This window comes from Paenarthrobacter sp. YIM B13468 (assembly GCF_042788025.1).
GTDB classification, from domain to species: domain Bacteria; phylum Actinomycetota; class Actinomycetes; order Actinomycetales; family Micrococcaceae; genus Arthrobacter; species Arthrobacter aromaticivorans.
This window is the reverse complement of sequence record NZ_JBHZPI010000003.1, coordinates 114129-170387: the sequence shown is the minus strand read 5'-3', so window position 1 is coordinate 170387 and position 56259 is coordinate 114129. Positions and strand designations below refer to the sequence as shown.

The window sequence follows — 56259 nt, the reverse complement described above, 5'->3', positions numbered from 1 at the left end:
TGGTGGGATGGGACGAGAGGATGTTCTTCTGGTTCATCGCGAGACCTGCCAATGCAGCAGGCGATTCTCGAAGTAACGGAACCCGTACTCGAAGGCAACGCCAACCACACCGATAAGGAGAATTCCCACGTAGCCAGTGTTGACGTCGAAAACCTGAGATGAGTTACGGATCATGTAGCCAAGGCCCTGCGATGCGCCGATCAACTCCGCCGCGACCACAACCGCCCAACCGACAGTCAGGGCCGTCCGCAGCCCCGCAAGGATCTGCGGCAGTGCCGGTGGAAGCACGACTTCCCTCAGGAACTGCACTCGGCTCAGTCCATAATTGCGGGCCACAAGGTAGAAATCCTGAGGTACGGCCCGAACACCAAGAGCCGCTCCCGTCGACACGAACAGCACCGCCGTCATGAAGATGACGAATACCTTCGACTGTTCACCGATCCCCAGCCAGATCACGACAATCGGAATCCAGGCAAGTGCCGGGATCGGCCGAAGGAACCCAATGATCGGGCTAAGCAGCCGGTCCAGGAACCGGTTGAGGCCGATACCCAGTCCCAGCGGGACCCCGACGAGAGCAGCCAGCCCCACCCCGAAAAGTGTTCTGCTGATACTTGCCAGGAAGTGCTGCCACAACGGCGTTCCGGTGTAGCCGGACTGCACCAGCGTGACGAGTGCGTCGATGATCCCCTTGGGAGAACCCAGATATCTCGAAGGAATACCCAGGAAGTTGACCCGAGTGAGCACGAACTGCCAAAACAGCAAGCCGAGGACGATCAAGACGAGAGTCGGGCCAAACCGCACGAACCACGACCCGACGTGTCGACCCGCAGATGAGGACGGTGAAGCCGAGCGGGAGGGACCAGCCTCCGTGACGGCGCGCCGCTGAGGAGCTTCAAACTCCTTGGTCCACAACATCAGATGCACCTCTTTCCAATCGAACGACTGACCCGGCGACGGAGTTGGCAACAGGACCGTTCAAGCCGGAGAACGTCGGTTCCAGCCCATGTCGACGGGAGATTTTCTCTAACATGAGTCCAGTCTGAAACTCCCGGATCAATAAGTCGATGGGGTGGAGGTTCTGATGCGATAAGCTGCCCTTATGGAACTTAAGGACATGCTGGCCTTCCGTACTCTCGCGGATGAGTTGCACTTCGGCAGGGCGGCCCAGCAGCTGGAAATGAGTCAGCCTGCGCTCAGCCAGAAGATCCGCAAGCTCGAAGACGAGCTGAACGTTCAACTGCTCACACGGACCAGCCGGGCCGTCGGCCTAACCCAGATCGGTGAGCTGTTCCTCCAGTCATGTCGTAGAACTCTCGCCGAGGCGGAGCGTGCGCGGGAGACCGTACTGGATGCAAGGGACGGTCTTTTTGGCCGCCTGGTCATCGGGTGTCTCGGTGCGGCCGCCAACGGCCCGGTGCCTGAACTCATCCGGCGCCTTCATGCGAAAGAACCGGGATGCATGGTTGAGCTTCAACATTTCCTCGATGCCGGGGCGCAGGTGCGGGCAGTCATCGCAGGGAACATCGATATCGGTTTCGTGCGCTCGGCCGCGCTGGACGACAAGGTTGTGGCCACACACCTTCTTGACGAATCGTTCAAGGCATTCCTGCCTGAGGAACATCCCCTCGCTACACGCACCAGTCTCAGACTTGTAGACCTGCGTGAGCAGCCGATGGTCTTCCTGCCGCGTGAGTTCAACCCTTCGTACTACGACCTGCTTGTCTCTGCCTGCAGGTCCGCGGGCTTCGAGCCATTGGTTAAGGGATACGCTACGAGCTTGGAGACGCAGCTGGCCCTCACAGCCGCGAACGTAGGCATCGCCCTCCTCTCCAGCTCCAATGCGAACATCTCACGCGCCGGGGTCGTGGCCGTAGACATCGACCCGGATGACATAATGGCCCCCCTGTGGATGATTCACGCCAGGTGGCAGCGAAGCCGCCTCGCCGATCTCTTCATAGAGGTTGCAGCCTCGTGAGCCACGGGCTTCCTCCGATAAGGCGGAAATGCCCCCCGCGCTGCCCACGTCCTTAAGGGGACCTATGCAACCGAAGCAGGGTTGTTGCCCTTAAACGCGCGCCGGCAGCCAGCTCCCGTTTCAGTATCTTTCCGCTGGGTCCCAACGGCAGTTCCGTCGTGAATTCGATAATTCGGGGGTACTTGTAGGCGGCCAGCCGGGTCTTGGCAAAGGCGGTGAGTTCCTCCGTCGTGAGCGTGCTTCCTGGGGTTGGGACAATAGCCGCTGCTATCTCTTGCCCGCGGGTCTCGTGGGGAACCCCGAAAACAGCAACGCTGACCACCTCCGGGTGTTGGTTCAGGACTTCCTCGACTTCACGCGGGTAAATGTTATAGCCGTTCCGGATAATCATGTCTTTCTTGCGGTCGAGGATGCGAAGGTAGCCGTCGGAGTCCTTTGTCCCCAGGTCCCCGGTGCGGAACCAACCGTTGACGACCGCTTCAGCGGTGGCTTCGGGGTGGTTGAGGTAGCCCTTGAACAGATTGTGTCCACGGATGACCAGTTCTCCGAGCTCGCCATCAGGCAGTAGTTCGATCCTGTCAGTGACTTCGGGGCGTGCAATCTCAATGTCCACGCCCCAGATTGGGGTACCGATGGTGCCGGGTCGCGGCGTCGTGCCCACATGGTTGAAGCTGGCCACCGGCGAAGTTTCGGTAAGTCCGTAGCCCTCGTGGATCTCGGCCCCAAAGACATCCCGGAAATTTTCCAGAATCGCCAAGGGAAGTGCTGAGCCGCCGGAGATTCCGTAGCGCAGCCGCCGGGGACGGGCGGGATTGGTCTTGGCAGCCTCGAGCAGGGCTGCGTACATGGTAGGCACACCGAAGAACACATCGATTCCGTGTTTGTGAATAAGTTCCAAGGCGGCATTCCCCGTAAATCTGGGGCACATGACAATTGTCGCGCCGGCGCGTAGGCCGGCGTTGAGAACGCAGGTCTGGCCGAAAGTGTGGAACAGCGGCAGGCCACCGAACATGGTGTCGCCAGCCCGGACATCGAAAGTGCCGGTCAGCAGCACATTGACCTGTTCCAAGAGGGCAAAATGCGTGCCGAGGGCCCCTTTGGGTTTTCCTGTGGTCCCCGAGGTGTACAGAATGGTCGCCGTGTCCTCAGGTCTGCGCGGGACATAGCTTTGAATAGGGGCTGCGGTAGCGGCTTCAGCCTCCAGGCGCACAGGAACTCCGGCGCCTTCCGGGGCCATGACGGTGACGACGTCGACTTCCGCCCTTGCGGCCCCCGCGGCGCCTTCTTCCAGCAGCGGCGCAGCACAAACCAACAACTTAGCGCCGCTATCGCGCAAGGCGAACTCAATCTCTGCAGCCTTAAGCAATGCGTGGACAGGAACCACGATCCCTCCAAGGGCAAGGACCGCGTAGTAGGCACGGGCGAAATGTGCCACATTGGGAATGAGGACAGCGACGGGGTCCCCTGGTCCGATGCCGCGCCCACGCAGGGCTCCAGCGTAGGCGCGGGCCTGCTCCCACAACTCCTTGTAGGTGGTCTCTTCCGCGCCGACGATGAGGGCCGTGGCTTCAGGCCTGCGAGCTGCGGCTTCGGCCAGGATAGCGGCGACGCTAATCGTGCCGAAGGCGTTGTGGGCTGGCGTTTTTGTCATGGTGTCATGTCCTTGCATAGCGATTTCAGTCGGTTCAGGCCTTGAGAATCAGGGCATCGCCCTGCCCACCGCCACCGCAGAGGCCTACGACGCCGGTCCCTCCGCCGCGTCGCTGGAGCGCCAACGCCTGGTGGAGGACCAATCGGGCGCCCGAGGCGCCGACGGGATGCCCGAGGGCGATAGCGCCGCCGTCGATGTTGATGCGGTCCGTGCTGATGCCAAGGTCCCTGGCCGACTGAATCACCACGGATGCGAACACCTCGTTGATTTCAATCAGGTCCAAGTCTTCGACTGCCAGCCCATCTTGCTTGAGCGCAAGTTCAATGGCCCGCGAAGGCTGGGAGTGCAGGGCTCCATCCGGACCAGCAGTCTGACCGTGGGCACCGATCTCCGCAATCCACTCCAGGCCTGCCGCAACAGCGGCAGCCTTGCTGGCGATGACCACCGCTGCGGCCCCATCGGAAAGAGGAGAAGAAGAGCCGGCAGTAATTGTTGCTCCGTCCGCGGCTGAAAAGGCGGGCTTGAGCTGGGACAGTACCTCCGTCGTCGTTCCCGGGCGGATGCCCTCATCGGAATCAAGCACAATCGCCGGGCCCTTCCGCTGGGCGATGGTGACGGCAGCAACTTCGTCGGCGAAGATGCCCGCCACGCGTGCCTCTTCCGCGCGCAGATGGGAACGTGCTGCGACCTCATCTTGCTCCTCGCGGGTAATACCGCGGCCAGGGTTGCCTGCATCGGTCGCGGCGCCCATCAGTTCGCCGCTGAACGGATCCTGCAGGCCGTCATAGTACAGGGAATCAACCAAAGGCGCATCCCCAATAGCGACTCCCCTGCGCAGGCCCATGGCCAGGTGCGGGGCGTTGGTCATGGATTCCTGGCCTGCGGCCACCACGAAATCGACTTCGCCGGTCCGGACCATCCGCGCCGCGTCGATCACGGCAGTTAAACCCGACAAACAGAGCTTATTGACCGTTACGGTGGGGACGTCCCAGCCGATCCCTGCACCCAGGGCGGCTTGTCGGGCCGGACCCTGCCCGCGCCGGCCTGGACCACCTGGCCAACGATGACTGCACCGATTTGCCCGGCTTGCACCCCGGTCCGCTCCAACGCGGCAGCTATGGCGTGCGAACCCAATTCACTGGCCGAAAGGGATGAAAGCCCGCCCCGGAAGCGACCGAAAGGGGTACGGGCGCCCCCGAGAATGACGGGGACATTGGTATCTGCGGACATGGGTAGCCTTTCGTAAGTTTCAGTATTCACAGCGGCAAGAGACGGGCCGCGGCGTCGTCCAAGCAAAAGCAGGGATGCCTGTGACCGGGTAGTGGAGAATCTGTACAGGCGGGCGGGAAATCGGCAGCACCACATGGCCCCGCGCCTTCTCATACAGGGCCCGCGCTTCGACTCCCTCTGCCGCAATCCAGAGGGCATCCGCCGCCACGGTTACGGCTTCCACGTAACCGGTCCGGATGACACGACCGTCCTTGAGAATGTGCACCTCATGGCCGGGCAACTCATCCCAGGCGGCCATACCCCAATCACCACCGGACGCGTTGCGGGCGACTGGGGCAAGATCCTCCTCGGTTGCCGGCACGCTCCTATCGACCATCGTCGAACGCCTTCGGCGCAGGCTGGTCGAACGCCTTCGGCGCAGGGTTGCCGAACGCCTTCGGCGCAGTGTGGCGGATTCCGTCCACGATGACCTGCAGGCCGTCCCGGAACAGGGCACTCCCGATCACGATGGGCGGAAGCAAACGGATGACGTTCTCGTGCACGCCGTTCGTCAATGCCAGCACGCCGTTCCCGTGGCAGTAGGCCGATACCGCCTTGGCGCGGCCGGACGCAGGTTCCAGCGTGTCCTCGTCGCCGAACTCGATGCCGATCATTGCACCTCGTACGCGGACATCGATCACCCCAAGCCCAGCCCCAACAAGCGGACGCAGCATCTCAAGTGCGATCCTGCCCAGCTCCGTCGCCTTCTCCAGGACGCCTTCGGTGTCCAGTTGCTCGAACACGGCAAGTGCAGCCTCGCAGGACAGCGGGTTCCCGGCATACGTCCCGCCAAGGCCGGCGGGATGCACGGTGTTCATAATGTCCTCGGGGCCCGTCACCGAGCTCAGCGGCATCCCGTTGGCGAGAGCCTTTGCCGCGACCAGGAGATCGGGAACAACGGCCTCGTATTCGATAGCCCAAATTCGTCCTGTGCGGCCCATGCCGCTCTGGACCTCGTCCGCAATCAGGAGGATGCCATGCTCGTCAGCAATCTTCCGCAAGCCGGCAAGGAAGCCCTCCTGCGGAATCAGGCAGCCTGCCTCGCCGAGGATAGGCTCGATGATCATGGCTGCAAATGACATCGGATCGTGCTGAGCCAGCGTGGCTCGGACACGGTCCAGCGAATCCTCTACCGTGCCCTCCAGGCCGCGCGGCGACGTTGGCACCGGCACGTGGATGACATCGTTCGAGAAAGGCCCGAAGCCGGTCTTGTAGGGGTGTGCCTTGGAGGTCAGGGACATCGTCATGTGGGTCCGGCCGTGGTAGGCGCCGTCGAAAGCGAGGAGCTTCTGTCGCCCGGTGAAGTAACGGGCGATCTTCACCGCGTTCTCGTTCGCCTCAGCTCCTGTGGAGAAGAGCGCGGTGCGCTTTTCCGTGTCGCCAGGGGCTCTCGCGTTCAGCCAGCGGCAAACCTCCACGTAGCTCTCGTATTCGGTGGTCATGAAGCACGTGTGGGTGAACCGGTCGAGTTGTGCCCGCAAGCGCTCCCGGACGCCTTCGTTCGATGCACCGAGCGACGTCGGTCCCAGGCCTGAGGCGAGGTCGATGATGCGGTTCCCGTCGACGTCGAGGAGGATGCCGCCGTCGGCCCTGTCAATGAATACAGGCAGTTGCGCGCCGAATCCGTTCGACACATGGGCGCGCCGTTCGAGCATCAGCTCCTGCGAGCGCGGACCGGGGATCGTCGTGGCCAGATATCGTTCCTGCGGTACTCCGGGAGGCGGGGGAAGTGGTGGTCGCGGGTCCGACCCTGCGACCAGCTGGTCAATGGTGCTCATGACGTCCGTTCCTCCATGTATTCGGCGATGAAGCCTGTGTTGAATGTGCCGCTCCTGAACGTCTTGGTGGCGAGGACTTTCCGGTGGAATCCCGCGGTGGTAACCACGCCTTCGATCCTGAACTCAGTCAGGGCCCTCAGGGTCCTCTCGATCGCTTCATCCCGGTCCTGTCCCCAACAGATGAGCTTGCCGATCATGGAGTCGTAAAAGGGCGGGATGGTGGAGCCGCCCTCTATGTGCGTGTCCAGCCGAACGCCGAACCCGCCGGGTGCCCGGAAGTCGCGGATCGTTCCCGGGCTGGGGGCGAAGCCGAGATCCGCGTCCTCTGCATTAATGCGGCATTCGATGGCATGGCCCCTCACCTGAACATCGTCCTGTGTGAAGCCGAGTTTCCCGCCGCCGGCGATCTGCAGTTGCAGCTTGATCAGGTCGATTCCGGTGACCATTTCAGAGACTGGATGCTCAACCTGGATGCGGGTGTTCATCTCGATGAAGTAGTACTCGCCGGTTGCGTTGTCGAAGACGAACTCGACAGTTCCGGCGTTCGTGTAGCCGACTTCTTCGCAGAGGGAGACTGCTGCCTTTGCGAGGCCTTCCCTGGTCTCATGGTCGAGCACCGGTGATGGCGCTTCCTCCACGAGCTTCTGGTTGCGACGTTGCGCGGTGCAGTCCCGTTCGCCCAGATGCAGGGTTGTCGTGCCGTCCGAGACCACCTGGATCTCGATATGACGGATGTCGGTTAGGTAGCGCTCGATGTAGACGGATGGATCGCCGAAGGCGACTTCGGCCTCGGCCATGATTTCTGCGAGGTCTGTTGCCAGGGTGGCAGCTACCTGGACAACACGCAGCCCGCGCCCGCCCCCGCCGGCCGCTGCCTTGATCAGCAGTGGAAACCCTACCTGCTCCGCTACACGGAACGCCTCATCCTGATCGGCGATGGCTCCGTCGGATCCCGGAACAGTCGGCACGCCGGCCTGTCGGGCAATCTTCTTCGCCTCGATCTTGTCACCCATCCGGCGGATGACCTCCGACGACGGTCCGACGAAGCCAACTCCTTCGACCTCACACAGCGCCACGAAGTCGGCGTTTTCTGACAGGAACCCGTAGCCGGGATGTATAGCATCGGCTCCACTCCCCTGCGCTGCCGCGATCACGGCATGGGCGTCACGGTAGCTGAGCTTCGCCGAGGCGGGGCCGATGCACAAAGCCTCGTCGGCGAGCCTAACGGGCAGCGAATCGCGGTCGACTTCCGAATGCGCGATGATGCTGCGGATCCCGAGTTCCTTGCAGGCGCGGATCACGCGCAGCGCAATCTCCCCCCGGTTGGCGATCAGCACAGTTGAAAGCGTCATGAGGCGCCCTTCCTGATGACGATCAGGGGCTGGCCGTACTCGACGAGTGACTCGTTTTCTGCCAGCACGCGGACGACTGTTCCCTCGACTCCGGCCTCGATGTTGTTCATGAGCTTCATGACCTCGACAATGGCGAGAACGCTGCTCGGCTGAACACGGTCGCCGACCGAAACGAAGGCTGGAGCGCCCGGCTGGGGTGAGGCGTAGAAGGTACCGAGCATGGGCGCGGTAATCAGTACCTCATCCTGGGCGAGTTGATCGGCGTCGTGCCTTGCTTCCTGCTCCCCTACGGCAGGTGCGGGCACCACGATCGGTGTTGCGCGCGTGGGCTCCGGCTCCTTCATTGGGACCGACGGCTCGGCAGCCACGGGGGCTCCCTGGGCCACGCCGCCGGCGCGGTTCCGCGATACGAACAGTTCGACGTCGCCGAATTTGAGCGACAGTTCGCGGACGTCTTCTGCAAGATTCACCCAATCAACGATCGCCTTGAGTTCCTTCATGTCGGGCAGGCTATTGGCCATCTTCTGTGTTTCCTTTTTCCAGGGTGATCCGCAGATCGCCGCTCGTCAGTGCCTGTCGGCCGGTTGGGGTGCTGTTGTACAGCGAGGTGATGAGGTCCAGCGTCGGCATCGGATTCCCTCCGGTGACGCCGCCCTCCGACACGACCTTCTTCATGTCGTCCACTTGTGTCCCTGCGAACTGTGCACGCAAAAGCCACAGGTCCATGTCTTCGTCCGGATACCGCTGCCGAAGTGACGGAAGCATCGGCGCTAGCGGCTCGGGCAGCTCTGCGATGTTCGAGGATCCGTTGGCCAGGATCTTCTCGCGCGCCGCCGGGTCCAAGGGTGCCAACGGTTTGCCGTAGTAGCCGAGTGCGTACTTCTTCACCTCATTCGGGACCACGCCGTAGCGCTCCCCGCTCATAACGTTCATGACCGCCTGGGTTCCCACATGTTGGGCGAAAGGAGTGATCATGATGGGGTACGCCAGTTCGGCACGCACGCGGGCAACTTCCTGCATCAGCTCATCGAAGCGATCGGCGAGGCCAGCTGCCTCCAGCTGGGACTGAAAGTTGGACAACATCCCACCGGGGGTTTGGTGCATGTAATGCATCCCTGTGTACTCGTGCGGAACGCCAACAGGCTTGTCCTCTTCCTCGGCGATGCGGGAAAGCTTCCGGCTGATCGCAGCAACGCGCTCGTCGTCGACGTTCACCGTGTAGCCAAGCGCTCGCAGATCACGAACAGTGCCCTGTGTGGAGGGCTGCCCGTTGCCGGAGGCGAGCGGCGCGATGGAAGTGTGCACAGAGTCGGCACCAAGTTCCACAGCTTCCAGGCACACCAGCGGCGCCAGACCTGTAAGGCTGTGCGTGTGTACCTCAAGGGGACGGTTGCCGATCACTGCTTTCAATGCCGGCACAAGAGTGCGGACCCGATCCGGAGTCAGCAGTCCTCCGGCGTCCTTAAGCATGATCCGGTCGACGTTGGCCTTTTCGATCAGTTCCTGGGCCTTGGCGACAAACAGCTCGTCGGTGTGCACCGGAGACTCGCAGAACGACACCGCGCCGAATGTCTCAGCGCCAAGGTCTTTCGCCCGAAGAAGGGCCGCAGAGATATTGTCCACATCGTTGAGGCCGTCGAATGCGCCAATCTCACGGAATCCGTTGGCCACGAGGCGGTCAACCCACGCCGCGATGATGTCATCGGGCAGGAAGTCGAAGGACGCCAGGTTCTTTGAGCGGATCAATGCCCGGAAGGTGGTGTTGGGCGCGTGCCGGTGCATCAGCCGAATCCGCTCCCAGGGGTCCTCCTTCAGGTAGCGGACTGCCACATCAAACTGGATGGGCGCCACAAGATCCACGTGTTCAAACCCGGCGTCATCAAACTCTTCGATCATTTCAAGCATGTGGGAGGTGCGCATCCGCGTCGCCCAAAGGCTCTGATGGCCGTCGCGCAGGGTGGTGTCGATAATTTTCACTTCGCGGCGGCTGTGTGGGGGCCGTCCGCCGCGGCTCATGACTTCCGCGATGTTCACGGTGGCTTTTTCAAGCATGTGCCTCAGCTCCTTTGCTGGTATTGGTGGTGAATGTGGGTCCGCGTCAGCGGGTGACCAGCTTCGACATGTCGCCCTTGGCCGAGAATCTCTTCGGCGGGAGATCCGCCATGGTCAGGAGGCCGGGCGCAGCGCCTGAAAGCAACGGGATGACATTCGCTGCGACTGCAACGGTCGACGCATAGCTGTCGATTCGGCCGCTCGAGAAGTGGAGCGATTGGAAGTCGCTCTCGATCCTCCAGCTGTCGCCCTCAGGGAACCCGTCCGCGGTCTCGAAGATCCCAAAATCGATGGCAGCGTCAATCACTACTCGTCCATCGACAAGTCCCCGTGCCGAATGCCTGAGCACCGCGATCGTCCCGGTCTTGAGGGTGAGGTGCAACGTATGGCGCGGATGCCCGGTGAAGAGGATGGGCTCCGGCTCGTCGACGACGATCCCGTCAAGGTTCCATCCGAGGCCGTCGCCAAGTGCAGCGACGGACTCGCGGAAGCCGACGTGGCCGATCACGCCGCCCGCATGGCGCTGGGCGGCGAACTGTGCGGCCGTGAGCCCGAAACCGAACTTCGACAAGATGCCCCCATAGCCGGACATCTCCGCAGTCCTACGGATCGTCACTCGGTTCACATTCGTAGTGAGGCTGCTCAGCAGCAGCGGGAGTCTGTCCAGGAGGATCCCTGGGTTGCAGCCGGTGCCGAGAACTGTGCGGCCTGCGGTTCGTGCCCGCGCGTCAAGGCGGCTGGCGATGGGGTCGTGGTCGTAGAAGCCGAAGCCTAACTGTTCGCAGATCGTGACCACGTTCATCCCGCGGTCCAGGAGTTCGTTGATGATTGGCTCGACCTCAGCGACGAACGACGTGGTCGCCACAAACGCAACGTCGGCATCGGGCGCACCGGCGAGATCCGGGGTGATGCGGGCTGTCGCATTTACGCCGGGGACCACCGAGGCGAGTTCCGCATCGGCGAGGCCTGCTGCTGGGTCGACGGCACCAACGACCTCGCACTGTGACGTGGCGACGAGCCGCGCTCCCACGGCACGGCCTACGGCTCCCAGCCCGACGAGAAGCACGCTCGGTTGGTGATCAGTGTTCATGATTGCTCCTTCGGGGGTGAGCCGGGAATACGGATGGCGGCTTCGCTTCAACGATCAGCCGACGCCGTCGAGCATGTCGGTCTCGGTCTTGCCGATCCTCTGAACGACGTCGGGACGCACCTTGCGCACATAGGCGAACCAGGCGATCTCCACCACCATGGTGGCCACGAAGAAATATGGGATCAGGTTGAGGGGGAACGCAGGGACGGGCCACACATTGGCGAAGAAGATGAAACCCATGGACAGAACGGCCACCGTGCCGCAGAGGGTCACCAAGGTGCGTGGCAGTCCCTCGCGGCGCACGTAGAGGATGCATGCGAGCGAGACGAGGGCGTAGGCCACCATGTATCCGTAGACCCCGTAAGTATCAAGCCACACGACAATATCCATCGGGTGCGCCCCGGCAAGGAGCAGACCCACGTCCACCACGATCACGCTGATGCCCGCGGCGATGAGCACGCGGTGCGGCGTCAGGTGTTTCTCGTGGGTGCGTCCAAAACGCTCCGGGACGACTCCTTCCTTGCCCATGACGTAGACAATGCGGCCCAGCACGTTCAGCGGAGCGACCACGACCGCAAAGAATGACGCCGCGACGCCGAACACCAGAAGCGGGGCATACCAGTCAGGCATGCCGATTTTCCCGGCGATGGCCGGCAGCGGATTCCCCACTGTGCCGAGTTCCTTTCCGAGCACCGCGATCTGCGTATATGCGCCGAACATATAAAGGGCACCGACTGCGACCGCGCTCCACATGATGGCCCGGGGAATCGCTGTGTACGGATTCCTTGCCTCGCGTCCCAGGGCGTCGGCCGAACTGAAACCGGCGAATCCCAGCACACCGATCACCATGCCTGCGGCGATGCCCTGGGGCGGCGCACCGTCCAGGCCGAACTGGGCGGGATCCCACGCGGACGGCCCCAGGGCGATAAGCGAGGTGACAAGCAGCACCATGATGATCGCTACCGAGAGCAGTTCAAGGACGAGCGAAACCCTGGCTGAGAGACGGATTCCCTGGATGGTGAAGAAGGTGCCAACGCCGCCGATCACTACGGTAAGGGCAATGACTCCACCGATGCCTTCAACCGGCATGCCGAGGAGTCCCAGCAAGTCGACGGTGTTGGAGACGGCACCACCAAGGGATCCTGCCGTCACGCCCCAGCAGCCGATGATCAAGGCCGCTCCGGCAATGTAGGCGCCGGTGGGCCCCAGACCTTTTGCAACGTAGGTGTAAAGGGAACCGGCCGAGGCGTTTCTCTTAGCGAAGGTGGCTACGCACCAGCCGACGCAAAGCACGACGATCATGGCGAGGAAGAGCGAAAGCATTGTGCCGTTACCGGCGCTGACGAAGATCACCGCCGCAGTAAATGCAAGGACCGCGCTCGGCGCGATGTTGGCGATGGCCTGGGCGGCGAGTTCGCTGCCGGACATGACGCCGTGGCGCAAACCGGCATCGCGGGATGGCGCCTGCTTGATGGTGGACATGGGTGCTCTCCTTTGAGCGGGTGATTTTTGTTGGGGATTTCCCGGAGTCGATCCGGGTCAGGGGATCAGCAGCGTCCGCAGCACACTGCCCGCTTCGAGGTCATCGAGCGCCTCTGCCGCTTCGGCCAAGGGACGGCGCCCGGAAATGAGCGGATCCAGCTTGATCCGGCCGTCCATGTATTGATCCACCAGCGCGGGAATGTCGATTGACGGGCGGACCGAACCGTAGTTCGAGCCGAGGATCCGCTGGTCTGCCTCGGCGAGCACCAGTGGCTCAAAGGAAGCCTTGGCACCGGTCGGCGGCAGTCCAACGATCACAGCCGCACCACCGAGGCCCAGCATTCCAATCGCTTGCTCAGTGGTGACTGTGCGGCCGATGGCGTCGAAGGCGTAATCGACGCCGTCAGGAATCAACACGCGGAGCTGCTCAACGGCGTCGCCTTTGGACGCGTCAATGCGGTCGGTCGCGCCGAACTGCAGAGCCATCTCCGTCTTTTCGGGTACGACGTCGATCGCGACGATGCGCTCAGCTCCGGCGAGCCTGGCGCCTTGCACCACGTTGAGGCCCACCCCGCCGCAGCCGATGACGGCGACCGTCGAGCCGGGCTCGACGGCGGCGGTGTTCGTGACGGCGCCAACGCCCGTGGCGACTGCGCAGCCAACCACGGAGATCACGTCCAGCGGCGCGTCGTCGCGCACCTTGATCGCACCGGATGCCGGCACCACCACCTCCTCCGCGAAGGAGGAGACGCCAAGATAGTGGTAGAGCGCCTCGTCGTCGCCGCCATCCGCAGGCTGGCTCATGCGCGAGGTGCCGTCGAAGAGCACGCCCTTCGGCGCGAGGAGTGTGGCAACCTTCTGGCAGCGCGCTTCACGCCCCTGCTGGCAGTAGCGGCACTCGCCGCACGGCGGCACCCAACTGAGGACGACGTGGTCGCCCACCGTGAGGGAGGTGACACCTTCGCCAAGTTCGACGACGACGCCGGAGCCCTCGTGGCCCATCACCATCGGAACGGCGGCGTCCCAGTCGCCCTGCCGTACGTGCAGGTCAGAGTGGCACACGCCTGCTGCGGCAATCTTGACACGGACTTCGCCCGCCTTGGGGGCCGCGAGCTCGACGTCGGTGACGGCGACGCGGGTCCCGGAATCGCGGAACACAACTGCCTTCATGGGTCCTTCTCCTTCAAATGGGCATGCGAAACAGCACTTCGCATGCAAAGGGGGTTGGGGGTATGGAGACAGCGCGGGAGCCCTGCCCCAAGTTCCGGATTTCCGGATGATTTCTGTGGTCTATTCAGCGACGAAATAGAGACGCTTGTTCGCAAACTCCCCGATGCCGACGGGGCCCATCTCGCGCCCGAAACCGGATCGCTTCACACCGCCGAACGGGATGTCCGCTCCCTCCGCGGCAATGATGTTCACGTGTGCCATGCCCACCTCAAGCTTTGACGCGACTCGCGCGGCGCGTGCCGTGTCGGTCGAGAACACCGAACCGCCAAGCCCGAGGGCGCAGTCATTGGCGAGCTCCAGTGCCTCTTCGTCGCTGTGCACCCGGTACACGGTGGCGACGGGGCCGAAGATCTCCTCGCGGTACGACTCGGAGTCGCGGGGCACGTCGACGAGCACTGCAGGCGAGTAGTAGGCACCGGGGCCCTCGGACAGGACGCCGCCTGCCAGCAGCCGGGCCCCTTCATGGACCGCCTTGCGGACCTGGGCGTCAACCGTTTCCGCCGCGGCGCGGGTAGAGAGGGGGGTGTACTCCCCCGCGCCAAGGTTCAGCGGGTCGCCGGGCTTGAGCCCGTCGGCCAACCGGACCAGTTCGGCGACGAACTCGTCGTAAATGTCGTCCATCACTATCAGGCGCTTGTTGGAGTTGCAGACCTGCCCGCCGTTGTAGATCCGGTTCTCCCACGCGGCTTGGGCAATCCCGGCCACGTCGCCGGCGTCGAGCACCACCATCGCATCGATGCCGCCGAGTTCGAGGACGCATTTCTTCAGCGCTGCACCGGCCTGGGCGCCGATGATCGAGCCCGCACCTTCGGAACCCGTCAGCGAGATGCCTTGCACACGGGGATCGGCGATGATGGCCGCCATCTGCTCGTGCGAGGAGAACAGCGCCTGATAACCCCCGGCCGGTACACCGGCCTGCTCCAGGATTTCCTGGATCGCAAGGTTCGAGCGCGGACAGATATCGGCGTGCTTGAGCAGGATCGTGTTGCCGAGCACCAGGTTGGGAGCCGCGAAACGGGCCACCTGGTAATAGGGGAAGTTCCAGGGCATGACGCCCAGCAGGACACCCAGCGGCAGCTGCTCGATCACGGCCCTGCCCGGAACGGAGCTCGGGATCTCGTAGTCGCTGATGAATCCCGGTCCGTGGACGCCGTAGTAGTCGAATATGGCGGCGGCGAAATCCACCTCCTCAAGCGCGGCTTCGATCGACTTGCCCATCTCCGTGGAGATGGTCCTGGCAAGCTCCTCGCGGCGTTCCGTGAAGAGCCCGGCGATGCGCCGCACCACTCCGGCGCGATGCTGGACGCTTTGCTCTTTCCACTCCCGGTAGGCAGCGTCGGCAGCTTTGAGGTGCTGCTCGACCTGGTCGTCGCTTGCTGATTCGAAGGTCTCGGTGATTTCGCCGGTTGCCGGGTTCTGGACTCGGTACTTGGCCATGGTGGTTCCTGTCTGTTTTCTGTTGGTCATCGCATGGCGCCCGTCACCGGGTGGCCAGGCGTGCGCGGCGCCGGCTGCCGTTGAACTGGTCACAGAGCCGGTCGACCAGCCAGACGGCACGCAGTCCGAAGGGGTTGATCGCAGGGGAGGGCGCATAGCCTGTCTTCTCTTCCCAAACCGAATCGAGGTCCTCCGACCGCTTTCCATCGACAATGTCATCGGCGATGAGCGACCCCAAGTACGGAGCCTGCGCGAGTCCATGCCCGTTGCAGGAGGCCGAGTAGTAGACGTTCTCTCCTACCCGTCCGGCCACCGTGGTCCATGATGAGGAGAACGAGATCCATCCTCCCCAGCAGCGCGCGATCGGCACATCGGACAGCGACGGGAAGCGCTTGTAAAAGCTCTCGGAGAGTTCCCTCATCATCCCCGGGTCGGGGCTTCTTGGCTGCAGCGGATAGTTGGCTCCCGATTCCAGGCGCCGGACGCCGAAGACGATGGTGCTGCGGGCGGTGAGCCGGTAGTTCTCCATGATTTGGTGCTGTGTAACCACTCCCGAGCGGCTGGTCCATCCCAAAACGGCGATGCGCTCCGGAGCGATCGGCTCCGTCTCAACCTCGATGATCCATGCGGGGGTGGACAGGTGCTTGGGAATGATGTCCCACTCGCCTGAGTAGGCGTTCGTCGACAACACGACCTTGTTCGCGATGAGCTCCCCACCGGTGGTGGTCATCCTGACCTTGCCTCCGCGGCGCCGCACATCAACGACCCTGGATTTCTCAAACACCCGCGCCGAGGAATCGAGCAGTGCCCGCCGTACGCCGCGGCTCAGCTTGCCCGGATTGAGCATTCCGCCGCGACGCTCACGCATGCCGCCGACGAAAGCCCCCGGAATCCCGATTTCCTTGGCCGTGCCCACCTGGCCGTCGACTCCGACCTTCTTCAGGATCGCCGCGAGGGTTTTCACCCGGAACATCTGGACCGGGGACACCGCCGCCCACACCATGCCGTTGGCTTCATAGTCGCAATCGATCTTGTGATCCTTGATGAGCCCTTCCACATAGTCGGCCGCGTTCTCGGCGAACCTCACCATTCCGGGCAGCTTCTTCGGGAAAGGACTCGCAGCATCCGCAAGTCACCGCCGGGAGCCGAGGCGATCTGTCCTCCGTTGCGGGAGCTGGCCCCGTAGCCGCTGAACTCGGATTCGAGTAGCACCACGTCCACTCCGCGTCCGGCGAGCCGCAGGGCCGTCGCCATGCCACCCATTCCCCCGCCGACGACGGCGACATCGCACTCCTGGGTTCCTTGCAGCGAGGGAGCCAAATCCGTTGGCGGCTCGATCCATCCGGTAAACGTGGAGTACTCCACGTTCTTGAATTTGGGGTTCATGACAGTACTCCCTGTGTGTTGGCAGCTGCTGCGGCATCCTCCCGCGCGTTGTGGTTGTACAGCGCCTTGTGGCCCTTGAAGTAGACGAACCCTTGGGTGCCCCACGTCGCCAGCGCGGCGGTGTAGAAGTAGGAGCGGTAGGCATCATCGAACGGCCAAGGGAAGAAGTCGTACGTGACCGCGATCATCATCGCCACCAGCGTGATGAGCGTGACCGCCACGGACCAGCCCCGCGCTCCGGCGCGCCAGACCCGGCCCGCGAAGTAGAACAGGAAGACCGACGCGATCAGGTTCATGACGAGGAAGAACGTCGCAGGACCGACGTCGTACTTGCCGCCCTGATGGAGCGTGACCAGATAGGCCCCGCCGGTGGCCGCGAGGGCGAAGGCGCCGATCTCGTGCCAGAGGGCGGGCTTGTACCGATGCGTGACCATCATCAGGCCGAGGATGAGGACCAGGGTGAACCCGAACGAGCGGGAGAACGCGTCGAGGAAGTACGCGATCGTGTACATGGGGTTGGTCGGGTCACCGCTGAGCATCGACCAGAGCAGGAAGTTGGTCGCCGAGGTGCCGACCACCAGGCTTTCGATGCCGAGGAAATAGTTGTGGTGGTTCCGGATGAACTTCCATCCATAAACGAAGCCGACGAAGATCAACCACACGTCTGCGACGATGAAGAGCGTTTCGACCATGGTGCTATTCCTTTCCGATGCGCTGGGCGACCCGCTCAGCGGCCTGCTGGCCGGTGAGAACGGCTCCGTTCATGCAGCCGGACGACTCTCCGGCCGTCTCGGTGCCCGCCCACTCGACCCGCCCGTGCGGCTCGGTGAGCGCGGTGGCGTAACTCGTCAAGGCGAAGGGCGGGAGTGCCGGGTTCGGACCGCCGGCTCCGAACTCCTCCTCGAGCCAGCAGTGGTCGACGTAGTCGATCGGATTCCCCGCTTGGGGGCCGTACAGATCAACCATCTGCTGGATGACGCGCCGGCGCCGGTTCTCCGGATCGAACCCGTCGAACATCACGGGATCGCAGAATCCGAGCAGGATGCCGGGGCCGTCCTCGGGACCCACATCGAAGGAGGCGAACACCGCACCCGTGTCGGAGACCCCCTCGCCGGACATGCCGTCGTTCCTCCAGAACGGAGTCTCGTAGGCGACGTACGCCTTGCTCAGGCCGCCCAGTTTCCACACTTTGGACAGGCTCGTCGTCTTCTCGGGCAGCGCCGGGGAGAAGTCGATGCCTTTGCGATGCATGGTCGCTGCGCTGACGATGACGTACTTGGCCGACACGTCCCCCGCATCGGTATGGACCGTAACGCCGTCCCCGTCCTGCTCGATGCGGCGCACTGGGGTGTTGAGCCGGACCCGGTCGCCGAGCTTCGCCGCCACCCGCTTCGCGATCTCCTGGGTCGTCTCGGTGATGCGGTCCTGCTGCATGCCGTTCTCGACGTCGAGCATGTGGTCGAAGCCGCCCGCGCCGCGGATGTACGCCAGCACAGCGAGCATCGAGATGTCGTCGGGGCTGGCCCCCCACTGCACCCTGCTGACCACGTTCATCAGGCTGCGGGTCACCGCGCCGGCTCGCTGCTGGCCGAGCCAGTAGCCGAAGGAGATGGAGTCGAGCTCGACGGCGCTCTGAGACTCCCAGGCGGCCTCGGCGTCGATCGACCTCACGAGCTTCTCGAGAGCCATCTGCACGCGAGCCATATTCAGCATGGCGAGCGGCGAGACCGGTGGGATGGTGCCCTGGTAGCTGCGACGGCGGCCGTCCATCCACAGAGAGTTGCGGCCCACGGCGAACTGCGGCGTGATCGTACAGCCGTAGCGGTGGGCGAGATCGCGGATCGCCGTGTGCCTCGGCGAGACCCAGGTTCCCCCGAAGTCCACGGGAACACCTGCGACCTCACCGGTCAGCACACGGCCCCCGACACGGTCCCGTCCTTCCAGGACCATGACCGAGAGGCCCAGGCTGACCAGCCGCTCCGCCGCGCTCAGGCCGGAGAAGCCAGCCCCGACGACCACGACGTCGACGGTGGTGGATTCACGAGATTTCGACATGCTTTCCTCCTTCATTGACACGCGCGGCGTGCTGTGCGATGTATTCGGTGATCGTCTCGACCAGGGGTTCGGGCATGTGATGCCCCATGCCGGGGATGACGACGTGTTGTGCCTTGGGTATGGCTCTGACCGTCGCGGCACCGCCGGTCCCGGCGACCATCAGGTCCCGGTCACCGTTGATGACAAGGGTTGGCGCTGTAATCCTGGCCAGCAGCGCGGTCCGGTCTCCGGAGAGTTGGATCGCCTGGATCTGACGTGCCGAGCCGGCTGCCAGGTCACCGGCGCTGCGGTCCCATGCCTGCGCTGCGATGGCCGCTTCGGCGGCGTCGTCGATGGGGTAGTCCTTTCCTGCGATGTGCCGCGTGATCCGTAGATGGGCGCGGACTGCATCCGTCCGGTTGCGGGCGTCCGGGCCCATCAGGAGCCGGATCGTCGATTGTGCCGGCTGGCCGACCTTGCGCGACCCCGTGGTTGAGTAAATGGACGTCAGGGACAGCACCCGCCCGGGTTCGACGGCGGCAATCGTCTGGGCGATCATCCCGCCCATCGAACGGCCCACCAGATGAACCTGCTCAATGCCGAGGTGGTCGAGTACTCCGACTGCGTCCTGGGCCATGTCGGCCAGCGTGTACCCGTCACGGCGTGGTCGTGCGAGTACCTGACGCCAGACCGCAGGCGGCGGGGTCTCAGCGAAGGTGGACCGGCCGACGTCGCGGTTATCGATCGAGACGACCCGGAAGCCGAAAGCGACCAGCGCATCGACCACCGGCCGTGTCCAGAATGTGAGGTCTTCGCCCAGGCCCGCGATCAGCAGGATGACGGGGTCTGCCTTGTGGCCGGCGTCGCGGAAGCAGATAGTCACCCCGGAACGGAGTGTGGCGAACTGGTCGATGTCCGCTGCCGGGGAGTCAGACATGAGCGGCCTGTTCCTTGCCTGCGGGGCGTACGGCGGCCCTGGTTCCGAACTGGAGGTTCCCGTCCGCGACGGGACCGCGCAGCGCCTTGGCGTCCTCCGGGTAGGACATCATGGTCCGCCAGGGCTTCTCCGATCCCTGCCTTGGAAGCACTCCCTCCCCGCGCTTGGCGTATCCGGACTGGAGATCCATGACCGGCTTGGTTGGCATGTCCGGCACCGCCACCGGCACAACGGTGTCGTATCCCTGCGCATCCATGTGCTTCACAAGGTCGATGACGTAGCGGCACAGCAGGCTGACTTTGAGGGTCCAGGACGAGGTGGTGTACCCGATTGCCATGGCCCAGTTCGGGATCCCGGTCAGCAGGGTCCCGCGGTAGGCGACGGTGTCGACGACGTTGATCCGGCGCCCGTCGACCACGATCGGCATGCCGTCAAACAGCTGCAGGTTCAGTCCTGTCGCGGTCACGACGATGTCCGCCTCCAGCTCCTCACCGGAACCCAGGATGACGCCCCGCTTGCTGAACCGGATGATGCTGTCGGTAACGACGGACGCGCCACCTGACTTGATCGCGTCGAAGAAGTCGCCGTCCGGCGCCGCGCAAAGGCGCTGGTCCCACGGGTCGTAGGGCGGGTTGAAATGCTTGTCGACGTCGAAGCCCTTGCCCAGCCGCTTGATGTTCTCGCGTCGCACCAGGGCTCGTCCGGCCTTGGGGAATCGACGGAGGCCTTCAACGATCAGGTGCTCGGTCCAGATGTTCTTGAACCTCGTAACCGCGTAGCCCCGGCGCTCGCCGCGGAGCTTTGTCAGGGCGAGCGCGACGCGGTCCACCCGGGGCAGCGGCATGATGTAGGTGGGCGTGCGCTGGAGCATCGTGACGTGCCCGGCGGCGCCAGGGCCCTTCGCCATTGCCGGCACCATGGTCACAGCCGTGGCACCGCTGCCGACGATCACAACCTTCTTGCCACTGTAGTCAAGACCCTCCGGCCAGTGCTGCGGGTGCACCAACGTGCCCTCATAGTCCTCCCGCCCGGCGAATTCCGGAGAGTACCCCTCGTCGTAGTTGTAATAGCCGGTGGCGGCGAACACCCACCCCGCCCTGAGAGTCTTCGTGACAGGCGCTCCCGTGGCGTGATCCTTCGTGGCCACCGTGAGGGTCCATCCGGACTCCTTGGAGGACCATTCCGCCCGCCGCACGCGATGGCCTGTCCTGATAAGGCCATCAAGCGCGTTCTCCTCGATGGTCTCGTGAAGGTAGTCCCGGATCAGATGCGCGTCGGCGATCGCGTTCTCGTGGCGCCACGGCTTGAATTCGTAACCGAAGGTGTGCAGGTCCGAGTCCGAACGAATGCCCGGATAGCGGAAAAGGTCCCATGTGCCTCCGATGTTTTCCCGACCTTCCAGCACCACCAGGGACCTCCCCGGGAGCTCACGGCTGAAGTAAGCTGCCGCACCGATCCCCGAGATACCTGCCCCGATCACGACGATGTCGAATTCTTCGACCGCGTCTGATGCTCCACTCGTCATCATTGGCTCCTTGCTGTCTAAAAGCTGTTTGATCAAGTGTCGCCAGTCACATAGCTCGGTCACTACGACAATGCGCACCCGCTTTGGCCGGCCCGGGTGCAGCGTGCACACGCGGTGCCTGAGGAAGCGGATTCCGCCGTGACTCAGCCGCCGCCTCAAGGCAAACTGTCGATATGGAAGAACTTTGGGCCCCGCCCAGCCCTGCAGCCGCGGACATGATCCGCTCGCTGTGCGAACGGCTTTTGACCGAGGCAGACACGTTTGCGGACGCCATCTCGGAGCCGGCAGTCATTGCCCTCAACGCCCCTGCCCTGCTGGCCGACGCATCGCTGTTGGCCGAGGACCGTGAACTCAACCGCTCGGATCTTGTTCAATGGCTGACCTCGAACATCCAGCACCCGGGGATTCGGGTTGATCCGTATGTCGGGCCGAGAACTGCCGCCTACATCGGTGACCTTGTCTCCCGCGGTATCGCTCCGGACTTCGCTGCCGGCTGGCGGGCTGCGCTGGCGGTCGGTTGGCGGGGATGGCTTACAGAATGTGTGTCCCGCAGCGCCGAGCCGGATGTTCTTGTCGAAGTCCTGGACAAGTCGGCACACTCCCTGGTGCAGTACGCCCTGGACTCCGTCTCTGTTCTTCGTGAGGCCAGCCTCGCTGCCGCGATGGGCAACGCCGGCGCCGAAGCCGTTGCGCTCATCCAACTGATCGCCGGTGGAGCGCCTATGACCCAGGACTTTGCCGAGGAGCGCCTGAGTTACCGCATGGCCCGCCAGCACGTTGCACTGGTGCTCTGGACAGATGACCCCCATCGCGGAATGTCCTTGGACAAGGCGGTTGCGGCCCTGCGATCCACCGTCCCGGGCCGGGCGCTTCTTGTAGCCAGGGCAAGTGTCGGAGCCCGATGGATCTGGCTTTCCGGACCCGAGCAGCCTGACCTCCACCATCTGGAAAAGACCCTCGTAAACCAGACGCAGATTCGCGTCGCGGTGGGCAGGCCCGGTCACGGGCTTGAAGGTTTCAGGTCCAGCCACCAGGACGCCCTGGCGGCCCAAGCGATGTTGACCCGGCTGGGATCGGACCGGCAGTTCACCGTCTATGCCGACGTCGAACTTGTCGACAGCCTCACGAAGGACCGGCCGGGAGCGCAACGCTTTGTGGCCAGGACGCTCGGGCCTCTTGCGGAAGCGGACGCGACGTTGCAGCAGGCCCTGCTGACGTACGTGCAATGCGGTTTCAACACCACCCGGGCGGCGTCCAGGCTCTATCTCCACAGAAATACCGTGGAGCGTCGAGTGTCGCGGGCCAACGAACTTTCCGTGGTGAAGGTCGAGGACAACCCCGCCTACGTCGCGGCGGCACTCCTTGTGCTGGAAATGATCCCCGGCATCGCGGCGACGACGGCGGGCTAGCGCGGGAAGTGGTTAGGCTGGGTGGATGGCGACACTACTTCTCGTGCGGCACGGCCGCACCACAGCCAATGCCAGTGGATTGTTGGCCGGTCGGGCCGTCGGCATCGGCTTGGACCAGATCGGGTGCGACCAAGCGGCTCTGACCGCTGACCGGCTGGCGGCCGTGCCCGTCGTCGGGGTGGTATCGAGCCCTCTTGAGCGTTGCCGGCAAACCGCCCAGTTCATCCTCGATCGCCAAGCCGGCACACCGTACGCGCCGATTGATCCCGATATCACCGAATGCGATTACGGCCAGTGGCAGGGCCGCAAGCTCAGTGATCTCGCCACCGAGGATTTGTGGCCCCTAGTGCAGTCGCAACCGTCCGCCGTCGTTTTTCCGGGCGGTGAATCCATGGCTGCGATGCAGGCCCGGTCCGTTGCGGCGATCCGGCGTCACGATGCTGCCTTCGAGGCCGAGTTCGGGCCAGGGGCCGTGTGGGCTGCCGTGAGCCACGGTGACGTCATCAAGTCAATCCTTGCTGACGCGCTGGGCATGCACCTTGACCTGTTCCAACGTATTAACGTGAGCCCCGCTTCCGTATCAATCGTCAACTACAGCGCTAGCAGGCCTAGCGTCTATGCGACGAACACCGAAGCGGGTGACCTGTCGTGGCTGTCCAACGGCATCCGTTCGGGCGATGCGCCGGTGGGCGGCGGTGCAGGACAGAAGACGCCTTGAACCTCATGTGCCTAAACTACTGGCATGCCTACACGCGTTCACGAGTTTTCCTGGCCTGATCGGGTTGTCATTGGCACCATTGGCCTCCCAGGAGCGCGCACGTTCTACTTGCAGGTGCGCGCAGGGGCACAGATTGTGAGTATTGCCCTTGAGAAGCAGCAGTCGGCTGTGCTCGCGGAGAAGATCGACGAAATGCTCGACCAACTCATCACCGTCGACGGAAACCCCTTCAGCGTTCCTACGCGTACACCCATTGAACTCGTCGACGATGACCCGCTTGAACCCCCTCTGGAGCAGTTTCGCACCGGCGCCATGACCCTGGATTGGGACCCAACCACTGCCCAGATCGTCGTCGAGGCATACCCCCTCACTGATGACGATACCGAGGACGACGAACCACTTGATGGGATCGGCACTAAAGAAACCGAGATGATGCTGGTGCGCATGCCGGTGGGCACCGCCCGCGCGTTCGCCAAGCGCACCCGCGAAATCGTGGGGGCCGGGCGGCCGTTATGCCCGCGTTGCGGTTACCCGATGGACGCCGACGGGCACGAGTGCACCTTGCCCGAGGTCTAATGCCGGCGCTGGACCTGGTGACCGCCGAGCTGACGCTTTCAGGGCGCATCACGACGGCCTCAAACGCCACATTCCTGGGCAGCATCGGCGACGTTCCGGTGGTCTACAAGCCAATAGCGGGCGAGAGTCCCCTATGGGATTTTCCGGACGGCACCCTCGCCCACCGGGAGGTGGCTGCGTACTTGGTCTCGCAGGTCATCGGTTGGGACGTCGTGCCGCACACTTGGCTGCGTGATGGCCCCCTGGGCGAAGGGATGGTGCAGCTCTGGCAGGAGCAAGAGCCGGCCCAAAGCCCGGTGGACCTTATTGCAGCGGACCACGTGCCCGGGACGGGCTGGAAATACGTTCTCGAAGGACAAGATGAGAACGGGCGGATGGTCGCCCTCGTTCACGAAGACTCGCCGGCGCTGCGACGCATGGCGGTGTTTGACCTGGTGGTCAACAACGCTGACCGCAAAGGAAACCACATACTCGCCATGAAGGGCGGACACCGGCACGGTGTGGACCACGGGCTGACCTTTCACAGCGAACATAAGCTGCGCACGGTGCTGTGGGGATGGCTGGGAGAGCCTCTGACCGCGGAGGAACTCGACGGGGTTGATCGTGTCACCGAAGGCCTGACGAGCGAGCTGGGCCGGAATCTGGCGGACCTGCTCACCGCCGAAGAAATCGCATCGCTCGCTTCGCGCTGCGGCCGGCTGAGGCTCACGGGACGATTCCCGGCCCCGAGCGGCGGGATGCCTGCGGTCCCCTGGCCGCTGTTCTAAGGGACCTGCGGATGCCGGCTTCAAGACTTTCGGCTGCCGGCTCCGCGGCCTGAGTCCTCCAAGCTCGGGATCTGCGAATGCCGGGCAGCTGCAAAGCAAGAAGCGCGCGTATCAGCTCCCCAGCTGATACGCGCGCTTCTCGGCAGAACTGTTCTAGCGGGTAACTCCGTGCATCTCGGAAGTCGGCGGGTAAAAAGGGATCTCCGGCTTTTTTGCCCCGATGATTACGCAGATCAGGGCATCTTCTTCGCTGACCGTGCGTAGGCTCCGGGGAACGCCGGCAGGAACACGAATGAGATCCCGGTAACCCAGAACACGGCTGGCCTTCTTCGTACCGTCCTGGACATCGTGAACGCTGAACTCCACCCGCCCCTCGAGAACAAAGAACACTTCTTCGACGTCGGGGTGAGTGTGTTCCGGCCCAACGCACCCGGCCGGAAGAACCATGTTGGAGAACGTGAAGTGTTCGGCCTGGAGGATGTTGTTATCGTCCGAGTGGTCCCCGGTAGCTCCGGAGCCGATGTAGCGGACCTGGCCACGCCGGAATTTTTCCCCCATTTTCGTCTGAAATTTCAGAGTGTCAAAGTCAACGATCCTGCTCTCACGGGACGCTATAGACGAATCGATGAGCTCTTCAAGATCTGTCGTGGGTGCACTTACGGTTTCGCTCATTGTTAAACCTCTCGGACGGGGCAATGTACCAACTGATAGCAAAGGCGAGTTGAATTCCCTTAGCTCTAAACATCTCAATACTAAGGGAAGCTAAATCAAGTAACAAGACCCTGAGTGGAACGAGACTCAGTTAATTGATTGACCAAAAGCTCAGTGTTAAGATGCACTAACTAACAGCTAAGGACGAGGGCCATGTCAGACACCACGAAAGATGCCGACGCCATAGACCGCATAGTTGCGGACTGGGAGCGCGAACGCCCCGACTTGGATCCGAGCTCAATTGGCGTCCTCGGGCGGCTCATGAGGCTGGCGAATCAGGTCCGCGCTGTTGAAAGTTCGTACTTTGATGAGAATGGGCTGACATTGGCGTCTTTTGATGTCTTGGCCAACTTGCGCCGCTCCGGGCCACCTCACAGGAAAACTGCCGGAGAACTGGCGACCTCCTCCATGCTTACGACCGGTGGGATCACTTTCCGATTGGACAGGATGGAAGAGCAGAACCTGATTGAGAGGGTTAGGACCCGCGAAGACCGGCGTGTTGTCTACGCCCAACTGACAGCTCATGGCAAGGCCGTAATCGACGAGGCATTCGGAAAGCATCTGGACAACCAACGTCAGATGTTGAACGGTCTAACGGAATCCGAACTCGACCAACTGGCAGCGCTGCTCAAGAAGGCAGAGGCATCAGTTGTCGCATTTGATGCAAAGGCAACGGACGCAGCCGGCCAGGCCTCCTGAGGCATTCCGCCTCCGGTGCATCATGTCTTGGCTGGTCCTTCAGTCATTGACGGCGCCGGCTGGTTCGTTAGCGGTGACTAGTGCCCTCATATCAGTCCACCTTGAGCGCCGATGACGGACTCCAATGATCGCAGAACAGCGAACGGCACTACACCGCTTGTCCTGGGATTGTCCTCGGATGGCTTGTTGCGGATTTCAAATCGATATTCGCCAAGGGTTCCGGAAGCTTCAATAACGTGGCTGGTAAGTTTCGCTGCGGGGTCTGCCCTGACCCTGACTGTCACAACGTCCCAGTCGTTGACAGCGATGGCAACGGCTGCGCCGGCGTTCATAGACTTGGGGAACAACTGGGCGGCTTCAGCAGCAGGTCCTTCATAGATGTCCAGTGGTCCGCGGGCACTGTGGATCTCCTCAATCAAAGCCTCATTCATCCAAGGCTGGATAAGGGACTCTGGCAACTTCGTCGTCGTAATCGTGACTCTGTCATAGCCCTCCACGCGGGCACCCGAGGACAAGAGGTCAAGGCCGCCAACTGCGCCAGCTGTCAGGAACAGCCGTCCCGGCCCTGCGGCGGCGAGCTGCTTAGAGAATTCTCCATCTGCCAGAGCACCAATGGACGTGACCAGCAGATCAACGCCCGCCAGGAGGATAGCCTCGCCATACTCAACCAGCGCTTCCTGCCCTGCACATTCAACCAGTAAGTCGCAGCGTTCCAAGGCTTCGGCCAAGTCCATCCGCTTCGCAGGAGCACCACTGAGGGGGCTGCGGGAAATGATCCCCTCCAGAGCAGCTCCCGGTACCCGTCCAGCTGCAATTTCAGCAACAACGGGCACTCCAATTGCGCCGTAGCCGATTACTCCGACCCGGCAGGTGCGTGATGACTTCATTGTGTCCTTAGAGTCTTGAGAATAAGTAGGTGGTTTCATTCGTCAGGCTGCACCCCGGTCCGCCATCCAGCTCGACGGCGACGCTAGCCAACCGCCGAGCCGGAGGTGCAGCTTGGCTATTTGTCACACGCCCTTTGCGGTGACCGAGCAACGACCTGGCGGGCTTCCGGGATGAAGCCCGCCAGTACCATGGAGTCAGCCAGTTACAGGCTTTCCCCTCTTAGGATTGCTGCCTGCTTTTCTGCATCGGCCTCGTAGACGCGCCGGATTCGAGCGACACCTAGATCGTGCTGGTAGAGGTGTTCATCTTTGTCAGCGTCGCCGGCGAGGGCTTCCAGCACTTCGCGGTCCTGTTCCAGAACAACCCAGTGTTTTTCTTCAAGGACGGTCTTGTACATGAACCGCCAGACATCGCGCTCCCAGTCGGAGACGGTGCGGGTGCGCCAGTGGAAAATAGCCGAGTTTTTTGCGTCAATTGGTGTGGACATCCCAACGATGCCGAATGTCCCGCCAGGTCCCGCAGACTGGGCATAGGGTATTTCCAGGTCAACGTAATCCATCGCTTCGCGGCAGTATTCCACCCAGTCGAAGTTCACGCCACGTTGGTCCGTCTTCTCAAAGAAAAAGCCGCGCTCAGTTTCGCGGATGCGGAAGCGGGCGCTGGTGTCTCCACCAAACATTGAGTGCGAGTCGCGGTGGAGGAAAGCGCCATGCATCGGATCAAGGACGTTGTCCATGTAGAAGCGCCAGGGCCCCTTCCATTCCGCGAAGTTGGAGAACCAGGAAACTTCGGGATTGGCCAGTCGGTCCGGCAGCTTGAACTCCGTTATTTGGGAGTCTGCTGTCAGGGGCATGAACGCGAAGATCGTATCGGCCGCTTCCGCGACTGCCAGGGACGTGGTTACCGTTCGACCTTCGAGGGCACATCCGGGCATTCCGGGTACAGAAATGACGGTGCCGTTTCCGTCGACTTGCACTCCGTGATACTTGCAGGCCACGCGGTCTCCAAGGTGCTGCCCGACTGAGAGCGGGGCGCTGCGGTGGGGGCAGCGGTCCTCGAGCATGCGAATGCGGCCGGTGGCGTCGCGGAACAGTAGCCAGTCCACGCCGAGGCGCTTTACCTTGACCATGTCCCCCGGCTTGACGAAGCGGGAGGGATATATGGGGTACCAACGGTCCCGCAGGCCCATGGCCGCCAATTCTTTAGCATCGACTTCGTGGCGGACCCCGACGACGCTTTTCGTGGTGCTCTTGCCGCCGGTGGAGCGTGCGGTCTGTGTTGTTGTTGTCATTGCCTATTCTCCCAGTCGTCGCATTTCGGCGCGGAAACGGGCTATGTCCCACGCGTTGCCATCCGGAGCATTCAGACCGAGGCCATTCAAACCCGCAACTACTCCAGGTAGATCATGCGTGCCGCCGGCGAAGATCTCACTGAGCGCCCCTGCGAGCTTCTTTTCATACGGGGTTGCAGGCCCTGTACGGGCCTGATTCGGTTCCAGGTACTGTTCAGGCATGGAATTCCTCCTTGGAATCGGCGAAGGTGTGCAGGCCTTCGGCGATGTTCATAAATGATGTTGCCCATTCGTTGAAAGAATCGGACTTTGTCCGGTGTGCGGGGACGGCAGTATCTTCGATGATCACGAAGACGCCATTGTCGATGCCGCCTGCGATGCTTTGCGGCCCGGCGATGTCGCTGTCTGTCCGCGGAGCAGCAGCGACAACAAGCGAAGGGGCCTGAACCAGCTGCAGCGCAAGGGTATATCCGTCGATGGAGGTGTCGACCTCGGGGTCACCTAAAATCATGCTCTTGACCAGTTCGGGATAGCGGCCCGCAAGCACGATCGTGCCGTAGGCCGCAGAGCCGGAAGCCATCAAGTGCACCGGGGCGGACCCGCCGTCCCGCAGCGCTGCCGCCGCAGCTGCGACCCACTCCTTAAGCTGGCCTTCTGACATGGTGGAGCCGGGCAAAGGATCATCACCGTCTTCCCAGGTTTGGGCATCGTAGGCTGCAACCTGCCACGTGTACCACGCGCCGGCTCCGGTGCCCTTATGGAGACAAACAACGCGGTGCCGGAGTTGCTCTGTGGAAGGTTGGGGATTGTCCAATATCAGTGGTTCTTTCGGTGCCATTTTTCCTCCTCGTCCCTAGTGGTTCCTGCTGGGGATATGCACCGGCGGAACAAACGCTCCCGGCGCCGGCTGGAGCGCCGCGACATCAATCTCGATGATCGCCGGTCCCCGGACCGCCAACGCCTCTAGCAGGGCTTGGTCGAACCGCCCTGGGCCGGCGACCCGCCAGAAGGGCAGCTGCAGCGATCCAGCCAACATTTCAAAGTCCGGTGTATAAAGGTTCACGCCGGCTTCGGCGAAGCCGTTGGCTTTCTGCATGTTCCGTAGAACCCCGTAGCCGTTGTCATTAAAGACCAGGACTACGCACCAGGCAGCGGAACCGCCCAGTGAGGCGAGTTCACCGAGATGGACAGCCAGTCCGCCGTCGCCGACGATCACCGCCGTCGGGATCCCGGGACGGGCGCAGGCGGCCCCGATACCCATGGCAAGACCCTGACCGATGCCGCCTCCAAGCGGGAAGATGTTTGTTTCCCGCGAGTAGATTTCCAGCAGCCGGTTGCCCCATTGGCTTGAAGGAATCGTCACGTCGCGGGCAATCACCGATTCACGGTCCAGCCTGCGGCGAAGACTTTCGCAGATCTCGGCGTAACCGCCGATGTAGTCAGTCAGTGCATCACGGACGCTGCGGCGGGTAGCACGGACGCGTTCGGTCCAGCCGGGCTCGACGCTGGAGGCGGTGAGTTGCCCCAGAATCTCCTCGAGCAGGATACGGGAATCCCCCGCCAGCCCTACGTCCGCAGGATAGACACGGCCCAACGCTGCAGGATCAATATCAAGCTGGATGTGGGGCTGCGGCAACGTCATGGAATAGTGCTTTGTTTCGTTGGAGCGGAAATGTGTTCCGACACTAAGCAGCAGGTCCGAGTCCGCAATGAGTGCGGCAGCCTCAGGGGTGGTGGCGAAGTTTCCGAGCACGTGGTCATCGTCCTCCGGCACCGCGCCTCTGCCGGAGTTGCTGGTCAACAGCCCGGCGCCCAGGCGGTGAACCAGCTCCGTCAGGGCTGACCCTGCACCGGCTGCACCGCCACCTGCCCAGATGAGGGGCCTTTTGGCCTGGGAAAGCAGCTTGACCGCTTCGGTCAAAGCATCCTGATCGATGGCAGCACTAGGCTGGCTAGCCATGTCTGCGGGACGCTGATCATCCGGGAGGGCCAGGTACTGCAGATCTATTGGCCATTCGAGGCTGGCCGGCGTGTGCGGGACGGAAAGCAGGTGGGCAATGGCTTCCTCAAGATCCGCTTCGGCATCCTTGGCGTTGAAGATGGTCCGCGCGTAGCCGGAAACTGCATGAAGCATCTGGAGTTGCCTCGGGACTTCATGGATCACGCCGCGATTGCTGCCGAGGTATTCACTGTCAATCTGGCCGGTGATGTGCAAAACCCGGCTACCGGCGGTAAGGGCCTCCACCATTGATCCGGCCGCATTGCCGGCGCCGGTTCCGGTGCTGGTCAAAGCCACCCCAAACCTGCCTGAAGCACGCGCGTAGGCGTCCGCAGCGTTTACTGCGGCGGCCTCATGGCGGACTGCGACAAAGTTCAGTTCCCGGTCCACGGCTTCGATAAGGGGAAGGTTGTGGATGCTGATCACCCCGAACGCGGTGTCAATGCCGTGCCTGCGCATAACCCGGACGAGGATGTCACCACCGGTGGGATTCTGGGGCATATCTGTTCCTGCTTCCGTTGACATGTCTTATCTCTTTCTTAGATCAGGGTGGTGAACGCCGGGCCAGCAAGGCGCCCCCGCAGTAGAAGCAGTCGGATTAGACATAGCGGCCCACTCCGCCGCCAACATCGATGGTGGCTCCCGTTGTATAGCCGCTGAGCGGCGATAAGAGGGTGAGGATGTGGAAAGCGACCTCATCGGCTGTGCCGAAGCGGCCCAGTTTTATCCCCCGGTCTTTGGTGATCGTGGCGCTCCAGTCCGTGAAGTCCAGGTCTGTTCCGGATTGCTCGAACCGCCGGCGCCACTGGCCGGTGTCTATGAGTCCAAGCAACACCGAGTTGATACGGATACCGTCGCCGGCGAGATCCTCGGACAAAGAGTGGCTAAGGTTCAACAACGCCGCACGTGCAGAGGAAGTGGCTGCCAGGCGCAACTCAGGCTGTCGGGACAGGATGGCATTGACGTTCACCACCGAGCCGTGTTCCGACGCCGCAAGTGCTGCACGCGCCGATCGCACGATGTTCAGCACGCCGAATATCTTCAGGTCGAATTCCTCGCGGAACTGCTCATCCGTCGTCTCGTCCAACGTGGCCATGAGGGACCGGCCGGCGTTGCAAACCAGGCCATCAACCGTGCCGAAGTTCTCCAGCGTCCCTGCCACAAACGCATCAGTGGCTTTGCGGTCGGTTACATCACAGGAGGCAAGGTAGATGGAGTTCTTGTCGGCCCAGCCGAACTGTTCGAAAGCCGCCGCCAGGCGTCCGGCGTCGCGGGCGCAGGCGGCTACCCTCGCGCCCTCCGCGAGCAGGTAGCGGGCCGCCGCCAAGCCGACGCCGGAACTCGCCCCCGTCACAACAACGGTGCGGTCCTTGAGCTGCAGGTCCATCTGTAGATCTCCTTGGTTGGTAGCCGGCCGCCCGGCATCGTGGGTAATTCTCGGAAAAGGGAAGCTCAAGCCTGCGAAGTCACCTCAGTGCCCCATGACGAAGCCGCCGTCCACAACGACGTTCTGACCCGTGATAAAGGCCGAGGCGTCCGAGAGCAGGAACTGAACAACGCCGGAAACATCCTCGGGCACCTGGTCCCGCTCAAGCACCCTGTTCTGCTCATAAAGCTGGTAGCGCGAGGACGGAACGGATTCAGTTGCCTCAACCCTGGTCAGGCCCGGAGAGACTGCATTCACGCGGACCCCGGCTGCCCCCGCATCCCGGGCCATGGTCCGGGTCATCGCAAGAACAGCGCCTTTGGAGCCGACGTAGTGGACCAGGCGCGGAGAACCGTAGAGTGCAGCATCCGACGCGACGTTCACGATGGCGCCCGATCCCTTTTGTGCCAACTGGGGATAGAGGTACTTGCTCACCAGCCACGTACCGAAGGCGTTGACGGTCATGACCCTGTGGAAGAAGTCTTCATCAAGGTCCCAGAACGTATCCCCACCGACCCCGTCAGCGAGGGCGGCATTGTTGACCAGCCCATCTGCCCCGCCCATTTCCCCGACGGCCGTCGCCAAGTTTGCGACAGACCCCCTGTCAGCGATGTCGGTAATGATTGCCGTTGCGTCAAATCCGCGCGCCTGCAGCGTTGTGACGGCCTTCTCGGCGAGGTCGGCGTCCTTCTCGGCGATGACAACCCGGTCACCTGCTGCCGCCAGACGCTCAGCGATGTTGAACCCCAATCCGCGGCCGGAGCCAGTGACCACTATCAGCCGGGTCATGAAAGCCCCTTCCAGAACTCGAGAATCGACGAAGCAATGGCTTCTGGTTTTTCCTGTACGGCGGCATGACCTGCACCGGGAATGATTTCAAACAACGCGTCCGTGATGGACTCAGCGAGAATCCTGGCCTCATCGACGCCCGTGACCACATCGTCTTCACCAACCAGGACGAATGACGGGGCCTGCAAGGACGGCAATAGATCTGTGGTGTCGCTGGCTGCCATCATGGCTGCTGCTGCCGAATATCCGGCCCATCGAACCGCGGCCATCCCGGACCTGACGGCTGCAGCCGGTGAAGCATCGGCCGACGGCGAAACCAACCGTGGAGCCCGCCTGTCAGCAAACTCTGCCGGCCCAAGATCAACCAGTTCCGCGACGCGTGCCAGCATCCGTTCGGCCGCATCCGCGCTGACAGCCGAGCCGCGGGTACTATCCGCGAGAACCAAAGAACGGACGGCTTCAGGTGCCTGCGCCGCCGCCTGGGTGGCAATGACGCCGCCCCATGAGGTCCCGATCAGGTGTGCGGGTCCCAAACCGAGAGACGCCAGAATCTGCAGGACGAGCCCTGGATGGTCCACCGGACCATGTGGATCTGCGGATTCGCCGTAGCCCGGTGCATCCCAGCAAAACGTGCGGTAGCCAGACCTGCTGAGAAGTTGCGCCAAGGCTCCACAGGATGAGGCATTGCCCCCAATTCCGTGCATGAGAAAGACGGGATCCCCGTTGCCGCGGACTTCCAGCGATACTCCGTGGAGGGAGATGCGGCTGCCCGGGTTACTGGTGTCAGAAGCTACGTCAGTGGTTGGCAGCATGATTCGCGACACTTGCCGAGGGAACGGTGAAGTAATCGGAGCTGCCGGGAACCACCAGCGAGCGGTAGCCTTCATCGGGGATTCCAGCCATTGCCGTACGAACATTGACGGTTGGCGGCCCCGCAGTCCCCCACTGGTCAGACAACTCAGGGGTCCGCTTCCATGTCCGGCACAGCCAGCTGTCTTCATCAACCTGTGCCACTTCCGAGGTGTACTCGCAAACAAGGCCCGAGGGGTCGGTGAAGTAGGAGAAGGTGTTGTCGCCGGGGCCGTGGCGGCCGGGGCCCCACTGCGGGGCAATCCCGTGGGTCTTGAGGGACCCAATGCCCCGCATGAAATGGTCGATGCTCTGCATTTCGTAGGCCACGTGGTTGACAGCCGTCCACGGGGCCTGATTGAAGGCGATGACGTGGTGCTCTGTATTGCAGCGCAGGAAGGACATCTGATGCTCCGACCAGTCCGAGACCCGCATGCCGAGGACTTGGGTGTAGAACGCTGTAGCCCGGTCAATGTCAACGGTGTTCAGTACGACGTGGGCAATCTTGCGCGGAATTGCACGCCGCCCGCCGGGTTCTTGGCTGACGACGGCATGAACGTCCGCGGAGAGCTCGATGAGCCTGCCCTCCGGGTCCACCAGCTGAAGCCCGTATCCCCCTGCAGCATCATCCAATGGGCCCGGTTCACGGAAGAGGGGAATACCTAAAGCGGCCAGCTTAACCGCGGCTTGGTCCACTTCCTGGGGCGTGGCGAGGGCGAAGGCCACGCCGCCGAGGGCGTTCTGCTGGCCTTTTTCCAATTTCAGGATGTGGTGTTCCGTGCCTGTTCCGCGGAGCCAGAAACGATCGCTGTCCTCTTCGACCGTGGAAAGGCCCCAGACCTCGTGGTAGAAATCTTTGGCTCGCGCCGTTTCGGGTACTTTCAAGGACACCGACCGAAGAGATCGCAACTTACAGACAGGCTCGGCTGCAAAGAAATTCATGAGCTACCTTCTTACATTTCGAGGATTTAGAGATCTAGGATCAGTTCGGCCGAACGGCAGCGCGAGACGCATACAAACATTGATTTGTTGGCCGCCTGCTCGGCCTGGGTGAGGAGAAAATCACGGTGCTCCACGTCGCCGCTGATAACGCGGGTTTCGCAGGTGCCGCAGATTCCTTCCGCGCAGGAGCTGGGAACGTCGATGCCGGCGTTATTGAGGGCATCAAGCACGGACACATCGGGGGCCACCGGTATCCGTTGGCCGGTGCTGCTGCACACCACGTCAAACGCGGACTCGCTCTGCGCCGCGACGACAACTTTTTCCGGCGCCTTGAACCGCTCGATCCGAAGCTGTGTTTCGTCCTTCATGGCGCTGGCAACAGCTTTCAGCAACGGCTCCGGTCCGCAGGCATAGACCAACGCATCCGGGCTCAGGTCTCCTACCGTGGCTGGAAGGTCAGCGTATGCCCCATTGGTTTCGTCGTTGGCGTGGACGCTAATCCGGTCCTGGGGCAGAGTGGCGATTTCAGCCAGAAAGGCCATAGAGGTCCGGGAGCGGCCCGTGTAGAGCAGCGACCAGTCTGCGCCTGCTGCGTGCAGTTGCCGCGCCATTGAAATGATCGGGGTAATGCCGATCCCGCCGGCGACGAGCACGTAGCGTCCGGCGTCTTCGAGCGCGAAGTTATTACGCGGGCCTTCAACCTTAAGGAGGGCTCCCACTGGTAGACCCTCATGGACGTGTTGGCTGCCTCCGCGTGAATCGGACGTCCGGAGCACGGCTACGGTCCAGTTGGTCGAGTCCAGAGGGTCCGAGCACAGCGAGTACTCCCGAATAAGCCCGTTAGGCAGATGAAGGCTCAAGTGTGCTCCGGGCTGCCACTGGGGCAGCTTCGCCCCGGATGGGTCAGCCAAACTAATGCTGGTCACCCCATCCGCTTCCCAGGTCTTCTGCTGGATTCTCAGCATGCGTGCAATAGGTTCCCCTGTTACTACGTTTTCAGTGGCCGAAACCTGCCGGGCCGATTCTTCCGATGCCCGGGAGTTCAAAATGGCGGCAGTCATGATTCACTCCTGGCCTCGGTGGGCGATGGCTTCAATTTCCACCGTGGCACCGTACGGGAGAGCAGAAACCTCCACGAAGGTCCTTGCCGGGCGGGGAGCGCTGAAGAACTGCTCATAGTGACTGTTCGCTTCTTCGCGCAAGGTCAGGTCCGTGACGAAGTACGTGGTCTTGACGATGTCCTGCATAGACATGCCGATGGTCGCCAACCGTTCGGCGAGCCTGGTTGCGGCGGCCTCGATGGCCTCGACTCGACCGGTGACGGGGATATAGTTCTCGTCAACAGACAACGCCCCGGATACAAAGCCGAAGCCTCCGGCCCGATATGCCGGACTATAGGGATGACCGCTCACTGACTTGCCTTTCATCGGAGTTTGTTTGGAAAATGCCGGGGATTTCATGCGCTGGCCCATGGCAACGGTGCGCCGGAAAGATCTACATAGATACTCTTTTGGCGCATGTAGGACCGGATACCGTCCCTACCCTTTTCGGTGCCGAGTCCGCTTTCCTTGATCCCGCTAAACGGGGTAGCAATGCTGAACTGTTTGTACGTGTTGATCCAGATGGTTCCGGCAGCAACGGCACGCGCAACACGCCAGGCCCGCCGGTAGTCCGATGTCCAGATGCCGCAAGCCAGGCCAAAGACGCTGTCGTTGGCTTGCGAGATCAGATCAGCTTCATCCTCAAAGGGAAGGACGACGGCCACTGGGCCGAAGACCTCCTCCTGGCAGATCAGGTCCGAGTTGCTGACACCGGCAATGATGGTGGGCAGGTAGTACGCACCCTGCTGTAGTTCCGGCTCTATCGGCCGTGCACCACCACACAGGATCTGTGCGCCGGCCCTGCGTGCGTCGTCAACCATCTTTTCGACGAAGTCTCTATGGGCGTGGGCAACAAGCGGTGCAACCTGAGTTGCGGCGTCGGTTCCCGGACCCAACCGCAGCGCTTTTGCCCCTTCGACCAGGCGTGCCAGGACTGCGTCATAGATGTCGCGCTGGATAAATACCCGGGATCCGGCGATGCAGCTCTGGCCGCTGGAGGAAAAGATCCCGTACAGCACACCGGCAACGGCTTGATCGAGGTCCGCATCCGAAAAAACGATGGTTGGAGATTTTCCTCCAAGTTCCAGCGTGATCGGCATGATTTTATCGGCCGCGATGCGACCCAACTGCCGGCCCGTCGAGGTGCCACCGGTGAAGGAGACCTTGCCGACATCCCTGTGGCGTGCCAGCGCATCCCCCACAGTCCGTCCCGGGCCCGGGAGCACCGATAGCAGACCCGCAGGCAATCCTGCCTCGTCACAGATCCTCGCCAGCAGCAGTGACACCCACGGAGCCCAGACCGGCGGTTTGATCACGACGGCGTTCCCGGCGGCAAGTGCCGGGGCAACCTTTTGCGCGTCGCTGGCAATCGGTGAATTCCATGGCGTTATCGCAGCCACCACGCCGATAGGTTCGTATGTGGAGATGCTCAGATAGTCACCCCGCGGCGGGGTTAGCGTGTCCTCCATCGTTTCAAGGGCTGACGCGGTGAATCGGAAGGTGGCAGCAGCGCTCATCGCCAAAGCACGTGTTTCCTTCAGGGTCTTACCGGTGTCCTGGGTCTGAAGAGTCGCGATGCGGTCGGCATTGGCTTCGATTGTGGCGCCAATCCTATACAGAACAGCGGCGCGTTCGTGCGGTAGTTTACGTGCCCAGCCAGACTCTTCTATGGCCGCCAGTCCGGCGGCGACCGCCACGTCTACATCCTCAACGGTGGCACCATGCAGTGTCGCGAAGACCTCAGAGGTTGCCGGATTGACTGACTCGATCAGCGCACCAGCGCCTTGGGCCCAGACCCCACCGACACAGATCTCATCGAGCGTGTCCACGCCCACGGCAAAGGCGTGGGAGGAGGCGAAACCCTCGGAATCCGCCCCTACGGGCAGGAGCAAATTGTCCGCATTGGCCTGTGTTGTCATGCTCGCGGTCCACCAATCTTTATAGTCACTCAGGTTGCCGTCGGCGTGACGAGCGGCTTGTCCCGAGGTCGTGGGAGCGACCCGGAATGTGAACTAGGTCATGCCAAAATAATATCAGTACTAAGATACTTGGTGTCAAGGTACTGAGGTCTTGACCTTTAAGTGCTAAGGAGATAGAACTAACGCTGTGCCATGATCTTCACCACATTCAGGCACTCGGTCACCGCCAAACAGCGCGGCCAACGGCGAGCCAGCCCACGACCTGCGTCAACGTCGAAGCAGCATGAACCTCGCCTATGACGCGTGCGCCTCGTCTGAGGTCTGCGCCGGCAACCCGCCGCTGACGGGTGGCGTACCCCCCGTATCAGGACTGAATTCGAAGCCCTCACAACCTAAGGATGTTCGATGGAGACGATGAGTGAACCCAAGAAGCAGGAAGAAACCAGAACGCATTGGTGGGTACTCTGTCTCGCATGTGCCGCTGTAGTTCTCGACGGCTACGACACGGTCGCGTTGGGCGTATCAATACCGGCGATAGCCAAGGATTGGGCTGTTGCACCCTCGAGCTTCACCCCTGCCTTATCACTAACCAGCGCTGGAGTGGCCTTGGGGTATCTCGCGGTCGGGCGCCTTGTGGCCAGGCTGGGAACGCGAAACGTCATTTTCTCCGCGGTGGTGGTGTTCACCGTCGGTTCGCTGTTGACAGCATGGTCGAGTTCGATTGTTGAACTGACGATCCTGCGTTTCGTGACCGGCCTGGGACTGGGTGCCGTGCTGCCAGCCGCCGTGTCGCATGCAACCGCTGTCAATCCTGTTCGTTTGCGTCAGTCGATTGCAGTGGCCGTGATGACGGGCATCTCGCTCGGAGCCCTAATCGCAGGGTTGGCCGGTAGCAGTATCGTGGGCTCCCTCGGATGGGAATGGGTGTTCATTATCGGCGCTATCGCGTCAGCTGTTCTTCTGCCGTTCCTTTGGTTCGGGCTGTCCAACCGCCAAGTCCCGGGAATGCCCATCGACGCTGCTGAGGCCAAGCACCACGCTTCCGTAGCGCGCCTTTTCGATGCGTCCGTACGAAGCAGAACGCTTCTCTTGTGGGCCTTTTCGTTCCTTATCTTTGCCGTCTACTACGTGTTCTCATCATGGTTGCCAACCCTGCTCACCAGCTACGGCTTCAGCACGGGCCTGGCACCGCTGGGGTCCGCGGCACTGGGGATTGGAAGCATCATCGGTGCCTGTCTTCTCATTCTCGGATCGCGTCGATACCGGATGACGTCAGTGCTGGCCGGAACCTCGGCAGCGGCGATCGTGTTCCTTGTTATCTCTGCATTCCTGGGCCCGGACAAAGCACTGCTGCTGCTGGTCTTCGGCGGCGTTGGCCTCGGCCTTCAGGCGGGCATGATCGGCCAAGCCGCGGTGGCAGTGTCGCTGTACCCGGAAGCAACAGTGACTGCCGGCGTCGGCTGGGCGGCTTCACTGGGCCGACTCGGGTCGGTGATCGGACCTATCTTCGGCGGCGTCCTCATCGGACTCGGCGTGGATACGAGCATCATCGTTCTCTCTGTGTGCGTGCCCGTGATCATCGCCTTGGTGTTGGTGCTGGCTCTAGGGCGGATTACAGCTGCAAAATCCCGGACGCAAATGTCAGCACCTTCGACAAAAATGTCTCTCCCCACGCCGCCTCGGACCGAGCGCTAGCTGCCCGGCCACTGCCCCTCTCACCGAGCCAAGGGCAGTGGCCGGCGCCGTCGGAAGGGCTCGCCGACCTTGGACTGCTCAGGTGCAGTCACGTCCTCCATGACCGGGTTCCTTCAGTGTTGCAGGCAGTGTTGTCAGTGTTGCCGGCAGTGTTATTCAAGGACACATGCCGTCCGCACCCAGGACACTCAGCAAGGCAGTCGGCCGAGCGTCCGGTTGCGCTGGGCAGTCCGGTTGCGATTGGTACTCTCCGTCAAGAGTTGGAGCACCCTTGTGTATTGGCTGGTTGGTTTGGCTGAGAGGTAAGCCAGACGCCCGGTTCTTACTTGCGATAATCTCCGCCATGATGGAGACCGCCGTTTCTGCCGAGGTAGCAGCGGAAAGGTCCAAACCGATTGGCGAACGGAGCGGCGCCAGAGTCTCCTCTGTGTGACCCGCAAGGATTAGCCTGGCCCGGCGATCACGTGCCGTTCGGCGGGATCCCATGGCACCGATGTAAGCAAAGCCATGCCTGAGCGCTTCATCTAGGACAGGAACGTCGAACTTGGCATCATGGGTCAGAACGCATATCGCGGAGTCCCGTGCAATCCTTCCCAGTGCAATTTCCTGCCGAAGGTAACGCCCTGGCTGATCAATGACGATTTCGTGGGCAGCAGGGATTCGCTCGGCTGTCGCGAAAACGGCCCGCGCGTCGCAGACAGTGACGCGAAATCCAAGAAATGCCCCAAGCTCCGCCAGCGAAGCGGAGAAATCGATGGCACCGACGATCAGCAACCTGCGCGGCGGGCGGTAGGCATCGATCAGCAAGGACAACGGCAATCCCATACCAACCACCGCGGGGAGAGTGAATGGCATCGTTGTTCCGGAGGCAATAGCGTCCTGGACGGCGACCGCAGCCGCGCTGACTAGATCGGGCGGAAGTTCTCCGACGCCGAACAGCTCTCTGAATTCTTCGCCTTCAAGCACCAGTTCCGAGTTGCCTACAAGCTCAGGAGGTCCGTCGAAGATGGTTACCATGGCGCACGGCAGATTCTCCCGAAGTGCCAGCTGCAGGGCAGCATAATGAGGGAACGAATCCGGCGTGAATGGTTGGATGAAAATCTCGATGGTACCGCCACAAGTCAGTCCTATGGCGAAACTGTCATCATCAGAGATGCCAAAGCGGTGCAGCTCTGGTTTTCCGCTGGCTAGGACATCACGCGCGGCTTCGAGCACGCTTGCCTCTACGCAACCGCCGGAAACGGAGCCGAAGAGTGCTCCATCGTCACTTACCACCATTGACGTTCCAACCACCCGGGGCGCGGAGCCTTCAGTGCGCACCACTGTCGCCAGTGCGACCCTCCGGCCGCGTCGCGACGCCTGTTCCAGTACCTCCATGACCTCGCGCATCCTCGTCAGCCCCACCCCTTGGTCGCTTGCGCATCTCGGATCGCGTTGTAGACGCGTTGCGGGGTCATGGGCAACGAAGTTAACTGAGCCCCGGTGGCGTCGGCAATCGCTTGGGCAATCGCGGGAGCAATCGGCAGCATACCCCCTTCGCCCATCCCCTTGGCTCCGAAAGGACCAGTGCCATGGCCCTGTTCCTGGGTTATGGACCAGAATCGGCGCGGGATGTCTTCCGCCAGGGGCACGCGATAGAGCAGGGCCTCAGCATTGAGCAGTTCGCCGTCGTCATAGCGAAGTTCCTCGAAGAGCGCCTGCGCCAATCCGAAGACTGCGGCTCCCTCATCCTGACCGCGGCAACCGAGCTTATTGACAACCTTGCCAGCATCGCCGCTTACCACCAGCTGAAGCAGTTCCACCTTGCCCGTTTCCGGATCAACGGCCACTTCAGCAGCTGCCCAGCCAATCTCCCAGAAAATACAGGGAGCCTCCAACGGTGCCCTCCGCGACGAACGGGCCTTGAAGAACCCATCGCCGGTGAACTCGAAGCCCGTTCCGCCAAAACCATTCATGATCAGGGGCGCAAGATCATAGGAATTGCCTTCAGAGTCAATCACTTGCCAGTTCGCCAGGATTATCGATTCGCGCTCAAGTTCCAGATGTTCGGCCGCGAAATCCAGTACAGCGGACCTCACACGTTCGGCGGCTTGAAGGACGGCCCGACCCATGACTGCGATGCCTGAGGACGCATTGGTCCCCTGATCAAAAGGGTTGGAGTCAGTGTCAACCCGAGCAAACTTGACCCGTTGCGGGTCACAGGCAAGCACCTCCGCGACAATCTGGCAGAGGGCTGAGTGCCCACCCTGGCCCATTTCGATAAGGGCACAGTTGAGAAAGACATCCCCGTTCGTAGTCACCTTCACGCGGGCCTGGGAGGGCTTATTGACACCGCCACCGTCTTTCAGGCCGACTGCAACACCCATACCCCGGTTACCGGAACGATTACGGTCACGATACCCAATAGCGTCCGCCACAAGGTTCAGCCCGTGTTTTAAGTCCGAATCGATAGGGGTTTCCCCGGGAACGAAGTCCTCGCCAAGGTCCTTCATGTTCTTCAGCCGAAGATCAAAGGGATCCAAACCCAGCCGTTCTGCGATGAGGTCCACCTGACGCTCACTTGCCCAAGTCGCTTGGGTCGCACCGAAGCCGCGGAAGGCGCCGGCTGGCACGGTGTTGGTGATTACGGCCTGGCAGACCGAATCAATGCGTTTCCATCGGTAGGCTCCGGGCATCCGGTATCCGGCCTTTTCGGCAACAAGCGGGCTGGCATCGGCGTAGGCGCCACCATTTAACAGAACCCGTGACTGGCGCGCGACAAACTCCCCATCAGCCTTGAGCCCGGATTTCACTGTGAGAACGGCATCATGCTGGCTCAGTGTCAGGAAAACTTCCTCAGTGGTCATGCAGTAGCGAACCGGCCGGCCGGCCGAAAGCTGTGAGAGTCGGATGGCTATGGTTTCGGTCTTGGGTCCGTTCTTAGCCCCGAAGGCGCCACCCAGAAGCGGGACATTGACCCGGATCCGGTTTTCCGGCAACCCAAAGACGTAGGCCAGTTCTTTGCGCATTGGGAACGGACTTTGCGTGGAAGTCCACACTTCTATTTCGTCCGCCGTTGCCTCGGCGACGGTTACAAACGGCTCAAGATGCATGTGGTTCATGCGGGAAAATGCGAAGGTGTCCTCGAAGACGTGGTCGCATTCGTCCCACGCGTCTTCAGGGCCCGTCTGATATCGGAATTCGTAGCTCACATTGTGCGCGCTCCGGGCATTCCCTGAGGCACCATCCCCGTATTCGGGAAACGCTGCGAAAGGTTCTGCGGGGAAAATCAAGGGAGCGGAGGGGTCCAACGCTGCTTCCGGGTCGAAGACGGCTTCGAGCTGTTCGTATTCGACGGTGATCAAATCCAATGCCGCAAAAGCGGTGTGCTCATCTATGGCCGCCACAGCGGCCACAACGTCACCAACGTAACGGACTAAATCAGTGGCTACGATTGGCTGATCTTTGACGTAAGTGCCATAGCAGTTCAGTCCCTTGATTTCGTCGCGGGTCAGAACAGCGGTGACTCCTTCCAAGCGTCGGGCGGCTTCGGCGTCGATACTTAGGACCCTGGCATGGGCATAGGGACTGCGCAGCACCTTGGCGTGCAGCATTCCGGGCCTGTCGATATCCACGGTGTAAACGGCGCGGCCCGTGACTTTTGCAGTGGCGTCGAGCCGAGGGAGGTTGCGGCCGACGATCGGCGCATCCTGCGCGGCTGTGAAGGGGCTGGGAGTTTTTGTCACTGGAGCTCCCCATTCGTCTGCGGGGTACGCCCCAGTTCGGCAGCTCGTTCCACGGATTCCAGAATCATCTCGTAACCCGTGCAGCGGCACGTGTTCGAACTAATCCATTCCCGGATTTCCTCCCGGTCTGGCTCTGGACTTTCCCGTAGCAAGGCGGTCGTCAACATCAGCATGCCGGACGTACAGAAACCACATTGAAAGCCCCCGCACTCCCTGAACGCCTGCTGCTGGGCGCTCAAGGTACCGTCTTTGGCAGCCAAACCCTCCACCGTTTCAACACGGGTGCCATCGATTTCGAAGGCAAACGTGGAGCAGGCAGCCACGGGAACGTCATCAATGAGCACCGTGCAGGCGCCGCAAACACTGCGCTCACATGAACCGCGGACGCCTCGTTTACCGCAATTGTTTCGAAGCAGGTCCAGGACTGTCGTGCTGGTCGGAACGCTGTGCCTTTCCGGGCTTCCGTTCAGGTCAAATTCAAGATCCACAGTGAGCTTTTCATCCCCGACTGATGGGGAATCTTGTGCGTCGGGAGTCACCCGGTCCTCATTTCTGCTGGTAGCCGGCGGCGCGGGCAAGAAGTCGGCTGGAGAGTACGCCCACCAGATGGCGGCGATATTCGGCTGTTCCGGTGAAGTCGCCAGCTGCGTCCGGAAGCTGCGAGGCCAGGACGGCGCCCACTGCCACCGGGTCCAAATCGCTGATGGCAGTCGCGGCCGCAGTGTGTGAAAGAATGAAAGGTTGTCGGTATTCGCTGCCGCAGACGGCTGTAACGGTAATCCCGGCACCTGCCTGCCTGCGCACAGCGAGGGCCACAGTACTCACGGGGCGCATGGAACGCTCGTAGCCGTACCACAGCAAAGAGCCGGTCTCGACAGTCACCCCGGTGAGAATGCCTGGACTCCTGGCGTCCCGGTCCCAAAGGGAAGACACGGGGAGGGTGGTGACGTCGCTGGCCTGAAAATGCATTTGCCCATTCAGGGCTGAGAGGATGACCGGAAGTTCGTACCGGAATCGCCGCGCCATAAGGTTGCCGCCCAGCGTACCGCGATAGCGGATTCGTACGGTCGCAATCGATCCCCAGGCCGTAGCCAGAGCGGGCATGAACGCACGAATGTCGGGACTGGTGCTGCCGGCATGGTGAGTCACCATGGAGCCAATACCTAAGACTCCGTCTTCGTGGGTAATGGAGCGCAATTCATTGACGTGTTGTAAGGAAATCACAACCTCGGGCTCGCATCCCTCGCGAATTTGCGCTACAAGGTCTGAACAACCCGCGGCCATCACGGCCTCCGGATGCTGTTCATTGAGGTCCACGGCCTCGGGCAGCGATGTTGGACGGTACAGGATGAACGGCGGCAGGGCTGACTGGTTCTGGGCTATCAGCCCTGCCCCTAAATTTTGGCCACGCAATGGTCGGACTTCCTTCGCTTTGGCTGGAGAGGGCTGTCCGCGACACGGCGGCCCATGCCAGCCACTCTTCCCTACTGAAATGTGCAGTTTAGATCAAGACCAATTGTCTGAATACTCAGTTTCGTGGATATTCAGCAACAGCTGGCTCCCACCTGAACGTGCTATGACGTTATGGAACACCGGAAAGACGCTGGGCGGCCCTCAAACCGTGGCCGCCCAGCATCGAAGGCACTAGGCCGGGCGATCTCCCTTGAGAGTTACCCGGTGCATTAGCCTGTAGTGCGGGTGGTAGTCACCAACCGCGTAGTGCTGTGTAGACCGGTTGTCCCAAATGACAACGGAGTTTGGCTCCCAGCGGAATCGGACCTGGTATTCCGGGGTCTTGGCCAGGCCGGTGAGCATGGTTCGAAGCGAGTCGCCCAGTTGAGTGGGAACCCCCGAAATGCGGGTGGTGAACAATTCGTTCACGTAGACAAGCTTGCGGCCGGTTTCTGGATGCTTACGCACCAGAGGGTGGGTCATTGGCGGATATTTCCGCCGGGTTTCTTCATAACGGGCTTCACCATTCTCGCCCTGGCGGACAACACCCGTCAGCTCCTTTTCCCAGTCATGCACTGCTTCGAGGCCGTCGATGAGCTCCTTCATTGTTTCAGGCAGGGCATCATATGCTGCAGTCATGCTGGCCCAGAGAGTATCGCCGCCACAGGGTGGGATTTGCTGAGCATGGAGGCAGGTAGCGGAATTAGGATTCCCCTGCCAGGTCAAGTCCGAATGCCAGACGTCGGTTCCGGCGGCGCGCCCGCGAGACTCGAGGACCTCTATGAAGGGGTTGCCAGGGAGCGAGGGAAAGAAGGCACTGACTTCCTGTGGGTCACCGAAAATCTTCGCGAACCTAATCTGATCGTCAGGGCCTATCTGCTGATCGCGTAGAAACAGTACCTCGTGCTTGAGGAAAGCGCTGCGCAGTTCGTCCTGGCATTCCGCGCTGATCTCCTCGCGTAGATCCAGTCCGTGGATAAAGGCGCCAATGGTAGGTGTTGCCCGTTCCAGGGTGAATGTCTTGAACTCAGGTTCGTTAGTCATGGTAATTCCTTTCTTGTAAGCGAGAAATTTGGAGCTTGTTCGTCAGGATTGGCTTCGTTCGACGCAGAAGCGGAGAACTCTGTGGTCTTGGAGATGTCCGGGTCAGGACCAGCCTTCAACTCGATGACTCTGCATCGATACCGGCACTCGCAGCCGCACATCACTCTGAAAAGGTTGGAGTAGGGAGACCGTCAACCCCGGCCGATTCGTTCCTGATACCGCCCGCCTGCGCTTTCCTCCGATTCGACCGCCCGAGCACAATGGCGCACGCGAACGATATGGCTCCGGCGACGAAAACATACAGCGAAGTGGAGAGAGAGGAGTTCGTTGCGCTGAGTAATGTTCCAGCGACGAGGGGGGCGATGGCGCTGCCGAAGAGGTTGCCCAGCGTGGTGGCCAGGGAAAGACCGCTATAGCGGACTCTCGCATCAAAGGCATCGGAGAAGTATGCGGGCTGAAGTGCCCACGGGGTGTATACGGCTACTGTTGCAGCGACATATCCCACGGCTATAAAGCCGTACATGCCCGCGTCCAGCGCCCAGTAAAGCGGGAAGGCCACAACACTAATGAGCGCAAGCCCCAGAAGGTAGATCCGTTGGCGACCGAATTTGTCGGACAGTGCGCCCGCCATCGGAGTCACCACGAATCCAACCGCTGAAGTGGCAATGACCAAAATCAGCATGGAGCTTTCGCTCAAGCCCCCGGAGTTTTGGGTGTACACAAAGTTGTAGACGGTGATCAGGTAGAAGAAGATGCCCGGCGAGAGACTAGCCCCTGCGACCAGCAGCACCTGCTTCGGATGCGTGCGAAGAACCTCGATGATGGGAAGGCGCACCACAGCGTGCGCTTCCTTGACACGATCGAACTCCGGACTCTCGGCGACCCGCTTTCGAATGACCAATCCAGTGATGACAAGCACCAAGCTGAGCAGGAACGGAAGACGCCATCCCCAGGCCATGAATTCGTCCGTTGCCATTGCATCCAGGGGCAGGTAGACAGTCATAGCCAGGATCAGGCCAATAGCCACCCCAGCCTGCGGCCAGCTACTGAAGAATCCCCGCCGCCCCTCTGGCGAATGTTCCGTTGCCATGAGTACGGCACCGCCCCATTCCCCGCCAAGTGCGAATCCCTGCGTCAATCGCAGGATCACCAGCAGAACAGGTGCAAGGGCGCCGATCGCGGCATACGTCGGCAATAGCCCAACAGATACAGTGGCGACGCCCATGATCAGGATCGTGATGACCATCATTGGCTTTCGTCCCAATCTGTCCCCGAAGTGACCGAACACGATTGCCCCGATGGGACGGGCGACGAAGCCTGCGGCGAAGGTGGAGAAGGCAAGCAAGGTGCCGGTAGCGGGGTCGAAACCGGGGAAGAAATGATGATTGAAGACAAGCACAGCGGCGGTGCTGTAAATGAAGAAGTCGTACCATTCGATGGTTGTGCCGATCATGCTCGCAATAGCGACCTTTTTCGGCGAACCAGCGCCCGCTTGTTGGGCGACCGGAACTTTCATATTGTGCCTCCCGGCAATTGGCAAACAAGGGCCACGCGGTGCGCGACCTTGGCGAAGCGGGTGCTCTTGGAACACGCCGCTTTCTGGGAAAGTGCTGCAATCTGGAGGTCTGAAGTACTTCAGTCGTCATTATCTTACGACTGAGATGTTATGTGTGCAAGATCTCATTTATAGATTTACGGAACTTGGTTGAACCCCCAGCACCAAGCCCTTCCCAGGGCATGGACCCAGCTGTCCTTGGAGTCTGAATGGGATTTGGGACAGTCACCGACGGCCCGACTTTTCACTTCGCGGGAGGCTCACCCGAAGGAGGCGGCCGAAGAGGAAACAGACTTCACCCGTGGGCACGCCTTGCCTATAAATTCCCGGGACATGGCGATACCCACGCGCAGCTATCGTCCGGTCATCATGCTCGCGACAGTTGCCGTAGGTCCCGTGCTGACCGGCTGTATGATGATCGACCCAGGCATGGGTCAGCGCGACTCAACAGCTCAGACCGGTCATCAAAGCTTTGGCGCGGCGGTGCACCTGAAAGAGGAGTCCTCGACTTTACGACTGATTTGTCGGCTCCGAGCCCTTTCCTTCCGCCCTCTCAGAACAAAGCTTGAAGGCGACGTCTGCCGCCCTGTTGGTCGCCACGGCAGGTGAAACGTCCGAACCCTGGCTTCCTTTCCCGGCTTCAAGGCCGGCGGCATAGCCGACCATGAAAGCCGTCACCGGCGCTGCTGCATGGATCACGGAGTCCGCAGATTTCCTGGCCAGATCAAGGACCAGTTCCTGGTCCACATCGAGATCCAGGATTTGCAGCGCCCTCGCCAGTTCCTCACTCCATTGGGACAGAACCTGTGCTTCGTCGTCGCTGGGCATGATTTCTCCTTGCCGAAACTCTCGAGTGGTCGGAGGTGGTGCCACGAGAATACAAGGCATTCCCCCACAAGTCAGTGGGTTAACGGCAAATTGGCTGGCCCTGGTCATTCCGACGAGCCGTTTCTGGAACGGGGCCTAATCGCTGTCCACGGACAGCAGGCGTGACAGACTGGTGCCATGCTGCTCGATGAGCTCGTGAAGACCTCGGAAGCCGTCGCGGCAACCCGCTCGCGGGTCGCCAAGATCAACGAACTGGCAGGCCTGCTGCTCCGGCTCGACCCCGCGGACATCCCGACGGCGATCGGCTTGCTCACCGCCAAGCCTCGCCAGGGCCGAGTCGGCATTGGCTGGAGCGGCATGAGGGCGGCCAAGGGCGAGCCCGCTCCGGAGCCAAATCTCACTATCGCCCACATCGACGCAGCGTTGGACCGGCTGCTGGCAGCCGGCGGCGCTGGCTCGAGCGTGGATCGCGCCGCCACCCTTCGGTCGGTGATGACCGAAGCCACCGAACGAGAGCAGGCCTTCATCGCCGGCGTACTGCTCGGCGAACTTCGTACCGGTGCTCTTGAGGGCGTACTGACGGATGCGGTAGCTCGAGCTGCCGGTCGGCCGGTCGAGGCCGTACGCCGCGCAGCGATGCTCTCCGGCGATCTGGGCGCGACCGCCCTGCTGGCGATCACGGGCACCGCAGCCCAGCTTGACGCAGTCGGCCTCGTCGTCGGACGTCCCGTGCAGCCCATGCTCGCGGCAACCGCGGCCAGTACTGGCGAGGCGCTGGAAGCGACAGGGGAAGCGTCGGTGGAATACAAGCTCGACGGCGCTCGCATCCAGGTGCACCGTGCCGCCGACGACGTGCACATCTACACCCGCACCCTGGCCGAAGTGACCCATCGGCTGCCCGAGGTGGTGGAGGTGGTGCGCGCACTCCCCGTGCGCGATGTGATTCTCGACGGCGAGACCCTGGCCCTCGACGAGGACGGCGGGCCCCGGCCGTTCCAAGGGACCATGTCCCGGTTCGGGGCGAACGCCGCGCGCACCACGCTGCTGCATCCATGGTTTTTCGACGTGCTGCACGTCGACGGGCGCGACCTCCTCGATGAACCGCTGGCCACACGCATCGGCGTGCTCGAACGGATCGCCCCCGGTCACCGCATCCCTGGGAAAATCACTGCGGATGCGGCTGTTGCCGAGAGTGTGTCCCGCGATGCGCTGGATGCCGGCCATGAGGGTGTAGTGGTGAAGGCGCTGGGCTCGGCCTACGCCGCTGGGCGGCGGGGTTCGAACTGGATCAAGGTGAAGCCGGTGCTCACCTATGACCTGGTGGTGCTCGCATGCGAATGGGGGTCAGGACGGAGGGCCGGGCTGTTGTCGAACCTGCATCTCGGAGCCCTGGACCCTGTTGGCGAGTTCGGCGAACCCGGCGGTTACGTGATGGTCGGCAAGACCTTCAAAGGCCTCACCGACGCTCTGCTGCGGTGGCAGACTGAAAAGTTCCAGGAGTTGGAGGTGCGGCGTACGGCGGGCACGGTGTGGACTGAACCGGTGACCGTCGTCGAGATCGCCATCGACGGCGTTCAGCAATCCCCTCGCTATCCGGGCGGAATCGCCCTTCGGTTCGCACGCGTCAAACGCTACCGTGATGACAAGACTGCCGCGGAGGTTGACACCATCCAGACGCTGCGCGCTCTGCTCCGTCCATCAGGCAGGACAAAGGTATAGCCCCAGCCGGCGGAGCCGGATTCGGAATGACTAGGATGTTGGTTTTCATGGAGGGACGCCGGTGAACAAGAACCGTCTGGAAGCGTTCAGTGATGGTGTGCTTGCCATCATCATCACAATCATGGTGCTGGAACTCCGTGTGCCGGACGAACCGACCTGGCTTGGCTTGAGGTCCGTCCTACCTACGGTCCTCAGCTACCTGCTCAGCTTCGTCTACGTTGGAATTTACTGGAACAATCACCACCATATGATCCATCTGGCAAGCAGGGTTAACGGCGCGATCCTCTGGGCCAACCTGCACTTGTTGTTCTGGCTTTCACTGGTCCCGTTCACCACGCGCTGGATGGATGAGTCCGGCTTCGTGCAGATCCCGGTCCTGACGTACGGGATCAACTTGCTGTGCGCCGCGATCGCCTACTTCATCCTGGAACGGGCGCTGATCCGCCAACAGGGCCGGGATGGCCCCCTGGCGCAGGCAATCGGCTGGGACTGGAAAGGCAAAACGTCGCCGCTGATTTACATAGCTGGCCTTGGACTCACCGCCATACAGCCACTGCTTGGAGTTGCGGCCTACACCATCGTGGCCCTGATCTGGCTAATTCCTGACCGCCGCGTTGAGCACTTCGTCACACGGGCTCACCAGAACTGACCGCCCAGGACTGCCTATAGTCATCGGCTCCCATCTCGAACCGTCAACGTGCCGGACAGGTCCACGTCGCTCCCCGATCCCATAGCACCGGCCTGCGACAGGAGGCTGGCTCCGAAGGCTGCGCTCCAGAACGTCCTGGTTTCCACCGGCATGGGACGTTGCACTTCCCAGCACCGTTGCTTCAAAAGACGGGCAAGATAGCGTTCGGACTGGCGGAACAGCAGATTCAGATGTTGATCCACCACGGCGGCGAGGGCGGGCCGGGATGTTCCCACTGCCAAGGCGCGCACCACCAACGGCATGGACGGGAGCATCAGTACCGTGCGGGCCATGTTCCTTCGAAACGACTCGGGACTCGCTGCACTGTCGCCGATCGCCTCAACGCGTTCCGCATCGTGGAGCAATGCCAGAAAAGCAGCATGGATGAAGAGCGAGTCTTTGGAACCGAAGTAGTAGGTCACCTGGTTGGGAAACACGGCGGCATCGGCAGCGATCGCTGCCACGCTCACCTCACCCGAGGTGTTCGCCAGGTAAAGTTTCACCGCGCTGTCCAGGATTCGGCCCCTGGTCGAGTGACCACGAGCCTGCGAGGGACCCCCCGGTAGACGTTTCCCCTTGCGTTGTGTGCCCATGCAGAAAATTGTACTTCATACAATTATCCGTATATCTTGTATGTCATACAAGAAAAGGAGTTGCCATGAGGGCACGAGATGTTGCTGTGACAGGAATAGGCGCCACAACGCCTTTGGGTGGCACGGTCGAAAGGACCTGGGCCAGCCTCCTTGAGGGCTGTTCAGGTGTGCGGGATGTCGGGCCGGATATGTTGCAGGGCAGCGGACTGTCCGTAACCATCGCCGCATCCATGGCCACCGACCCAGCTACCAGACTTGACGCCGTCGAAGCCAAAAGACTGGACCGGGGTCAGCAAGCCGCCCTGGTTGCCGCGGCAGAAGCTTGGGCAGATGCCGGTTCGCCCCAGGTTGACGGCACCCGCCTGGCTGTGGCGGCGGGAACAGGCGTGGGCGGAATCGGCACGCTCCTCCGGGAAGACGACACCTTGGAGAACCGCGGCCAGCGCCGTATCTCCCCCCGGGCAGTACCAATGCTCATGGCCAACGGACCCGCCGCGGCTGTCAGCATCCGCTACGGTGCCAAGGCGGGTTCATACACTCCCGTCTCGGCGTGCTCGTCGGGAGCCGAAGCGATTGTGATGGCCGCCAGATTGATCCGTTCCGGCGAAGCTGACGTAGTCATTGCCGGCGGTGCCGAAGCCGCGATAACCCCCTTCACCGTCGCTGCCTTCTTGCAAACGAGGGCTCTCTCAACACTTATAGCGGACCCCGCCTCCGCGTCGCGCCCCTTTGCCTCAGACCGCGACGGCTTCGTCCTAGGCGAAGGCGCAGGCATCTTGGTGCTGGAAAGTCCCGAGCACGCCATGACCCGCGGCGCAACCGTCCACGCAGTCCTGCGCGGCGTGGGCATTGCCTCCGATGCCTTCCACATGACGGCACCAGCGGACGACGGCCAAGGCCAGATCACCGCCATCACCAAAGCCCTCAACGACGCCGGCATGAGCCCAGCGGAGGTGGGCCACGTCAACGCCCACGCGACCGGCACCTCCTTGGGGGACCTGGCGGAAGCAAAAGCCATCAAGGCCATCTTCGGCGACACCATTCCGGTGACGGCACCCAAGGCCTCCCTGGGACATCTCTTCGGGGCCGCCGGCGCAGTTGAAGCCATCAACGCAGTCCGGAGCGTCGCACAGGAAGTCATCCCTCCCACCCGCAATCTTCACCAAGGAAACGTGGACCCGGAACTCGGGCTGGACATTGTCACCGCAAAACGCCGCGGAACATCTCCCGCAGCACTCTCCAATTCGTTCGGATTTGGCGGCCAGAACGTCAGCCTGATTTTCAGCAAGGGCTAAACAGCAATATCAGCCGTCCTGGGCCCGCGCTGCCCTCTTCAGCTCAGCGATCCTTAGCCGTAAGAAGATGACGACCAGGACCAGGGCGTATACGGCCAGGACGGCCACCGCGATCATGAAGACCGCGTAAAGGATCCCGATAATTCCGAAGGCTGGACTTGAATTCATTGCTACCCCCAATAGACGTTGAGCCCCCATGCTACGCAAACCACCAGCGATTCCCCGGGACGGGCGAAGGCGCGCCCCGTTTCGCTGACGAGTGTTCCACCCGGTGAAGGATGCACCCGAGGCCAGCCCTTCAAGGATCCTCGATCGTGCCGTTCTCAGTCCTCGACGACTGACATCGGCAGCGCGCCGCCGTGCTCGGACGGGGCGATGCTATCTAGCTGCCAAGTGCCCGCGGACGCCCGGAATAGAGCGGTCTGCGGGAGCGAGTAGACCGTGGGGACGCTGCTCGGCCCGTTCGCAGCCGAGCTTTGGTACTCCTCAGTCAATTCCTTGAAGTGGACACTCACCTCCGCACCGCTCACTTCGAGCGACTGCACCGTCACCGTCGTCGAAAAGGACGTATACCAAAATCCGCTCGACTTGAACGCTGCCTTCGACCGGGCCACCACCGAGAGGTCCCGCTCGCGCTTCGCCCGGTAGGCCGCCGTCGTCTGCCCGTTGTCGAGGCGTTCGGCCGGTGGAACATCGAGGGCTGTGCCGTTGCGATCCTCGATAGCCGTCTGGACGATAGCCGCCAGTTCGGACGACGACGGGCTTGGCACCGATGCGGAGGATGCCACCGTTTCCGGCCTGACCGCTGGCTGGCATCCGGTAAGGGCAAGCACGAGCAGTGCCGCAACAGTCGCCGCGTTGCGTGAGTATTTCATCATGGTCCCCCTGGCCTGAATGTCTTCACAGCCTGCCTTGCAGGTCATGGCCGGTCAACAGGCTTGCTGATGCGGGTTAAAGTCCCTGCCGTGTATCCAGTTGTCGAGTTCAGCTCTGGCGGTTCGACTAACGGGATGGGTACCTCGTGCCTCTGCCGGATCAGCGGAATCGCGGAATGCTGGACCGGCCGTTGACCCTACGCCACTGATTCGTGAACCGTGGAGGCGGGCGGACAGTTCGAATTGGCCGCCCGCCTTGCTGATCTTGTCCGTGTGTCAGGCGTGACTGACCCCCAAGGGCCTGCATGCGCCGAGCATGCCTGTTGTGACATGGCAATTGTTGTACTCGTAGTATTGCTGCTCGCGTGAGACTATCGCGACTTCATGGCTGAGGCGAAGCCTGGCGCCCGCGTTTGCCTGCAGGAATTTCATGGCGGCCATGAAGATGGCGACGTGGGTGGGGTGGGACTCCGCCCATCTCTCCATGTCCTCCAGGCTGTGCCAGAAGCTCAGGCCGAAGCTCTGTTCAAGGGCAGAACCGTCGCCGTCGCTGCTGGTCATGTACCTGTTCGCGTAACAGCCGATCGATGCGCCGTCCAACGTCAGGAAGTCCATCCCTGCTTTCAATTGGGGTTCCACGTCGCCGAAATAGGAGGCACGTTCTGCATCTTCACAGAGGCTCCAGTCTTGGCCGGAACGGATAATTGCCAGGTTATCGTGGGGCTCCACCCGGACGATGCCGGAGTTCTCGGCGGCGTACGGGCGTCCGGCAGGCACCAGGGCCTCTGTTTGTGCAATCGGGAGACGGTCACGCATGCTCCCCCAGTACCCGTGTTCCTGGATTTCCCCGCTGTATCCTCCCGTGGCAACCCTTGCAGCCCCTTTCGGGAAGGTGTTGGACGAGTACAGGGTCTCGAAGCCACGTGCTTCCGGACTGAACGCTTCGATCCAGCGGCCGTGATCTGCAAGTTCCAGTCCAGCGCCAATCAATGCTTTCCTGTGCTTTTGAAACCAGCGCCCATAAGCGTCCGCGTCGTCCCAGTAGGCGATTATGACCTGGTTATCGAAGCCTTGTTCGTCCATGTGGACGGCGTACTCACGGGACATCGGTCCGTCTTCTTGTGCGCATAGTTCCCACATTCCAGCAGAAGCTACCTTGGCCTCGCTGGAGAGCGGGTGCTTGCTTTGGACGCCGAAGAAGGCGCAGACAAGCTGGCTGACGCCTTCCGCGAAGCGCACGGAGTATGACGGGTAGGGCGGGGCATAGTTGTCCCCCACACGTTTGGACCGCGTCCGTTCGACCCGGAGGTGCGCCGCGATTGAGGATTCCATTGCTGGTTCCTGCTCGTCGCTGCCCCGTGCCATCTAGAGTTCGGCCATTGCTGGAAGGGCCGGCTCGTCCGCGCCGTGTGTCCTTTCAACGGCTGGCGCGGGGTCCGAAGGCGGAGCGGTATCGACCACGGCACGTCGAGGAGCCTTGTTGTGGATTAGCTGTGTGACATCGGGGCGGGAGTAATGGCCTGCGGGGTCCCCCACGGCCTTCGACACTGAAATCAGGCCCAGATCGATCTCAGCGTAGATGAGACCTTCCTCGCCTGCCGGAAGGGACTCGTGAAGTTGCTGACCGTCGGGCCCGAAGATGCGGGCGTATCCGCCGCCGGTCTTGAGAAGTGCCTTTTGCAAGTCCGTGGTGCACATTTCGTCCACCATCTCCTGGGATACGGTGGCACACGGAGCCAGGACGAAACACTGGCCCTCCACCGCATAGATCCGCGAAGCGGAGGTGTTGACTTCGGGGCCAAGGGCGTAAGCGCCAGCCTCATAGAGGGAAAAGCTCGGCCATGCAGCAACGTGTACCTGCTCGTTCTGGGCGTACATTGCGTATTTTGACAGCGGCTGCAGGTGCTCCCAGCAGCACAGTCCGCCGACTCGGCCCAGCCTGGTGTCCCAGACAGCGAGATCGCTTCCGTCGCCTTCGCCAAAAATTGTGCGCTCCACGTGGGTCGGCTTCAGCTTTCGGCGCTGGGCGATGGTCTGCCCATCGCGGTCGATGAACCATTGAGAGATATACAGGCTGCCCCCGTTTCGTTCACTGAGGCCCATGCTCACGACAATGTTGTTGTCCTTGGCGGCCTTCGAGATCCGTTCGGCCTGGGGCGTGCCGTATTCCAGCGAATTATCGAAGTAGCGCTGGGTGTACTGCGGAAGCCACATCGCCGGGGCATCAAGCCAGGCGTACCACGGGTATCCCGGGAGCCAGGTTTCAGGGAAGGCAATCAGCTCCGCACCGTTCCGGGCCGCGTCCTCCATCAGGGCGATCGTTTTATCGATGGTCTTGTCCAAGTCAAGGAATACAGGTGCTGCCTGAACGGCCGCTGCTTTGAATTTGGGGTGATTCATTGCGATCTCCTAAGGGATGTGACGCTACTCACAAGAGTGGATGTGTGTCCACGCTACGCCCCAATGTCGAGGGATTCTTGATCGAGAATCGCAGGAGCATTGACTGCGAATGTCACGTTTGCACGCACCACGGTCTGCCTAGCGAACCAGCCGACGGGTGGGCGCAGCGTGGCAGTAAGATTAGGCATGGCCAAGGTTGTGAGCACAGCGGCGGTGCCTCCCCGAAACAGGGTTTCGTTCTGGACGGAGACCGTTTCTGATACTTTCGTTGAGCTCGACTGCAGGGCCGGCAATGGCCGCGAGTCCATAGACGGTGAAATATCTGTCGAGTCTTTGGCGTCCCTTGACTTAGCCCGAGTTCGCGCCTCTGCGCAATCCGTCCACCGCACGCCAGCTGCCATCGATGCTTCCTCCGACGACTATTATCTGGTGGGCATGCAAACCGAAGGCTCATGCTTGGTGACCCAGGATGGGCGCGCGGCCGCCATCCACAACGGCGGGTTCGCCCTCTATGACACCACCCGACCGTATTCACTCCTGCTGACCGATCACTTTGAGCAACTCGTGATCCGGCTTCCGAGAACTGCTTTGGAGCGACACCTGCCCGAAGCCGCAAGACTCACTGCACTGGCAGTGAACGCCGATCCGGGGGCTGCGCGTCTGCTGGTCAATACAGTGCAGTTCCTAGCCAACGATATTGGCGCCCTCTCGCCGGATGTCGCCTTATCGGTCTCCCAGGGCGTGGAACATCTGATTGTTGCTGGCCTGGGCGGCCTGACCCGGGGTGTCCCGGACGCGGACCGCTTCTCGCGCCGCAAGCTCGTGCAAACCCATATCCTCGAAAACCTGGGCGACGAGTCCCTGAGTATCAAATCCATCGCAAGAGAGCTTCACTTGTCTCCGAGCAGCGTCCACCGCGCCTTCGCAGCGGACGGTGAAACAGTGATGGGCTGGGTCTGGCAGCAACGTCTGCACCGGATCCGGGAGACCTTGTTGACCGGAAAATATGGCGGCACACTGACTGACTTGTTCCTAACGTGGGGCTTCTCAGACCCTGCGCACTTCAGCCGTGCCTTCCGCCAGCGGTACGGACATGCGCCCTCGGAATT

At 61.9% G+C, this 56259-nt stretch carries 54 protein-coding genes and 1 pseudogene (2 of these 55 running past the window's edge); 11 read left to right on the top strand and 44 right to left on the bottom strand.

Going from position 1 to position 56259, the window contains the following annotated elements:
• Positions 1–37, bottom strand: partial view of an ABC transporter ATP-binding protein gene (locus ACFX4T_RS04455; protein ID WP_377650927.1) — the 5' portion only. 869 nt of this gene lie to the left of the window's left edge; the window shows 37 of its 906 coding nt (coding positions 1–37); it begins with the start codon at positions 35–37; the stop codon falls past the left edge of the window.
• Positions 34–915, bottom strand: coding sequence for an ABC transporter permease (locus tag ACFX4T_RS04450; RefSeq protein ID WP_377650926.1), 882 nt, complete (start codon positions 913–915; stop codon positions 34–36). The genes ACFX4T_RS04455 and ACFX4T_RS04450 overlap by 4 nt, the downstream gene beginning before the upstream one ends.
• Before the next feature lie 184 nt (positions 916–1099).
• On the opposite strand from ACFX4T_RS04450, the gene ACFX4T_RS04445 reads away from it, so the two are divergent.
• Positions 1100–1975 (top strand): LysR substrate-binding domain-containing protein, encoded by an 876-nt coding sequence (locus ACFX4T_RS04445; protein WP_377650925.1) that lies wholly within the window; start codon positions 1100–1102, stop codon positions 1973–1975.
• 52 nt (positions 1976–2027) lie between these two features.
• On the opposite strand, the gene ACFX4T_RS04440 is transcribed toward ACFX4T_RS04445, so the two are convergent.
• The 17 genes and pseudogenes from ACFX4T_RS04440 to ACFX4T_RS04360 form a co-directional block, all read right to left on the bottom strand.
• Positions 2028–3626 carry a long-chain fatty acid--CoA ligase gene (locus ACFX4T_RS04440; protein WP_377650924.1) on the bottom strand — a complete coding sequence of 533 codons (1599 nt, stop codon included), beginning with the start codon at positions 3624–3626 and terminating at the stop codon, positions 2028–2030.
• A gap of 34 nt (positions 3627–3660) precedes the next feature.
• Positions 3661–4856, bottom strand: a pseudogene (locus tag ACFX4T_RS04435) (acetyl-CoA C-acyltransferase).
• A 19-nt stretch (positions 4857–4875) separates the two neighbouring features.
• Entirely contained in the window at positions 4876–5232 is a 357-nt protein-coding gene (locus ACFX4T_RS04430) for a hypothetical protein (RefSeq protein ID WP_377650923.1), read from the bottom strand.
• The gene (locus tag ACFX4T_RS04425) at positions 5222–6673 is read right to left on the bottom strand and encodes an aminotransferase class III-fold pyridoxal phosphate-dependent enzyme (protein ID WP_377650922.1); all 1452 of its coding nucleotides are present in this window, start codon (positions 6671–6673) and stop codon (positions 5222–5224) included. The genes ACFX4T_RS04430 and ACFX4T_RS04425 overlap by 11 nt, the downstream gene beginning before the upstream one ends.
• On the bottom strand, positions 6670–8025 hold the full coding sequence (accC, locus tag ACFX4T_RS04420; protein WP_377650921.1) for an acetyl-CoA carboxylase biotin carboxylase subunit: 1356 nt from the start codon (positions 8023–8025) through the stop codon (positions 6670–6672). Before accC ends, ACFX4T_RS04425 begins: the two co-directional genes overlap by 4 nt.
• Entirely contained in the window at positions 8022–8546 is a 525-nt protein-coding gene (gene accB, locus ACFX4T_RS04415; RefSeq protein ID WP_377650920.1) for an acetyl-CoA carboxylase biotin carboxyl carrier protein, read from the bottom strand. Before accB ends, accC begins: the two co-directional genes overlap by 4 nt.
• Entirely contained in the window at positions 8536–10077 is a 1542-nt protein-coding gene (locus tag ACFX4T_RS04410; RefSeq protein WP_377650919.1) for a pyruvate carboxylase subunit B, read from the bottom strand. The genes accB and ACFX4T_RS04410 overlap by 11 nt, the downstream gene beginning before the upstream one ends.
• Before the next feature lie 46 nt (positions 10078–10123).
• On the bottom strand, positions 10124–11167 hold the full coding sequence (locus ACFX4T_RS04405; RefSeq protein ID WP_377650918.1) for a hypothetical protein: 1044 nt from the start codon (positions 11165–11167) through the stop codon (positions 10124–10126).
• 54 nt (positions 11168–11221) lie between these two features.
• Entirely contained in the window at positions 11222–12649 is a 1428-nt protein-coding gene (locus tag ACFX4T_RS04400) for an APC family permease (protein ID WP_377650917.1), read from the bottom strand.
• A gap of 57 nt (positions 12650–12706) precedes the next feature.
• On the bottom strand, positions 12707–13819 hold the full coding sequence (locus tag ACFX4T_RS04395) for an alcohol dehydrogenase catalytic domain-containing protein (protein WP_377650916.1): 1113 nt from the start codon (positions 13817–13819) through the stop codon (positions 12707–12709).
• A 120-nt stretch (positions 13820–13939) separates the two neighbouring features.
• Entirely contained in the window at positions 13940–15316 is a 1377-nt protein-coding gene (locus ACFX4T_RS04390) for an NAD-dependent succinate-semialdehyde dehydrogenase (protein WP_377650915.1), read from the bottom strand.
• 43 nt (positions 15317–15359) lie between these two features.
• The gene (locus ACFX4T_RS04385; RefSeq protein ID WP_377650914.1) at positions 15360–16406 is read right to left on the bottom strand and encodes an NAD(P)/FAD-dependent oxidoreductase; all 1047 of its coding nucleotides are present in this window, start codon (positions 16404–16406) and stop codon (positions 15360–15362) included.
• A complete protein-coding gene (locus ACFX4T_RS04380; RefSeq protein WP_377650913.1) occupies positions 16400–16702 on the bottom strand; it encodes an FAD-dependent oxidoreductase in 303 nt (100 codons plus the stop codon). The genes ACFX4T_RS04385 and ACFX4T_RS04380 overlap by 7 nt, the downstream gene beginning before the upstream one ends.
• The gene (locus ACFX4T_RS04375; RefSeq protein ID WP_377650912.1) at positions 16699–17394 is read right to left on the bottom strand and encodes a hypothetical protein; all 696 of its coding nucleotides are present in this window, start codon (positions 17392–17394) and stop codon (positions 16699–16701) included. Before ACFX4T_RS04375 ends, ACFX4T_RS04380 begins: the two co-directional genes overlap by 4 nt.
• A 4-nt stretch (positions 17395–17398) precedes the next feature.
• Positions 17399–18757, bottom strand: coding sequence for a flavin monoamine oxidase family protein (locus tag ACFX4T_RS04370; RefSeq protein WP_377650911.1), 1359 nt, complete (start codon positions 18755–18757; stop codon positions 17399–17401).
• Entirely contained in the window at positions 18741–19673 is a 933-nt protein-coding gene (locus ACFX4T_RS04365) for an alpha/beta fold hydrolase (RefSeq protein ID WP_377650910.1), read from the bottom strand. Before ACFX4T_RS04365 ends, ACFX4T_RS04370 begins: the two co-directional genes overlap by 17 nt.
• Positions 19666–21201, bottom strand: coding sequence for a flavin-containing monooxygenase (locus ACFX4T_RS04360; RefSeq protein ID WP_377650909.1), 1536 nt, complete (start codon positions 21199–21201; stop codon positions 19666–19668). The genes ACFX4T_RS04365 and ACFX4T_RS04360 overlap by 8 nt, the downstream gene beginning before the upstream one ends.
• 170 nt (positions 21202–21371) lie before the next feature.
• On the opposite strand from ACFX4T_RS04360, the gene ACFX4T_RS04355 reads away from it, so the two are divergent.
• From ACFX4T_RS04355 to ACFX4T_RS04340, 4 genes are read left to right on the top strand one after another with little or no spacing between them, the layout of a single operon-like run.
• Positions 21372–22607 (top strand): PucR family transcriptional regulator, encoded by a 1236-nt coding sequence (locus tag ACFX4T_RS04355; RefSeq protein ID WP_377650908.1) that lies wholly within the window; start codon positions 21372–21374, stop codon positions 22605–22607.
• A 25-nt stretch (positions 22608–22632) separates the two neighbouring features.
• Positions 22633–23325: a histidine phosphatase family protein gene (locus tag ACFX4T_RS04350; protein ID WP_377650907.1), complete on the top strand. Its 693-nt coding sequence runs from the start codon at positions 22633–22635 to the stop codon at positions 23323–23325.
• Between the two features lie 24 nt (positions 23326–23349).
• Positions 23350–23901, top strand: a complete 552-nt coding sequence (locus ACFX4T_RS04345) for a DUF3090 family protein (RefSeq protein ID WP_377650906.1) — start codon at positions 23350–23352, stop codon at positions 23899–23901.
• Positions 23901–24668 (top strand): SCO1664 family protein, encoded by a 768-nt coding sequence (locus tag ACFX4T_RS04340; RefSeq protein WP_377650905.1) that lies wholly within the window; start codon positions 23901–23903, stop codon positions 24666–24668. The genes ACFX4T_RS04345 and ACFX4T_RS04340 overlap by 1 nt, the downstream gene beginning before the upstream one ends.
• 153 nt (positions 24669–24821) lie before the next feature.
• Here the strand turns inward: ACFX4T_RS04340 and ACFX4T_RS04335 are convergent, their stop codons facing one another.
• Positions 24822–25340, bottom strand: coding sequence for a cupin domain-containing protein (locus ACFX4T_RS04335; protein ID WP_377650904.1), 519 nt, complete (start codon positions 25338–25340; stop codon positions 24822–24824).
• 192 nt (positions 25341–25532) lie between these two features.
• Here ACFX4T_RS04335 and ACFX4T_RS04330 point away from each other — a divergent pair, with 192 nt between their 5' ends.
• Positions 25533–26078: a MarR family winged helix-turn-helix transcriptional regulator gene (locus ACFX4T_RS04330; protein WP_223949160.1), complete on the top strand. Its 546-nt coding sequence runs from the start codon at positions 25533–25535 to the stop codon at positions 26076–26078.
• Positions 26079–26164: 86 nt separating this feature from the next.
• Here the strand turns inward: ACFX4T_RS04330 and ACFX4T_RS04325 are convergent, their stop codons facing one another.
• The 12 genes from ACFX4T_RS04325 to ACFX4T_RS04270 all read right to left on the bottom strand — a co-directional run bounded on the left by ACFX4T_RS04325 (position 26165) and on the right by ACFX4T_RS04270 (position 37281).
• A complete protein-coding gene (locus ACFX4T_RS04325; RefSeq protein WP_377650903.1) occupies positions 26165–26965 on the bottom strand; it encodes an aspartate dehydrogenase domain-containing protein in 801 nt (266 codons plus the stop codon).
• Positions 26966–27168: 203 nt separating this feature from the next.
• Positions 27169–28257, bottom strand: a complete 1089-nt coding sequence (locus ACFX4T_RS04320) for a Rieske 2Fe-2S domain-containing protein (protein WP_377650902.1) — start codon at positions 28255–28257, stop codon at positions 27169–27171.
• Between the two features lie 3 nt (positions 28258–28260).
• A complete protein-coding gene (locus ACFX4T_RS04315; protein WP_216923672.1) occupies positions 28261–28479 on the bottom strand; it encodes a recombinase-like helix-turn-helix domain-containing protein in 219 nt (72 codons plus the stop codon).
• Positions 28472–29095 carry an alpha/beta hydrolase gene (locus ACFX4T_RS04310; RefSeq protein WP_377650901.1) on the bottom strand — a complete coding sequence of 208 codons (624 nt, stop codon included), beginning with the start codon at positions 29093–29095 and terminating at the stop codon, positions 28472–28474. The genes ACFX4T_RS04315 and ACFX4T_RS04310 overlap by 8 nt, the downstream gene beginning before the upstream one ends.
• A 15-nt stretch (positions 29096–29110) precedes the next feature.
• Complete coding sequence (locus tag ACFX4T_RS04305) at positions 29111–30757, bottom strand: thiamine pyrophosphate-binding protein (RefSeq protein WP_377650900.1); 1647 nt, start codon at positions 30755–30757, stop codon at positions 29111–29113.
• A 97-nt stretch (positions 30758–30854) separates the two neighbouring features.
• Positions 30855–31643, bottom strand: coding sequence for an SDR family oxidoreductase (locus ACFX4T_RS04300; RefSeq protein WP_377650899.1), 789 nt, complete (start codon positions 31641–31643; stop codon positions 30855–30857).
• 84 nt (positions 31644–31727) lie between these two features.
• The gene (locus ACFX4T_RS04295) at positions 31728–32471 is read right to left on the bottom strand and encodes an SDR family oxidoreductase (protein WP_377650898.1); all 744 of its coding nucleotides are present in this window, start codon (positions 32469–32471) and stop codon (positions 31728–31730) included.
• Complete coding sequence (locus tag ACFX4T_RS04290) at positions 32468–33283, bottom strand: alpha/beta fold hydrolase (protein ID WP_377650897.1); 816 nt, start codon at positions 33281–33283, stop codon at positions 32468–32470. The genes ACFX4T_RS04295 and ACFX4T_RS04290 overlap by 4 nt, the downstream gene beginning before the upstream one ends.
• The gene (locus tag ACFX4T_RS04285) at positions 33267–34262 is read right to left on the bottom strand and encodes a VOC family protein (RefSeq protein WP_377650896.1); all 996 of its coding nucleotides are present in this window, start codon (positions 34260–34262) and stop codon (positions 33267–33269) included. Before ACFX4T_RS04285 ends, ACFX4T_RS04290 begins: the two co-directional genes overlap by 17 nt.
• A 26-nt stretch (positions 34263–34288) precedes the next feature.
• Entirely contained in the window at positions 34289–35323 is a 1035-nt protein-coding gene (locus ACFX4T_RS04280; RefSeq protein WP_377650895.1) for a PDR/VanB family oxidoreductase, read from the bottom strand.
• Positions 35324–35326: 3 nt separating this feature from the next.
• Positions 35327–35674: a RidA family protein gene (locus ACFX4T_RS04275; protein ID WP_377650894.1), complete on the bottom strand. Its 348-nt coding sequence runs from the start codon at positions 35672–35674 to the stop codon at positions 35327–35329.
• A 44-nt stretch (positions 35675–35718) separates the two neighbouring features.
• A complete protein-coding gene (locus tag ACFX4T_RS04270; RefSeq protein WP_377650893.1) occupies positions 35719–37281 on the bottom strand; it encodes an aldehyde dehydrogenase in 1563 nt (520 codons plus the stop codon).
• Positions 37282–37686: 405 nt separating this feature from the next.
• Between ACFX4T_RS04270 and ACFX4T_RS04265 the strand changes: the two genes are divergently transcribed.
• Entirely contained in the window at positions 37687–38976 is a 1290-nt protein-coding gene (locus ACFX4T_RS04265) for an MFS transporter (RefSeq protein ID WP_377650892.1), read from the top strand.
• A 156-nt stretch (positions 38977–39132) separates the two neighbouring features.
• Here the strand turns inward: ACFX4T_RS04265 and ACFX4T_RS04260 are convergent, their stop codons facing one another.
• The 7 genes from ACFX4T_RS04260 to ACFX4T_RS04230 all read right to left on the bottom strand — a co-directional run bounded on the left by ACFX4T_RS04260 (position 39133) and on the right by ACFX4T_RS04230 (position 47580).
• On the bottom strand, positions 39133–40353 hold the full coding sequence (locus ACFX4T_RS04260) for an XdhC family protein (RefSeq protein WP_377650891.1): 1221 nt from the start codon (positions 40351–40353) through the stop codon (positions 39133–39135).
• Between the two features lie 17 nt (positions 40354–40370).
• The gene (locus tag ACFX4T_RS04255) at positions 40371–42701 is read right to left on the bottom strand and encodes a xanthine dehydrogenase family protein molybdopterin-binding subunit (RefSeq protein WP_377650890.1); all 2331 of its coding nucleotides are present in this window, start codon (positions 42699–42701) and stop codon (positions 40371–40373) included.
• Complete coding sequence (locus ACFX4T_RS04250; RefSeq protein ID WP_346433257.1) at positions 42698–43189, bottom strand: (2Fe-2S)-binding protein; 492 nt, start codon at positions 43187–43189, stop codon at positions 42698–42700. Before ACFX4T_RS04250 ends, ACFX4T_RS04255 begins: the two co-directional genes overlap by 4 nt.
• 58 nt (positions 43190–43247) lie before the next feature.
• Positions 43248–44114, bottom strand: a complete 867-nt coding sequence (locus ACFX4T_RS04245) for an FAD binding domain-containing protein (protein ID WP_377650889.1) — start codon at positions 44112–44114, stop codon at positions 43248–43250.
• Between the two features lie 231 nt (positions 44115–44345).
• Entirely contained in the window at positions 44346–45197 is an 852-nt protein-coding gene (locus ACFX4T_RS04240; RefSeq protein WP_377650888.1) for a TauD/TfdA dioxygenase family protein, read from the bottom strand.
• Positions 45198–45357: 160 nt separating this feature from the next.
• Entirely contained in the window at positions 45358–46713 is a 1356-nt protein-coding gene (locus tag ACFX4T_RS04235) for an MFS transporter (RefSeq protein ID WP_377650886.1), read from the bottom strand.
• A gap of 549 nt (positions 46714–47262) precedes the next feature.
• Positions 47263–47580, bottom strand: a complete 318-nt coding sequence (locus ACFX4T_RS04230; RefSeq protein WP_216923654.1) for a DUF6457 domain-containing protein — start codon at positions 47578–47580, stop codon at positions 47263–47265.
• Between the two features lie 177 nt (positions 47581–47757).
• Here ACFX4T_RS04230 and ACFX4T_RS04225 point away from each other — a divergent pair, with 177 nt between their 5' ends.
• Both ACFX4T_RS04225 and ACFX4T_RS04220 read left to right on the top strand, forming a co-directional pair.
• Positions 47758–49299, top strand: a complete 1542-nt coding sequence (locus tag ACFX4T_RS04225; RefSeq protein WP_377650885.1) for an ATP-dependent DNA ligase — start codon at positions 47758–47760, stop codon at positions 49297–49299.
• A 61-nt stretch (positions 49300–49360) separates the two neighbouring features.
• Positions 49361–49948 carry a TMEM175 family protein gene (locus tag ACFX4T_RS04220; protein ID WP_377650884.1) on the top strand — a complete coding sequence of 196 codons (588 nt, stop codon included), beginning with the start codon at positions 49361–49363 and terminating at the stop codon, positions 49946–49948.
• Between the two features lie 20 nt (positions 49949–49968).
• Here ACFX4T_RS04220 and ACFX4T_RS04215 read toward each other — a convergent pair whose 3' ends face one another.
• Entirely contained in the window at positions 49969–50580 is a 612-nt protein-coding gene (locus ACFX4T_RS04215; RefSeq protein WP_377650883.1) for a TetR/AcrR family transcriptional regulator C-terminal domain-containing protein, read from the bottom strand.
• Positions 50581–50645: 65 nt separating this feature from the next.
• On the opposite strand from ACFX4T_RS04215, the gene ACFX4T_RS04210 reads away from it, so the two are divergent.
• Positions 50646–51875: a beta-ketoacyl-[acyl-carrier-protein] synthase family protein gene (locus ACFX4T_RS04210; protein ID WP_377650882.1), complete on the top strand. Its 1230-nt coding sequence runs from the start codon at positions 50646–50648 to the stop codon at positions 51873–51875.
• Positions 51876–51884: 9 nt separating this feature from the next.
• On the opposite strand, the gene ACFX4T_RS04205 is transcribed toward ACFX4T_RS04210, so the two are convergent.
• The 4 genes from ACFX4T_RS04205 to ACFX4T_RS04190 form a co-directional block, all read right to left on the bottom strand.
• Entirely contained in the window at positions 51885–52043 is a 159-nt protein-coding gene (locus ACFX4T_RS04205; RefSeq protein WP_377650881.1) for a hypothetical protein, read from the bottom strand.
• 155 nt (positions 52044–52198) lie between these two features.
• Entirely contained in the window at positions 52199–52753 is a 555-nt protein-coding gene (locus ACFX4T_RS04200; protein WP_377650880.1) for a hypothetical protein, read from the bottom strand.
• A gap of 273 nt (positions 52754–53026) precedes the next feature.
• Complete coding sequence (locus tag ACFX4T_RS04195; RefSeq protein ID WP_377650879.1) at positions 53027–54082, bottom strand: phenylacetaldoxime dehydratase family protein; 1056 nt, start codon at positions 54080–54082, stop codon at positions 53027–53029.
• Between the two features lie 33 nt (positions 54083–54115).
• Positions 54116–55150 (bottom strand): carbon-nitrogen hydrolase family protein, encoded by a 1035-nt coding sequence (locus ACFX4T_RS04190; protein ID WP_377650878.1) that lies wholly within the window; start codon positions 55148–55150, stop codon positions 54116–54118.
• A gap of 186 nt (positions 55151–55336) precedes the next feature.
• Here ACFX4T_RS04190 and ACFX4T_RS04185 point away from each other — a divergent pair, with 186 nt between their 5' ends.
• A protein-coding gene (locus ACFX4T_RS04185) for a helix-turn-helix domain-containing protein (RefSeq protein ID WP_377650877.1) crosses the window boundary here: on the top strand, positions 55337–56259 show its 5' portion. It continues 37 nt past the right edge of the window; 923 of the gene's 960 nt are visible here — the first part of the coding sequence; it begins with the start codon at positions 55337–55339; its stop codon lies beyond the right edge, outside the window.

What these genes read in the sequence shown, in the direction of transcription:
- ACFX4T_RS04430 (WP_377650923.1), bottom strand. Translation starts at nt 5,232, where the DNA reads ATGGTCGATAGGAGCGTGCCGGCAACCGAGGAGGATCTTGCCCCAGTC.
- ACFX4T_RS04205 (WP_377650881.1), bottom strand. Translation starts at nt 52,043, where the DNA reads ATGAATTCAAGTCCAGCCTTCGGAATTATCGGGATCCTTTACGCGGTC.
- ACFX4T_RS04270 (WP_377650893.1), bottom strand. Translation starts at nt 37,281, where the DNA reads ATGACAACACAGGCCAATGCGGACAATTTGCTCCTGCCCGTAGGGGCG.
- ACFX4T_RS04450 (WP_377650926.1), bottom strand. Translation starts at nt 915, where the DNA reads ATGTTGTGGACCAAGGAGTTTGAAGCTCCTCAGCGGCGCGCCGTCACG.
- ACFX4T_RS04260 (WP_377650891.1), bottom strand. Translation starts at nt 40,353, where the DNA reads ATGGAGGTACTGGAACAGGCGTCGCGACGCGGCCGGAGGGTCGCACTG.
- ACFX4T_RS04340 (WP_377650905.1), top strand. Translation starts at nt 23,901, where the DNA reads ATGCCGGCGCTGGACCTGGTGACCGCCGAGCTGACGCTTTCAGGGCGC.
- ACFX4T_RS04355 (WP_377650908.1), top strand. Translation starts at nt 21,372, where the DNA reads ATGGAAGAACTTTGGGCCCCGCCCAGCCCTGCAGCCGCGGACATGATC.
- ACFX4T_RS04235 (WP_377650886.1), bottom strand. Translation starts at nt 46,713, where the DNA reads ATGAAAGTTCCGGTCGCCCAACAAGCGGGCGCTGGTTCGCCGAAAAAG.
- ACFX4T_RS04395 (WP_377650916.1), bottom strand. Translation starts at nt 13,819, where the DNA reads ATGAAGGCAGTTGTGTTCCGCGATTCCGGGACCCGCGTCGCCGTCACC.
- ACFX4T_RS04215 (WP_377650883.1), bottom strand. Translation starts at nt 50,580, where the DNA reads ATGGGCACACAACGCAAGGGGAAACGTCTACCGGGGGGTCCCTCGCAG.
- ACFX4T_RS04425 (WP_377650922.1), bottom strand. Translation starts at nt 6,673, where the DNA reads ATGAGCACCATTGACCAGCTGGTCGCAGGGTCGGACCCGCGACCACCA.
- ACFX4T_RS04190 (WP_377650878.1), bottom strand. Translation starts at nt 55,150, where the DNA reads ATGAATCACCCCAAATTCAAAGCAGCGGCCGTTCAGGCAGCACCTGTA.
- ACFX4T_RS04390 (WP_377650915.1), bottom strand. Translation starts at nt 15,316, where the DNA reads ATGGCCAAGTACCGAGTCCAGAACCCGGCAACCGGCGAAATCACCGAG.
- ACFX4T_RS04265 (WP_377650892.1), top strand. Translation starts at nt 37,687, where the DNA reads ATGGAGACGATGAGTGAACCCAAGAAGCAGGAAGAAACCAGAACGCAT.
- ACFX4T_RS04290 (WP_377650897.1), bottom strand. Translation starts at nt 33,283, where the DNA reads ATGCTGCCAACCACTGACGTAGCTTCTGACACCAGTAACCCGGGCAGC.
- ACFX4T_RS04195 (WP_377650879.1), bottom strand. Translation starts at nt 54,082, where the DNA reads ATGGAATCCTCAATCGCGGCGCACCTCCGGGTCGAACGGACGCGGTCC.
- ACFX4T_RS04210 (WP_377650882.1), top strand. Translation starts at nt 50,646, where the DNA reads ATGAGGGCACGAGATGTTGCTGTGACAGGAATAGGCGCCACAACGCCT.
- ACFX4T_RS04320 (WP_377650902.1), bottom strand. Translation starts at nt 28,257, where the DNA reads ATGACAACAACAACACAGACCGCACGCTCCACCGGCGGCAAGAGCACC.
- ACFX4T_RS04370 (WP_377650911.1), bottom strand. Translation starts at nt 18,757, where the DNA reads ATGTCGAAATCTCGTGAATCCACCACCGTCGACGTCGTGGTCGTCGGG.
- ACFX4T_RS04225 (WP_377650885.1), top strand. Translation starts at nt 47,758, where the DNA reads ATGCTGCTCGATGAGCTCGTGAAGACCTCGGAAGCCGTCGCGGCAACC.
- accC (WP_377650921.1), bottom strand. Translation starts at nt 8,025, where the DNA reads ATGACGCTTTCAACTGTGCTGATCGCCAACCGGGGGGAGATTGCGCTG.
- ACFX4T_RS04350 (WP_377650907.1), top strand. Translation starts at nt 22,633, where the DNA reads ATGGCGACACTACTTCTCGTGCGGCACGGCCGCACCACAGCCAATGCC.
- ACFX4T_RS04240 (WP_377650888.1), bottom strand. Translation starts at nt 45,197, where the DNA reads ATGACTAACGAACCTGAGTTCAAGACATTCACCCTGGAACGGGCAACA.
- ACFX4T_RS04440 (WP_377650924.1), bottom strand. Translation starts at nt 3,626, where the DNA reads ATGACAAAAACGCCAGCCCACAACGCCTTCGGCACGATTAGCGTCGCC.
- ACFX4T_RS04325 (WP_377650903.1), bottom strand. Translation starts at nt 26,965, where the DNA reads ATGAAGTCATCACGCACCTGCCGGGTCGGAGTAATCGGCTACGGCGCA.
- ACFX4T_RS04285 (WP_377650896.1), bottom strand. Translation starts at nt 34,262, where the DNA reads ATGAATTTCTTTGCAGCCGAGCCTGTCTGTAAGTTGCGATCTCTTCGG.
- ACFX4T_RS04365 (WP_377650910.1), bottom strand. Translation starts at nt 19,673, where the DNA reads ATGTCTGACTCCCCGGCAGCGGACATCGACCAGTTCGCCACACTCCGT.
- ACFX4T_RS04405 (WP_377650918.1), bottom strand. Translation starts at nt 11,167, where the DNA reads ATGAACACTGATCACCAACCGAGCGTGCTTCTCGTCGGGCTGGGAGCC.
- ACFX4T_RS04360 (WP_377650909.1), bottom strand. Translation starts at nt 21,201, where the DNA reads ATGATGACGAGTGGAGCATCAGACGCGGTCGAAGAATTCGACATCGTC.
- ACFX4T_RS04445 (WP_377650925.1), top strand. Translation starts at nt 1,100, where the DNA reads ATGGAACTTAAGGACATGCTGGCCTTCCGTACTCTCGCGGATGAGTTG.
- ACFX4T_RS04200 (WP_377650880.1), bottom strand. Translation starts at nt 52,753, where the DNA reads ATGATGAAATACTCACGCAACGCGGCGACTGTTGCGGCACTGCTCGTG.
- ACFX4T_RS04400 (WP_377650917.1), bottom strand. Translation starts at nt 12,649, where the DNA reads ATGTCCACCATCAAGCAGGCGCCATCCCGCGATGCCGGTTTGCGCCAC.
- ACFX4T_RS04300 (WP_377650899.1), bottom strand. Translation starts at nt 31,643, where the DNA reads ATGGACCTGCAGCTCAAGGACCGCACCGTTGTTGTGACGGGGGCGAGT.
- ACFX4T_RS04310 (WP_377650901.1), bottom strand. Translation starts at nt 29,095, where the DNA reads ATGGCACCGAAAGAACCACTGATATTGGACAATCCCCAACCTTCCACA.
- ACFX4T_RS04380 (WP_377650913.1), bottom strand. Translation starts at nt 16,702, where the DNA reads ATGAACCCCAAATTCAAGAACGTGGAGTACTCCACGTTTACCGGATGG.
- ACFX4T_RS04295 (WP_377650898.1), bottom strand. Translation starts at nt 32,471, where the DNA reads ATGACCCGGCTGATAGTGGTCACTGGCTCCGGCCGCGGATTGGGGTTC.
- ACFX4T_RS04305 (WP_377650900.1), bottom strand. Translation starts at nt 30,757, where the DNA reads ATGCCCCAGAATCCCACCGGTGGTGACATCCTCGTCCGGGTTATGCGC.
- ACFX4T_RS04375 (WP_377650912.1), bottom strand. Translation starts at nt 17,394, where the DNA reads ATGGTCGAAACGCTCTTCATCGTCGCAGACGTGTGGTTGATCTTCGTC.
- ACFX4T_RS04315 (WP_216923672.1), bottom strand. Translation starts at nt 28,479, where the DNA reads ATGCCTGAACAGTACCTGGAACCGAATCAGGCCCGTACAGGGCCTGCA.
- ACFX4T_RS04330 (WP_223949160.1), top strand. Translation starts at nt 25,533, where the DNA reads ATGTCAGACACCACGAAAGATGCCGACGCCATAGACCGCATAGTTGCG.
- ACFX4T_RS04385 (WP_377650914.1), bottom strand. Translation starts at nt 16,406, where the DNA reads ATGGTGAGGTTCGCCGAGAACGCGGCCGACTATGTGGAAGGGCTCATC.
- accB (WP_377650920.1), bottom strand. Translation starts at nt 8,546, where the DNA reads ATGGCCAATAGCCTGCCCGACATGAAGGAACTCAAGGCGATCGTTGAT.
- ACFX4T_RS04410 (WP_377650919.1), bottom strand. Translation starts at nt 10,077, where the DNA reads ATGCTTGAAAAAGCCACCGTGAACATCGCGGAAGTCATGAGCCGCGGC.
- ACFX4T_RS04230 (WP_216923654.1), bottom strand. Translation starts at nt 47,580, where the DNA reads ATGCCCAGCGACGACGAAGCACAGGTTCTGTCCCAATGGAGTGAGGAA.
- ACFX4T_RS04345 (WP_377650906.1), top strand. Translation starts at nt 23,350, where the DNA reads ATGCCTACACGCGTTCACGAGTTTTCCTGGCCTGATCGGGTTGTCATT.
- ACFX4T_RS04335 (WP_377650904.1), bottom strand. Translation starts at nt 25,340, where the DNA reads ATGAGCGAAACCGTAAGTGCACCCACGACAGATCTTGAAGAGCTCATC.
- ACFX4T_RS04280 (WP_377650895.1), bottom strand. Translation starts at nt 35,323, where the DNA reads ATGACTGCCGCCATTTTGAACTCCCGGGCATCGGAAGAATCGGCCCGG.